Here is a 57,671-nt window from a genome sequence, read left to right as displayed (position 1 = left end):
TTTCTATAAACATATAATCTGGATTTTCTGTAATTTGCTATCTGACTTGTTTTTTAGCTTATTACTTACTTACCAGCCCACTAAGCTCACTCATCAATACCGATAACGTTGATAAACTCATATCATTTTCATCATTGCTATCAATTTTTTGCATCTCAGCGGTGATGGAATCAAGCTGACTTTCATGACGCGATTTCCAGTCATTAAAGGCTTGTTTGGCATCAGGCTGCTTTAATAAAGTATCCATCAGCATACGCAGACTGCGCGAAACTTCGTTGACAAGGGCGTGACGCGCACGGCGATCCCAGTGGTCTTGCTGCGGTAAGGTGGCGATATTGTCCATCATCCAATCTAGCTGTAAAACGTGATAGGCCTCAAAGTATAAAGTGGCAATCTCATCGACTGGGCGTTCATACTGCTCAGCCAGTAGCGCCGCATCTAGGGCATCGACATGGTACGGCAACATCGCGAACATCGCCGCATCATCCACAGACAGCTCGTTTTCCATTAAGCTTGTGATGTCTTCTTGCAAGTACTCTGAGAATTGCTGCTCGATAAAACCGCCTGCTTTGGTCAATTTCTCCACACTGTCTTCAAAGCGCTCGATCATATCGGCAACTTGTAAATCCTGACCAAAGGCATTGATAAACCACACTACGCCATTTTCAAGCGCATCACGCAAACGCAGCTCAAGCTCAAGTAGCAAGGTGGCATCGACTTGGTTGTCCAGCGACTCAAGTTTCTCCCACGCTTTTGATACATGGAAGACATCACGAGCAATTGCATAGCCGCGCGCAATCGTAGCAAGTGTTTGCCCCGTTTCCTCAAATAAACGGAATAAGGCTTCGATACCCAAACGGTTGACGATGCTATTGGTCAAATAAGTACTGATGATTTCACGGTGCAAACGATGTTCTTTCATCTCATCAAAGAAGTTTGCTGCCAGCTCATCAGGGAAGTATTGACGCAGCTCATTAACGAAATACGGTGCATCAGGTAAATCTGACGCCAACAAATTATCGTACACCCACATTTTGCCGTAAGCCATGACCACTGCCAGCTCAGGATTGGTGAGACCTGTGCCCGCTTTTTGGCGTTTGGCGATTTCCTCATCGGATGGCAGATATTCGATGGCACGGTCAAGACGACCTTCACTTTCTAACATTTGAATAAAGCGTTGATGGTCACTTAAATTTGCCGCGGCACGTAATTGGCTAAGCTCAAGCGCCTGTGGTTGTAGATAATTTTGGCGCAGTACCAATTCAGCGACCGTATCGGTCATAGACTCTAACAGCTCATTACGCTGCTTGAGCGTCATATCGCCTTGCTCGACCACTTTACCCAGTAAAATCTTAATATTGACTTCATGATCTGAGCAGTTGACGCCGCCAGAATTATCAATGGCATCGGTATAAATGCGCCCACCCGTTTGTGCGTATTCGATACGCCCTTGCTGGGTAAAGCCTAAGTTACCGCCTTCGCCAACGACCGCCGCCCGCAGCTCACCACCGTTGACGCGTACGGCATCATTGGCGCGATCACCGACATCGGCATGACTTTCATTGGCACTTTTCACGTAAGTACCGATACCGCCATTCCAAATCAAATCAACTGGCGATTTTAGCAGCGCACTGATTAACTCATTAGGCGCAAGGCTGTCTTCACTGATCTCAAATAATGCTTTCATCTCAGGGCTAATCACAATGGTTTTATCTTGACGTGAGAACACGCCACCACCTTGGCTGATGAGCGATTTTTCATAGTCGTCCCACGTTGAACGCGGCAGATTAAATAAACGCTCACGCTCGGTATAAGACGCGGCGGTATCTGGGTTTGGATCGATAAAGATATGTAGATGGTTAAAGGCTGCGACCAACTTGGTGTGCGTCGATCTGAGCATGCCGTTACCAAAAACGTCGCCACTCATATCGCCAATACCAACAACGGTGAAATCATCACGGTTTTGAATGTCCATACCGCGCATACGGAAGTGGCGTTTGACCGATTCCCAACCACCGCGAGCGGTGATACCCATCGCTTTATGGTCATAACCGACCGAGCCGCCTGAAGCAAAGGCATCATCGAGCCAAAAGTTATACTCGCTTGATAAGGCATTGGCGATATCTGAGAAGGTAGCGGTACCTTTATCAGCAGCAACGACTAAGTACGGGTCATCTTCGTCGTGACGCACCGTATTGGCTGGCGGGACAATTTTGCCATCGACAATATTGTCGGTCACATCCAGCATACCGCGCAGGAACGCTTGATAACAGGCGATTCCCTCTGCTTGGAAAGCTTCACGGCCATCAGCCATGGTTTTGGTCTTGACGATAAAACCGCCTTTGGAGCCAACCGGGACAATGACCGCGTTTTTGACCATTTGCGCTTTGACTAGACCAAGTACTTCGGTACGGAAATCTTCCATACGGTCCGACCACCGCAGCCCGCCGCGAGCGACTTTACCGCCGCGTAAATGCACCGCTTCAACGCGCGGTGAATAAACAAATATCTCAAACATAGGCTTAGGTTTGGGTAAGTTTGGAATATCTGTCGCCAAAAACTTAAACGATAAACGGTCTTTACGTTGACCATCTGCTTCTTTTTGATAGAAGTTGGTACGCACCATGGCATTAATCAAATCTAAATACCAACGCAGGATACGATCTTCATCTAAACTACTGACGCCAGCCAAGGTGCTGTTGATTTGCTCTCGAGTTTGACTGGTTTTGCTGGCGCGTTCCTCTTCACTGTATTTAGGATTCATGCGCGCATCGAATAGCTCGCTTAAGGCAATGCTAATGGCACTATTTTTTACCACAGTTTGCTGAATATAAGCACTAGAGAACGGCGCTTTTGCTTGTATCATATAACGCGATAAGGCACGCAGTACCACCACATCATACGTGTCGAGTTTGGTGGTTAATACCAGCTCATTAAAGGAATCACTCTCAACGCGCCCTGCCCATATTTGCTTAAGGCTATCTTCAAACTGCGCGCGTACTACTTGCATATCGATGGTGTCAACATGTTCCAATACCAGCTCATACTCTTGCATCCAAATCGGCTGCTCTGGCAAATCGAACTCATAAGTTTGGGCAGAAATGACCGATACGCCAAAGTTTTCTAGTACCGGCAAGACTTTTGAGAGAATCACAGGATTTTGGCGACCATATAGTTTTAGGTGCAGCTGATTGCTGGCGCCGCCCGTTGACTGATATAAATGCCAAATCATTGGCTGCTCGTCATTTAAGCCCGCCAGACGTTTGGTATCTTCGACCGCCGTCCGCGCATCAAAGCGTTCTTGATAGGCTGCAGGAATATAGCTTAAGAAGCGGCGCATTAAGGCATTTGCTTGTTGTTCACCGACATTATCGAGCAGCATTTTTTGATAATTATCGCGCCATGATTGCATAAGAGCCGACAGCTTATCTTGTAGCGCCGCCGTATCCACATCATTCACTTGACCGGGTATCGTACGTACATGGACGTGGACGCGGGCGTGTTCTGATTCATTAAATTCCGTGGTAAAGCCAGATGACGTACCGCCGTAAGCGTCTTTTAAGACGTTTTGTACTTTAATACGCAGCTCGGTATTGAATTTATCACGCGGGATATAGACCAAGCAGGATACAAAGCGCTGATAATGATCGACTCGGCTAAATAAGCGCAAACTTTTCTTATCTTGCAATTGGCTAATACCAGAGACGATAGGATATAACTCTTCAACGCTGGCTTGAAACAAATCATCGCGCGGTAAAGAGTTAATCACATGCATCATTTTATGATACGCATGACCATCACGTGGTAAATCCGCCATCGCCATGATTTTATTGGCTTTTTCACGTAGTAATGGAATCTGTTGTACGCTTAGCTGATAGGCTTGCGCAGTAAATAGACCAATAAAGCGATATTCGCCAATCAGCTTGCCATGGTCATCAAACTTATGAATGCCTAAAAAGTCCATGTATACCGGACGATGGACAGGTGACACACGGCTTGATTTAGACAACATCAATACGCGTGGCTCGGTTAATAATTTTTTTAGATTATGAGGCAACTCATCAAAGCTTTTTGAGAGCGTATCCTCACTACCGCCGCGCAACAGGCCAAGCCCACTATTACCAATGGCAAATAAGTCTAAATTGTCATCATTTTCTAAGCGGTACTCGCGATAGCCTAAAAAGATAAAATGCTCATCTAATACCCAATCCAAAAACGCTTGAATTTCTTGCGGCGAATAATACACTTCGGGTAGATTTTGACCAGCCAGCTCCGCTTTTATATCGGTCAGCTTGCCGCGTATCTGCTGCCAGTCATCAACGACGATATCAAGGGTATCGATTTTTGCCAGCAGCATCTGCTTTAATGCCGCCAACTCATCATTGTTTTGATAAGCGATTTCGCAATGAATCAAAGACATTTTTGACGTGTCACTTTCATGGGCGCTTTCGACATGAGTGATATCGCCGCTTTCATCGCGCTCAACCCCGATAATGATATTATAGGTACGATGGACATCGATACCTTCTGCTTCCAAGCTCATTAAAATGGTATCGACCAAAAATGGTCTATCGTAAGCGACTATTTGGATAACCGTATGCGAGCTATGAAAATGCTGCTCTTCGGCGATGGGGTTTAAAATAGCAAGCTGCGGCTGACTGCCGTCATAGGCTTTAAGCAAAGTAAAATGATGCAGCGCCATACCAGCCAAATCCATATTACTGATATCTTTCGCCACTTCTTGATGCAGCGTCTGATAATAGCTATGAATAAAATGGTCAAATAGCGATTTGTCTTTTTGTACATAGCTGGTGGCAATATCGCTTATCTGGCTGATCCGCTCTTTTGCGATATTTAAGTTGTGAGGCATATCCATTGTCCTTTGTTATAGGTTTGTCGTTCTCGTTTTTTCAATAACCAATCATTGGTATCTACTAGTGCCAACCTATCAAAGTGTAACGCACTGCGGCGTCTAGCAAAAGCGTACAACATCATTTCATGAATCACTAAGATGTCGATAACCTTTGATAATGAGACAGTTAAAGATAGAGTATTTAGTAATTAAGACAATAACTCCCTAACCTCATCTAAAACTTGCTAGCAGGTGGATACTCATGACAATCATGGCGTTTTTTTGTTAGAATACCGCAGTATATTGCAGCAGATTTTGCTGGCTCGCTATTAACTCCTAAAAAACTAACTCGCAAACAACTTACAATGAATTTTGATGCTAAGGGCAGACGTATGATGAATATTTTGGTGATTGGCTCAGGTGGTCGCGAACACGCACTCGCATGGCAGTGTGCAAAAGACGACAAGGTACAAAGCATCTATGTCGCCCCCGGTAATGCTGGCACCGCCCTTGAGCCCAAATGCCAAAACGTCACCTTAGAAGATATAGCCGATGCTGACGAACACAGTGCTGTCATCGAATTTTGCCAAAATAATGCCATTGATATGGTGATTGTCGGTCCAGAAGCGCCGCTGGTCACCGGTATCGTTGATGCTTGCCGCGCAGCCGGTATTAAAGCATGGGGGCCAACCGCTTATTGTGCGCAGCTCGAAGGCTCAAAAACCTTTGCAAAAGAATTTATGGCACAAAACAAAATACCAACCGCAGCTTATCAAGGGTTTACGGACGCTACTGCTGCCAAAGCCTATATCGATGAGCAAGGCGCACCGATTGTGATCAAAGCCGACGGTTTGGCTGCTGGCAAAGGCGTTATCGTCGCCGAAACCATCGAGCAGGCGCACGAAGCAATTGACGATATGCTTGCGGACAATAAATTTGGCGATGCTGGTAGCCGTGTGGTTATCGAGCAATTCTTGCAAGGGGAAGAAGCCAGCTTTATTTGCATGGTAGATGGTAACAACATCTTGCCGATGGCAACCAGCCAAGACCATAAACGTGCGTTTGAAGGCGATACGGGACCAAATACTGGTGGCATGGGCGCTTACTCCCCTGCCCCAGTCGTCACCCAAGACGTTCACGATAAGGTAATGGCGCAAGTTATCCAACCTGTTGTTGATGCCATGAAAGCCGCCGGACATCCTTATACTGGCTTTTTATACGCTGGGCTAATGATTGATGAGGCGGGCGACCCGTATGTAATTGAGTTTAACTGCCGTTTTGGCGACCCAGAAACGCAGCCAATTTTGATGCGTTTACAATCATCGATGGTTGACTTGGTCGCACAAGGGCTAGAGGGTAAATTACCAACCGCAGCCAATTGGGATGAGCGCCCTGCTCTCGGTATTGTCGTTGCTTCAAAAGGCTATCCTGAAACCTCATCTAAAGGTGATGTAATTACCGGCTTGCCAGAGTTAGATAATGACAATCAAAAGTCAGTCAAAGTTTTCCATGCTGGTACGGCTTTCTCTAATAACGATACGCATAGTGATGATAATGATGAGAAAGAAGTGGTGACCAATGGCGGGCGTGTATTGTGCGTGACGTCATTGGCTGATAGCATTTCTGGTGCACAGCAAGCCGCATTGACCGTGACAGGCGCGATTAGTTTTGATGGCGCTCATTATCGCCGTGATATCGGACACCATGCGATTGCGCGCGAAAACGTTTAATATGGTTAAGCCAATTTAAAACTTATATCGTTTTTCTTATATTGTTTTTATGGTAATCCGACCTAGTGTAATGCTAGGTCGGATTTTTCGTTTGCTCATTTTTTATGAGCGTATTTTAAAATTTATCTTTGGCGGCTTAATGTTAGAATAAAGGTCATCATCGTGGCGCATAATTTTGAGCGCTTTAATGCTCGGTCGTAGCCTGTAACATAGCAATTCATAGATGTACTTTTAATAAGCATACGTTAACTTACAAAGTAACGGCTCATGCTAGGCGCAGGCAGCTCAATCTACCACCCATTATATGATACAATTTTGTACCAGTACGTCGCATCTCCTTGTATTGTCGGTTTACGCCCGCACATCAATAGCAACCGGATGAATGATTATATTTATGGCAAATGATACCTCTAGACCCTCTAATAATAAACCGTCTAATAATAAGCAATCCATCGACAACCTGAAGACCTCAGGGTTTGAGCGTCGGATGTCTATTGCGAAAACTTCCTTAAATATCGGTCGTCGTTGGGCAGGTAATAGTGTGTCTGGTATGTTTTTGAATAAAGAAGCACGTACGGCGCGCAATCAAATTTTTATGGAAGAACAGGCGCATTATCTGGCAGAAGAGCTGGGTAAATTAAAGGGCTCGGTGGTAAAAATTGGCCAAATGCTGGCAATTTATGGCGAGCATATATTACCGCCTGAAATCACGCGCGCCCTGCAAACACTCAATGACGATACCGCCACCTTAGCATGGCCAAAAATCGAGGTCACATTACGCCAATTATTAGGCACGAAGTTAAATGAGTTAGAAGTTGATCCCGTTCCTATTGGTACCGCTTCCCTCGCCCAAGTTCATCGCGCAACGGTATTGGCAACGGGCGAGCAAGTGGTGTTAAAAATCCAATATCCCGGTGTGGCCGATGCCATCAATTCTGACTTGGCTTTATTTAAGCGTTTATTAAAAGTCAGTAATATCGTACCGCAAACACGCGCCCTCGATGCATGGTTTGAAGAGATACGTGACCTCCTCCATCATGAAGTTGACTACGAAGCGGAAGCAGCGACAACGGAGCGTTTTTATGAGCGCTTACTAGGCGACCCGCGTTATATCGTACCCAAAATCAATCGTACTTACTCAACCAAACGCTTGTTATGCATGTCTTATGAGCCAGGCATTACGGTGGTCTCGGAAGCGCTACAGTTATTGTCACATGAGCGCCGCAACGCTATCGGTCAAGCCGCTATCGAAATCATGATGCAAGAGATTTTTGTATGGGGCGAGATGCAAACGGATCCGAATTTTGGTAATTACCTCGTTCGTGTCGCTGCTGATGAAAACGAAATCGATAAGCTGGTCTTGCTAGATTTTGGTGCCATTCGCCAATTCGATGATAACTTACTAACCATTGCGCACGGGCTATTGCGAGCTGGGTATCGTCATGACCATCACGCAATGAAACGCGCTATGACCGGTTATGATTTCTTTGATAGCATGAGTGATAAAGTACGTTCAGATATCGCTTCATTGTTTTTATTAGCGACAGAACCCTTTAGCGACCCTACTTTAAACCCTGATATTCCCAAAAATTGCTTAGATGAACAGCAGCGTTATATCTGGGCCAATAGTAAATTACATACTCGCCTCTCAAATAACGCTACGCGAGCAATACAGTCTTTCGAGTTCAATCTGCCACCTAAAGAATTTATGTTTATCAGTAGAAAATTTATCGGTGCTTATACCTTTTTGACAGTGCTAGATGCGCATACGGATTCTAATAAACTGGTAAAGCCTTTTTTATAAGATGAGAAAGTGATATTTTTTGGACCGCCCTTTTGTGGCGGTCTTTTTTATGTTTTTTTACTTGCTTAGGCTATTTTATATAATTATCTTCTTGATAATACATTTTTGTTTCATGCTCTTTGTCCTTAATTTTTTATTCAGTAATTTTAAGTATAATTCATTATTTTACTTAGGCTATTTTTTATGCTTCATTACTTGCCCGCCAATTGTCGAATCGGGTTTGATAACCGTCAGGCTTACGCATGTTTAACTGCCAACAAGTTTCACCGCGCGCTAGATACTTGACTTCAAAGTGTGTACGCTGACTATCGCTAGCGACTTTATGACGCGTATTCGGTAAGCACCAGACCTCATTGGCTTGCTGCTCTGCATTATCCATATATGCCTCTATATTAGTCGCCAGCACTACTTCTCCGCCTACTTGCAAACGAGAAAGCAAGAATTCAAAAAAAGGCATATTTAACCACTGTTGGTTAGGGTTATGTTGCTCAGGATTGGGATATAAGATAAAGATACGCTCGATACTGTTTGGTGCAATGGCGTGGACAATCCAAGCGATGGCATCAGCATGAATCTCGCTGAGGTTGCATGACTTTTGCTGCGCTGCCATTTTAGCAAAAGCATCGAATTTATTACGCGTACGCTCGATGGCTATCAAGTGCTTATCAGGATGTTGCAGTGCGAAGCTAAGCGCATGCTTGCCCTTCCCTGCGCCAATCTCCAATACCAAAGGCAGCTCGGCGTCAACCAATATATCCGGCATTATAAAATCGCGTGGAGCTGAGAGTTTTTGTGGTTGAAAGGCGCGCTGCTGCTGATGCGAAAGCTCAAAATTGTCAGTCATCTACTATCCTTAAGGGATTTGTCATTTGTCATTATCCGGTCGCATGCTATTATATAGTCAATCCAGCCCAATAGTAATACAACCTCCACGCTTATCGAATGACAATTATTAATGACGCAGGGCGATTGCTTATAAATCTGGAAAACCCACATTTTTCATACTCGCTATTGATTAGAAGCGCTGTCCTAAATGACAGCATTTATTGATAGCCCATAGGATGTATCTACTTTTATTATGACTGAATCTACTTCTAGCAACAGCGACAACCATACCAACCCCTTACCCAAAACCTATCCTTGTCCAGAATGCGGCAACCAAACCGCGTGGCAGGACAATAAATATAAGCCATTTTGTAGTCATCACTGCAAGCTTATCGACTTAGGCGCTTGGGCAAACGAAGAATATACCTTACCTGCCGAATCGACGCCGTTTTCTGATGAGCTCTAATTAATCCCAATCTCTTTAGCCCTCTAACCTTTATATAATTCCAAGGATGTTTTACATGTCTGCTACTTACCTGATGCCCACTTACAATCGTCAACCAATTAGCTTCACCCGCGGTTCAGGCAGTTGGCTTTATACCAAAGATGAGACGCCCTACTTAGATGCCTTGACGGGTATCGCAGTATGCGGCTTGGGGCATTGTCATCCAGAAGTAACTGAGGCTATTCAGCAGCAAGCAGCAACCTTAGTGCATACCAGTAATTTATTTGGCATTGATTGGCAAGAGCGAGCTGGCGAAGCTCTATGTAATGCCGCGCAAATGGACAGCGTATTTTTTGCTAATAGTGGTGCTGAAGCCAATGAAGCGGCATTAAAACTGGCACGACTCTATGCGCATCAGCAAGGTTTTAAACGCCCAAAAGTTATCGTTATGGAACAGTCTTTTCATGGTCGTACCTTGCTATCGTTATCAGCAACTGCCAACCCTAAAGCCCGTGAAGGTTTTTATACCTTGGATAAAGACTTTATTCGTGTGCCCTTTGGTGATATCGCCGCGATTGAGCAAGCGGCTCAAGACAATAATGATATCTGTGCGGTATTTGTCGAGCCTATCCAAGGCGAAGGGGGTTTGAATACCGCAGCCAATGGTTTTACGTATCTTGAGCAACTACAAGCTATATGCGATAGTCATGATTGGTTATTTATGCTCGATGAAGTACAAACCGGTAACGGTCGTACGGGCAAGTACTTTGCGTATCAGCATAGCAATGCACGCCCTGATGTCTTAACCACGGCCAAAGGCTTAGGTAATGGCTTTCCAGTAGGCGCTTGCATGGTACGCGGGCGTGCCAATGGCTTGTTTGGCGCCGGTAGTCACGGCTCAACCTATGGTGGCACGCCGCTAGCCAGTCGCGTAGTACATAGCGTTTATCAAGTGCTTGCTGATGACAGTATCATGGACAATGCCGTCACCGAAGGACAGTTCATCCGTGAAGACGTGGTTAATGCGCTTGGACGATATGGCGTTAGCACTCGCGGCGCAGGGATGATGATTGGTATCGCGCTGCCAGAAGAGATGGATTGTAGCAAATTGGTTGACCGTGCCCGTGATGAGCAAAAATTAATCATTAATGTCACAGGCGGGCATGTGATTCGTCTATTGCCGCCGCTTAATATGAGCCGTGATGAAAGCTCACAAGTGGTTGAGCGTTTGGTTAATTTATTGAAGCCCTCATTTTAAACGTCTGGATTAACCAAAATTTAAAACTAGAAAAAGCCTATAGATACATTATCTATAGGCTTTTTGCCTTTTAACATTTTAAAAGCATTTTAATCAGATATTACTAAATACTTAACTTAATTGGCGTGAAAGTACTTTTTTAATACTTCTAAGCAACGGGTGATTTTTGCTGGTTGCTGATCACGGTTTAAGGTGACGGCATATAGCACGAAACTTGGCAGCTGATAACCAGTCAACACTTCGACCAAATTGCCATTTTCAAGCTCTCTTTTGACGTCCATCTCCATGATACGAATTATACCATGACCTTCCTTTGCTAAAGTCATCGCCATAAAGACGTTGTTGGTGTGAATACGCGAATTCATTTTGATGCGTGTTTTCTTGCCTGTTTCGGTCTGAGTAAGCTCGACATGACTTGCATCCTTCATGATATCGATACAAATCAGCTGATGGTCTGCTAAGTCTTTTGGCGTTTCAATCTTTTTATGCTGACGTAAATACTGCGGCGAGGCGACCAACAGTTGACGCACATCAGATAACGGATGATTGCTCAAGGTTGAGTCGTTGATATTAGGGCTCATACGTACCGCAATATCGATACGCTCATCAATCATATCGATATAATGATTGTCAGCAAAATAAGTAATGCTAAGGTCATCGTGCGCCGACATCCAAGTCGATAGAGCGGGCAAAATATGGTGAACGCCAAGCTCAGGCGTCGTTGCAATACGCAAACTACCAGCAAGCTCATCACGTAATTGATTGACTTTAATACGCCCTTGTTCAGCGGCACTGACCACATCTTTTGCCGCTTCATAAAAGCTGGTGCCCGCTTCTGTTAAGCTAAGCTTACGAGTTGAGCGATGTAGGAGTACTACGCCAAGCTCGTTTTCTAAAGCGCGTATCTGTTGGCTGACCGCACTGGTCGTAATACCCAATTCGCGAGCTGAACCACTAAAAGAGCCGTGTCCGACCACACTGGCAAACACAGCCATACCACGTAAATTATCTAACATATTTCCACCTAAGCTGCTTTTTAGTTTTTAATATAACTTAACCATTATAGCGGATTATAATAAATCTTACAGTTTTTTACTATAACTCTGTTAGTCATCCAAAGCTATTTAGTCATTAATAAAACGAAAAATATCAAGGCGATAAATTGATATCGCCTTGATATTTGGAGAATTATAATAAAATATATAAAGGTTTACTGATTAAAGATTGCCAATCATAAAATTGAACATTGTTTAATATAACTGAACGCTTTAATATAACTGAACCTTACCCATTTTTCCTTCACCGCGCTCCGTCAAATACTGCATAACGGGCGTATTAAGCAATCTAGACTCTGCCACTGTACGCGCTTCAATAAGGCGTTTTTGTTGACGGCGCTCAGGGGTTTTATCTTCGGCTTGCATAATATTACTATCTATGTGCAAGCTAATGTCTGCTTGCGTAAACTGTTCTTGCAGTTTCGCTGCCAACTGCTGAAAAGTAGCTTGCAGATGCTTACTATCTACCGCCGTGACAAAGACCGCTTTAGCGTTACAGTGACCGGTCATCATCCCTTGGCGCGCTAATGCCAATTCATCGGGTGCCAAACTACCAGCTTCGCGGGCGCATTGTAGCCAGTAGTCCCATTTTTCTGGCGTCCACTCGCCCGTTAATTCTTGCGGCGCACAGCGTAATAAAGTACGCGGATCATCCACTTGCGCAGTTAATTGAGAATCATTTGCGCTAGGCTCAACAACAGGCTCAGGCTCAACAACAGGCTCAGGCTCAACAACAGGCTCAGGCTCAACAACAGGCTCAGGCTCAACAACAGGCTCAGGCTCAACAACAGGCTCAGGCTCAACAACAGGCTCAGGCTCAACAACAGGCTCAGGCTCAACAACAGGCTCAGGCTCAACAACAGGCTCAGGCTCAACAACAGGCTCAGGCTCAATAACAGGCTCAGAGATAACATTGCTGCTTAATAAATCCAATCCTTCATCATTACCGTAGCTATTATATTGGTCAAATTCAGCATCATCATAACTTGTATTGTATGGCTCGACCTCATTTTGACTTGAGGTCTGATAATCAGCATCATAGCCTGGTAGGGGCAGTATTGAGTCCGCTGCTGGCTCTAAGTGTGGTTCTGGCTGCGATTCTGATAGCGCTTCTACTACTGCTAAGGTTTGCTCTAATGAAGGCGCTATATTTTCAGCTGTATTTAAAAGCGCAGTGGTGTTTGCTGCATCAGCAGTACTGGCACTTATTGATACTGTATTGAGTTCAGCCTTAGCATTATCGGCCGTATTAGTTTCTATCGAGCCTGTAGAAACAGATGATACAGAGCTAGATGCTCTAGGGACAGAAGATATAGTAGTATCCGGTACGTTTGCTAAAATCTCATCGACGGGTAAAGGTCGAAACGCTAATAGACGTAAAATACACATCTCAAGCGCCTGCATCGGTGTGCTAGCCAGCTTTACGCCTTCACGCGCTTGGACGACGATTTCGTAATATAGCTGTAAAACGTCAGGACTCATGTGCTGCGCAAGCTGATTAATCTGCTGCGCTTGTGCTTCGTTTACGTTAAGCGCAACCTCAGGCAGCAGTTGCGTCAATGCCAATTGATGTAACAGCTCAGCCAAGCCGTCAAACATGCTAGTGGCATCGACCATTTGCGCCCGCATTTGCTCGATATGTGTGGCGACTGCTGATTTATCATGATTATAAATATCTGTAATTAAACGCACCAAGTCAGCGGCATCAATTAACCCAAGCATGGCATTAACTGTTACATCATCGAGCGCGCCTTGTCCAAATGCAATCGCTTGATCGGTCAGCGATAACGCATCACGCACCGAGCCTTTAGCAGCACTGGCCAATTGCCAAAGCGCAGGCTGAGTATAATCCACCTGCTCTTGATTTAAGATATTGGCTAGATGCTCACTAAGCAGACTTTGCGATAAAGGACGCAACACAAACTGCAAACAGCGCGAGATAATCGTGATGGGCAGCTTTTGTGGGTCGGTGGTGGCTAGTAAGAATTTTACATGCTCAGGTGGCTCTTCCAAGGTTTTGAGCAGCGCATTAAAGCTGTGTGTCGACAGCATATGCACCTCATCAATCAGGTATACCTTGTAGCGACCTTGGCTTGGCGCATATGGCACATTATCAAGTAGCTCGCGAGTATCTTCAACTTTGGTACGCGAGGCCGCATCAATCTCGATTAAATCAATAAACCGTCCTTGATCAATCGCCACGCAGTTATTACAGACACCACATGGCGTGCTAGTAATACCCTTCTCACAGTTTAAACATTTAGACAAAATACGCGCAATAGTGGTCTTACCGACACCGCGCGTACCCGTAAATAAGTAAGCATGATGCAGACGATTATAATCAATCGCATTAATCAGTGCTTGGGAGACGTGCGATTGCCCAATCAACTCGTGAAAGTTTTTTGGACGATATTTGCGCGCTAAAACTTGATATTGCTGCGTCATAATAAATGCCAATGTGAGTAATGATATAAATAAAGCTTCAAATCAGCGATTTAGCTTAAAACTAACTATCAAAGTAGGTATTGAAACCAAACGTCGAAACTGGGTTCTAGCACAAGTTAGGATTGCGCCCGTAACTCAGCCAATTGCTCATACAAACGCTGGGTATTGGCATCGATAAGCGAGCCTTGCTGATGAAAGGCGTCAAGATGAACTTCGGTATTTACGCTGTCGTCACAGGGTCTGACATCGACACCGATTAAAAACAGATCTTGCATGACTGGCTGCTGCATTTGCGCGTTGAGCTCAAATAATAAGTCTTGATGACCGGCACGCACTTTGTCCGCACTTAACAAGCTGCTGTCATCTTGCGCATAAAAAACCAGCAGATAATGACGCCCAAAGACATTATAAGAGTGCTCATGGCGCACGTAGCCATTCCAGCGTGAATCTTGGTCAATCGTTCTATGCGCCAATATTTTCTCTACCAAACAAGCATAGGTGTACATGGACTCATCGACCAAAATATCAACCTGCTCTTTTGGCAATGGCGTACCCACGTCATAACACGCTCTGACTAAGCTATTAAACAGCTTGTACCACATGCGCGTGTTCTTTTGAATCTCTGCCATCAACGCTTGAGCAAACTCCGTCTGCTCAGGCTCTGCCGCTTTTAGCAATCTTGGTTCAATCTCTGCTATCAAATTATGGCTGACCAGTTGTTTTTGAACCTCAATCGCCCTTTGGTGAAAATCTGGCGACTGTAAAAACTGAGCAAGTAAGGTTGATTCGTCTTGAAACGCTTCAAATCCCGCAAACTTACGGCGATGAAAATCTAAAAATGCTGTCAAATCACTGGGCGTCACCAATTGCTTGAGTATCTCAGTGAAGTTTTGATAGCTAAAGACTTGCAAGACACTTTCTTCATCGTCCAAATCTAACACACAGTCTTCTGCAAAAAACTGACTGCCATATTCATAGCCAACCGCATATGAGGCAGTTTCTACAGGTTTGCTCTGTTGGCTATTACGATAACTATTCTGATAGCGGTTTTGATAAAGGTTTTGAGCATTATTCTTTTCAGCATTTATCTCAGCAATCTCTTGATGCTGAACCGAAAGTGCGGTCAAACCAATAAAATAAATCGCCTTGTCTACTGTTTGCCTTTGGCCAGATGCCAACTTATTTTTAGACTGGTTTTTAGAATCATTTTGATAGGCAAGCGCCTGATCATTCTTAAGATACAACTGAGCGTGTTGCTTAATCAGCTGATTGACAACGTCTTTTCTCCACGTACGCACCTGAGTGCTATCGATATCCTGTCTATCAGCCTGTATCGTCACATCATTGACGATAAGGTAGACCACAGCATTAGAAAACTCAAAGACAAAATCATACCCCTGAAGATATTCAGGGTCAGTGATTTTGTCTGGAGTTAAATCGTACAAAGATAAAAAGTTTTGCTGAATCATCTGCTGCCAAATCGACGCTGGTACTTGCTGAGTGTCCATAACATCCCTATCCATAAGGTCTCATAAAACACTTGAGACCATTCCGTTAAAAGTACAAAAAGCCTTCTTATGTTCAGTTTAGTCCCAGCGTCGATTTATGGCAAGTAAAGCAGTCTAGCTTTCGAACTTGCGGCGCATATGTGGGAATAAAATTACATCGCGAATACTGGCCGAGTCAGTAAATAGCATCACTAAACGATCGATACCGATACCCTCACCTGCTGTTGGCGGTAAACCATAAGACAAGGCTTCGATATATTCTTCATCAAAATGCATCGCTTCATCATCGCCAGCGTCTTTTTCAGCGACTTGGCCATGGAAACGCTCAGCTTGATCGGCAGGGTCATTGAGCTCACTAAAGCCATTTGCCAGTTCACGACCACCGATAAATAGCTCAAAGCGATCGGTAATGTCAGGATTGTCATCGCTACGGCGTGCCAGCGGTGAAGTTTCAGCTGGGTATTCGGTGATAAAAGTCGGCTGACGTAACTGATGCTCAGCGGTTTCTTCAAAGATAATGGTCTGCAATTTACCCACGCCAAAGACATCTTTGACTTGTTGTTTAAGCGTCGTTGAAGCATATTCTGCAAGATAATCACGGTCGTTGATACGCGATATATCGAAGTTTTCGGCATATTTAGCGATGGCATCAGACATCGACAAGCGGATAAATGGGGCTTTTAAGCTAATCGCCTCGCCTTGATAAGTCAGCTCCGTGGTGCCCAAAATATCCATCGCCAGCTCATTGAACAAGCGCTCGGTCAAATCCATCAAGTCATGATAATCGGCATATGCCTGATAAAACTCAATCATGGTGAATTCAGGATTATGACGGGTTGAGACGCCTTCATTACGGAAACTGCGGTTAATCTCAAATACTTTTTCAAAACCACCAACCACTAGGCGTTTTAGATACAGCTCAGGCGCGATACGCAGATATAACGGCATATCTAAGGCGTTATGATGGGTCACAAACGGACGCGCAACCGCGCCGCCTGGAATAGGATGCATCATCGGCGTTTCAACTTCCATAAAACGCTCGTTTAGCATAAATTTGCGAATACCGCTGATAACCTGACTGCGAATCACAAAGGTATCGCGCGTGGTCTCATTGGTCATCAAATCAAGATGACGATTGCGATAGCGTGCTTCGACATCGGCCAAGCCATGGAACTTATTTGGCATCGGACGTAGCGCTTTGGTCAATAGAGTCAGCGCTTCGATATGGACATATAAGTCGCCTTTGCCAGAACGACCAATATAACCAGATACCCCAACGATATCACCCAAATCTAGCGATTTGATCGTCGCTAGTGTCTCTGGGTCTAGCTGTTTGCGTGCTACATATAACTGAATACGACCGGTCATATCTTGAATCACGATAAACGCGCCGCGATTGAGCATCACGCGACCGGCTACATTTACCTGAGTTTTTTCACCATTGGCAATTTTATCTTCAATTTCTTGCTTTGAGATACCGTCAAAAGCCGTTTGTAAATCCTGAGCATAGTCCGTGCGCTTAAAGGTATTCGGATAAGGCTGCTTACCTGATGCTTTGATGTCATCCAGCTTGGTTTGCAGTTGAGCAATAAGCTCGTTGGCGTCTTCTGGAGCTTGCTCTTGATTCGGATTTTGATTGTTGTGCTTTGACATAATACTCTCAAAATTATTAGATAATTAAAGGAATAAACGAAGTAAAATTAAAATAAAACGTTCAAATAAAACTTATTTTTAATATGAAAAAATAGCAAAATCTTTCTGACTGTTGGCGTCCAGCTTAGCTAACTTAGACAGTTTGTGCTTTTAATCACCGCCGCCGATACTAGCCATCAAGTCTGCTTGGTGTTCACGCAGCAGCGCATCAAGGATTTCATCTAAGTCGCCTTCCATAATCGAATCAAGTTTGTATAACGTCAAATTGATTCGATGGTCGGTCATACGGCCTTGCGGGAAATTATAGGTACGGATACGCTCTGAGCGATCACCACTACCAACCAAGTCGCGACGTATTGAGTCAGCCACATCGACTTGTGCTTGTACTTTTGCTTGCTGAATTTTGGACACCAGCATTTTCATCGCATGAGCACGGTTTTTATGCTGACTGCGTTCTTGTTGACACTCTACCACGGTACCCGTTGGAATGTGGGTCAAACGTACCGCAGAGTCAGTGGTGTTAACGTGCTGACCACCGGCGCCGCTTGAGCGAAACGTATCCATTTTAATATCAGCAGGATTGATATCGACGCTATCATCAATCTCAACCTCTGGCATAACGGCAACCGTACACGCTGAAGTATGGACGCGACCTTGGCTCTCGGTTTCAGGCACACGCTGGACGCGGTGCGCACCCGACTCAAACTTTAAACGACCATAAACGCTATTGCCCGACACACGAGTAATGATTTCTTTATAACCGCCATGTTCGCCCTCATTGGCTGATAAAATCTCTACCGTCCAGCCTTGGTTTTGCGCGTATTTTTGATACATACGGAACAAATCACCCGAGAAAATCGCTGCTTCATCACCGCCTGTCCCCGCTCGAATTTCCAAAAACGCTGGCACTTTATCATTGGGGTCTTTTGGCAACATCATGACGTTAAGCGCTTCTTCCATCTCAGCAATGGTCTTACTCGCACTGTCAATCTCATCCTGCATCATCTCTTTCATTTCAGGGTCTGATGATTCCGCAAGCATCGCCTCTGCATCCGCTTGATCCGTCTCTGCCCGCACATAGTTCTGCCATAACGTCGTGATCTCCATCAAGTCGCTATGCTCAACGGACAATTCACGGAATTTATTATTATCGCTGATGACACTTGGGTCGGATAATAAGGCGGTGACCTCTTCATAACGGTCTACCATCTGGTCTAAACGCAGGCGTAAGGATTCTTTCATAAAAGGACTTTTTTAAAATGAGTAAAATAAGAGAGTGATTATAGCAAATTTTTGCGCTTAATTTAAAACCTCTCAGCAATCTTGCCATTATATTCGCAAACTGCTCAATTTATACGCGATTACACCCATATACCAACCTTCAATTCTGCTTGCTATAGCTATAAAAAGGCATCACGAAACAAAAAAACAAACGGCGAGCATAAAAAAAATAGCTAAGAATTCTCTTAGCTATTTTTATGGTTAAAACAGAGCTTCTATTAACTATTAAACCTTACGAACCAGTACCGAACCAATCGAGTAACCGGCGCCAAATGAGCAAATCACACCCAAATCACCAGAGTTTAGCTGATCCTTGTAGCGATGGAACACAATCATAGGACTTGCGGAGCTGGTATTGGCAAACTCATCAATGACACTTGGTACAATCGCTTTATCCGCTTCTTTACCGATAACGGTACGCAAGATTAAATCCAGCATATTGGCATTGGCCTGATGTAGCCACATCATTTTGACATCGCTGGCTTGCAGATTGTTTTCATGCAAATGCTCAGTAATAATCTCAGAAACCTTTGGACAGACTTCACGGAATACTTTACGACCGTTTTGTAAAAACAGTTTGTCAGTGACCGGCTCTTTGATATCGGGGTACATCTCAGTCTGTGCCGCCAAGAACTCAGAGCGATCCATAAAGCCGTATTCGTTTTTGATATTGGTCGAAAACTGAGTGAATAACTTGGCGTTTAGAATCTCGTAGCCTTTTGGCGTATCAAGCTCTTCTACGATGCAAGCTGTTGCAACGTCACCAAAAATAAAGTGGCTATCACGGTTGCGCCAGTTTAGATGCGCTGAAGTAATCTCAACGTTCACAACCGCAACGCGTTTGGCAAGACCCGAAACGATAGAACCATGTGCTTGCGATAAACCAAAAGTCGCCGCACTACAAGCAACGTTCATATCATAAGCAAAGCCACCAACCATACCAATCTCATTTTGAATCTCGATAGAGACCGCAGGATAAGTACGCTGGAAGTTTGAGCAAGCAAGAATAATACCGTCTAAATCATTGGCCTCAAGACCTGCATCAGCGAGCGCATCTTTCAATGCAGCAGCGCCCATTTCTGCCATGATAGACAGCTCTTCGCCCAAATTACGATAGGCAATGACAGGTGCCATAATTTCAGGATCTAAGATACCGTCTTTCTCCATCACATAACGTGATTTGATGCCCGATACTTTTTCGATAAAGGCCGCTGATGAGTGCTCTAGCGCCGTAACTGTGCCAGCTTCAATCGCGTCAGCATGTTTGGCATTGTAATTATCAACATACTGGTTAAATGACTCTACTAACTCTTCATTACTAATGCTATAAGGGGGGATATATAGGCCAGTGCCTGTGATACAAGTCGTCATGATACGCTTCCTTGTCTACTACGATGGTGCTTGCAATAAGCATAAAAGTGGAGAAAAACAACAGTCGTCTAATTCTCGGTGAATAACTGTAAACTTAAAATAAGTGCCTTTATTATGCCTGAATAATATAATTTTTCTAATACTTTGTTACAAATAATCCGCTTCTTAATGAGAATAAGTAAAGACTGGCTTCATTTGTAGACAGCTGCGCTATAATTGCTGTGAATTATCATCATTTGGTTGCAACTTGTTTGTTAACTCTCGCTTTACTTTTTAATTTTGGAATAGCAATGGCGGAACTCTTAAACTGGTTATTTGGGCAGTATGCTGACTACTCAACCCTATTTATTGCCTTAGAATTGATTGCGGTCATATTTGGGGTCAGCAGCGTCTTACTTGCCAGCAAAACCAATATTTTGGTTTTTCCTATTGGATTGGTCAGCACCGCTATTTTTGTCTATCTACTTTGGAAATGGCAACTGTTCGGCGATATGTTTATCAACGCCTACTACAGTATCATGAGTATTTATGGTTGGATAAATTGGACGCAAAATAAGCACAATACAGACATCAAAAAGCATCATGACCATATAAATCCAACCAGCCAGCAGCAAGATGAACACACCTATAATGCGGACGCTCACTCTGCCATTGACATTGAACATTTAAACAAAAAAGACCTCCCTATTCTCACTGTACTGGCGGCAGCGACCGTCGCCTTTGTCGCTTTGGTCTATTATTTTAGACCTGTTATCAATAATAACTTTAGCTTTGATGGCGCGGTATTGGGCTTGCACTTATTTACCTGGGTCGATTACACCGACATACTGACCACCGCGCTGTTTTTAATGGCAATGTGGCTGATGGCGCGGCGTAAAATCGAACACTGGCTACTTTGGATTATTGCTGATGCGACTTCCGTGCCGCTGTATTTTTATAAAGGTCTAACTTTTACCGCGCTACAGTACGTAGTCTTCACTCTCATCGCAATCTGGGCATACTATGAATGGCAACGACGCTACCGCGTACAATCTCACGCAGCATACGCCTAAATCGGTGATCAATGTCGCCATACTAGGGGCAGAAAGCACTGGAAAAACCACATTATGCCGCGATTTGGCTGCGCATTTTGGCAGTCCGTGGGTACCAGAATATATGCGCACTTACCTGCAAGTAAAATGGGATAACGAGCAGCTGACTTGCACGTGGGATGATTTACTACCTATCGCGCAAGGTCAAATCGACTTAGAAAATAAGCTTGCCAAACAAGCAGCGCAACTGCCTGATGACAACCGTTATTTATTTTGTGATACCAGTTTATTTGAGCTGATGGTGTATGCCAATTGGTATTACGGCGACTGCCCTAAAGCGCTTACTCAAGCGGCATTAACGCACCATTACGATTTGATACTCTTGACCGAAGTAGATATCCCGTGGGTCGCCGATGATTTGCGTGATAGCCCGCATCAGCGTGAAGATATCAGTGCTTATTTTGCCAGTCAGTTAACTTTGCATAATAAAGATATTCAACGCATCGGTGGCGATAGAGTGCAACGGGTGCAGCAAGTGGCTAAATGGCTAAAAAGAATAGAGAAATAACCCCAAATCTTAGGCAAAAACCTATCGTACCTGTAGGAATTATTTTTGAAAGCTGCCCTATTTACGATGATCGCTTTAATAGCCTTTGCCGCCAACTCTTTGCTTTGTAGAATGGCATTGGCAGACGGCGCAATTGATGCTTGGAATTTTACCGTTATCCGCTTGCTTAGCGCTGCCGCGTGCCTTGGTCTTATCATGCTGCTGCAAGCGTATTTTTTAAGAAGAAACCGTTTAAGAAGAAATGGTCCAAAACAGACTGGCAGTATTGATAAGCCTGTCTTAAAAGATAAAGGCGACTGGTTTAGTAGTCTTTGCTTAGTTATATATGCACTATGTTTTTCAGTGGCTTATCAAGCGCTTGATACCGGGACGGGCGCGCTTATTTTATTTGCCGCCGTGCAGCTTACAATGATTGGTTGGGGCATTTATCATAAAGAACCATTAACTCGCGTGCAGTGGACAGCGCTTTTGATCGCATTGATAGGTTTTGTATACTTGATGCTGCCATCAGCTAGCACGCCTTCCTTTTCTGTGGCGTTTATAATGGCAATAAGCGGTAGCGCTTGGGGTATCTATAGCATACGTGGTAAAAACTGCGTCTCACCGCTCAGAACGACTGGCTTTAATTTTATAAGAAGCCTAGTGGCTGTGCCAATATTGGCATTATTAGGTATGAGTTATTTAAACGATATCAGCATGACAGGTATCATATTGTCAGTCGCGTCAGGCGCTATCGCTTCTGGCATCGGTTACAGTGTCTGGTATATGGCGATGCCGCTCTTAAAAACCACCCAATCAGCAGTAGTTCAACTTTGTGTACCGGTACTTGCCGCCCTATTCGGTATGATATTTTTGTCAGAGAAATTGACTTTAGATTTTATTGTCGCAAGTGTAGTGATATTAGGCGCAGTGTTGGTCTTTATTTTAAATAAAGGGAGAGTAAAATCATACCATTAACATCAGACGCATAATGTGCAAGGAAATATGCCAAGCTTTGCTGACCATAGCGTGCAGTGATAAAAGTGCTAGCTGATGTTACTTGCCCAAATACGAACCACAACACGAAATTACATTTTTTATTGTATGATACGGCCTTAGCGTAACCAATAAAATTCACATTAATTTTTGAGGACTATTATGAAAAAATTATTCGCTGTTGTCCCTTTTGCCGTACTACTCGCTGCTTGTGCGACCAGCGCGCCGACCACCACAACGCCACCAGCCAATACTCAACCAGTAACTCAATCATTTACTTGTGAAGACGATGGTCAAATCACTGCTGCGTATACTGCAAACGGTGAAGCTGCCAACCTAAACGTTACTTTACCAAAAGTTGGCTTAGACAACGCTAAAGTTAGCATGAAACAAGCCGTTTCAGGTTCTGGCGCTCGCTATGTCAACGATGTGAACCCACAGACCACTTACGATTGGCACACTAAAGCAGATTACGGCATCATGACCATCAAAACAGACAAAGGTCAAGAATACCAAGTTAATTGCCAACTATAATAATCATAAATAATGACTGGTAGTTAATAAACAGTGACTTAAGTAACATCTGTATTTTTACTTAGACCTATTTAAAGAAAAGAGCCAGCAGTCAAACTACTGGCTCTTTTTTGTGCCTTATTTCTTTATTTAAACTTATCTTTAATAAACCAATTTAGGCATTTATAAGCAATTAAAAGAATGACTTATCAAAAGTTTCTTTTAAGCTTTTAGGTTCGCGGCGTTTGACATTGTTTAGCTTATGACGAGTTTCTGAAGCTATTTGATAGGCTTTTAGTCGCGACTGCTGCAAATTGCCAATCGGACGATTTTCCTCTAGGCAGCGAAACGGTGTAAAGGATAAGTTTTCCATAATCTCAAAATGACCGTCATCCGGCACATCTTGACAAGGAATTGTCAGTCTCGCTACCGTCACAAATGGCGCGTCCTTCTCTTTCCATTCGGTGGTGATCTCTTCAATCGGCTGCTTTTTAAGACTGCGACACAGCTGAATCTGCACGTCAAACTGATAATCATGCTCGCGTATTTCATCGATAATCAGCGGGCGAATTGCTTCCTCGCGTGCATTTACATCAAGCTCACGACGGGTGATTTTTTTAGCCGCAGCTTTAGTTGGCGTGACTCTTATCTTTGCCATATAATCGCCATGACGCACTACGCCTTGCGAATGAAAATCATAAAGCAAGGTGTTTTTTGGCTCAATGGTTATAAATCCGCCCAGTGCTTTAAAGGTTTTAAAAGACTCTTTGGTCGGTAATCTTGAGCCGTAATTGGTCAACCAATTAAAAGCCAATTGCGCTTTGCCTCTTGCGCCTTTTTCAGCGTATTCTGGCAGCTCTAAAAATAGCTTAGAGATATAGGCATAATCTTCGATTCGATTACAGAAAAACACCGGATGATTGATTAAATTAAAATCAAAGTTAAGACTATCTTCTTCGCCGGGAGCGAGTTTTTCACCCGCTACGTCAAAGATCTTAATCGCCAAACCTTGTGCTAGCCCAAGCTTACGATCAGGCGAAACGCGCGAGGCACCGTTAGAAAAACGAATGACGGCATCATGAATGCCTGCTTTGGCATACAGACCTTGCGCGTATTCAGCAGGCAAATTATCTACTATCTCAAACTTGGCTTTAAGGGCGCAGTAGCCTTTGGCATGAGCATCGCGCGTATGGTAATTGACGTTACTGGCTTTATCACTTCGACCGATATAGTTTTTGATATCATCGGTAATGGTGCGAATATTACGCTCGTCTTCTGCGCTCAGCGCAATATATTTTGCGTCATAAGGTACATATTTAGGTTTGAATAATTTCTTTAGCATTTTTTTAATCCTTTTTTATCAGTAGTTATTCTTGTAAATGAAACGGTATTTTTATGCTTTTAAGACAATTCACTGATCCATTTTAGCGCCGATAGGCTTGGGATAAATAAGTACTCACCGCCGTACAAGGTATTGAAAGTTTCGATACCGTGATAGCGCTGACGAATTGGGTCAGCAGGTACGGTAAAGGTATCAGCAGCGTCGTCTTTATCGCCATGATGGACACCAAGCATCGGATCTTTTTCTTCTCCTAAGCTCATAAAGTTACCATCATTAATCCATTGCGATTGTAAAAATTCAACAGTCTCCATAGCATGAGCATTGATACCAATAAAAAATAGCCCGCGCTCTTTGCCATCGTCCTCAGTCACATCGGGCGGCAACACCTCGCCAAAACCGACGCTGCGCCTAACGATACGGTGAATACGTACGTCTGATAAAATAAAGTCTTTGCTGTCTCTTGGATTCATACGCCGTACATGGGCACCAAATGGACATTTTTTGCCATAAGGATCGTCTTTATAGCCAAAGTTATTGTTGCGGTTGGGGTCATTGCCCAGTGCTTTATCATCATGTTCAGAAGATAAGACCAAAGGCGCACCTGAGCGCCAACGTCCCCACATTTTTGCGCCCAGTAACTCCGCTTCTTCGTCACTCTGCGTATTTTCTTTTAGAAATTTATTAAAAGCGGCGACATGACTGTTATAGGCACGCAATACCATAAATGAGCCGTTTTTGCCCAAGACTTCTGGCTGCGGCATTGGTGCTATCGTGCCCGCCTCGCCCTTATAACCTAATACGAACTCGCCTGCTGCTATCGCCTCACCGTCAAGACTTGGCGGCGTTTGTATACCACTGCCTTGAATCTCTGGATTACTGATACCATCGCGATAGCCAAAGACGTTTTTGACATTATTGTCTGAACCAAAAGCATGCTCCATAAGAATCTCAATATCGCCATTGGCGGGATTATCTTCATTGATATACGACTGAATATTGTCTTGCAGCTCCTTTAGCTTTATTTGCCATTTCTCTTTACTATCAGCAATAATGGCCGCACCGACATGGATATCGCCTTTATCACCAAAAGGGGCAGCCCAGTTTTCTGGGGCATTGATATCGAAATCCCGCAGCTTTTCTGCGCGCTTCGCCATACCTGCTTTAAAGGATTCTGGAAAGCTATCCAATGACGACTGCGGCACGCCGAGCGCCTCTAAACCATCATAAGTCATGACAATAGATAGCGTCGCTTGCATGTCTTTATGCCACGCCTTACTGCCAGTCACGTCAGGTAAAACGGTTTTCAAAAGTTGGCGCCCAGCTTCTGCATTATTGATTTTCAGCGCAACGATTGTTCCATAATAAGGCGTTGGTCGGTCGCGTAAAATAATGGATTGAATGTCTTCTAGCTGCATGGTGACGGTATTTGGATTAAAGATGCCGCGTGCTTTATTCGCTAAAGTCTCGATACCATCGCCGACTTCTTTTTTAATATCTGCTAACCACGATTCAACATTGCTATCTACGATACGATTGCCAAAGTTATCCTTTAATTCATGCAGTTTGCTGGTTAAAGGCTGATTATCTTTTGAAGTACTATCATTTTTATTATTATTTCCAGTGTTTTTACTCATTGTTAACCCTATTTTTATCATTATCTGAGTTTACTTTGCCCTTACCTTTTATATCACCCAGCCCATTTAAAAATGGTGATATAAAAGGATGGCATAAATTAGTAATATCTTATTGTTTTATCACAAACTTTAAGACTGTGCTTCATCCAGCGCTTTATTAATGCCTTTAACGATGCGGTCTTGGCGGCGAATATCTTGAATAGTCAGATGCGGAACTCCTACATACCAACCAGCGGCAGTGATTTGATGATCTAAAATGAACTGTTTGACACTCGGGTCTTTAATGCCAGGCCAACCTTCAACGCTACCGAATAAAATATCCATCAGCTCAGGAATTTTAGTGGCAAAGTCGTCGATATAAGGGTCCCAATCGCCATCATAAGCAGTACAAAACAACACTCTGGTATCATTGTCTAAAAACACAAAGCGTAAATCGTGCAGCGTACCAACTCGCGTTGCCCCTGCCAAATTACCGCCAGCAATCTCTAAGACTTTTTTTAGCCGTTCTGCCCCACCTTCTTTTAACGGTGCAATCACCGTTAGCTCTGAAACTTTTCCGGATTTAAGCCCTTTTTCACCGGCAGTGGTCGTCGAATGGTCATAACCATCATCGCCGCCCTCTTTTAAATTAGCTATCAAAAGCTCAGCGCGCAATTTAAAATCATCAATAGATTCGGTGATTTTGGCTTTTAAATCTTCAGAATTATCGATAATGCGCTTTTTGTTATTTTTAGCATCAGCGTTTTTAGCGTTATTGTTCTTAGTGTCATTATTCATAATATTCGCCCTTTTATTATGTTGTTATTATTTGAAAAGCACTTTGTAAAAAAGATACTCTATAAAAATAAGCTGTCATTTCGCTATCAACTTATTTGTTTTTACCATAACAGACATAAAGAGAAGCTCGAAGCCCAGCAAGTTATTCACACAAAATAGAACAGAGAGCAAACGTCACTATTATTTAATTTCGAACAAAGTTTTAGTATTGATATTGTTTTCATTTTTGCTCAAAGAGCGCTTTATTCGTTTATAGAGTTAAACAAATGACCTTTATCTTGTTTGGATAAAAAAATTGCTTGGATACGTTATATATCCAAGCAATTGAAAGTCACGGTATTCTTATACTTGTTTATAGTTATTAGTGTATCTACTAACTCAGCTATCAAAGCCATTGTTTAATAAAATGATATCTAAACCACAGTCACCTGCAAACGCGCATCCACATTACCGCGAGTAGCATTGGAGTACGGGCATACTTGGTGAGCCGCCTCAACAAGGGTTTGCGCTTGCACCTCATCGATACCAGACACCTCAACGTACAAATCGATATCTAAGTTATAGCTGCCATCGGCCTTCATACCAATACCAACTTGGGTCGAGGTCTTTGACGCAGTGATCGGCAGTTTCATGTGCTGCGCCGTCATATTTAAGGCGCTATCAAAACAAGCGGCGTAACCCATGGCAAAAAGCTGTTCTGGATTGACACCTTCTTTATCTTGCTCTTGAAATGACACCAAATCAAAACCTAACGAACCATCATCAAGACCGGTGTGACCAGAACGACCGCCCGTTGCTGTGGCGCGAGTTTTATAAAATATTTTCATTATCTATTCCTTATGTTTTACTTACACAAAATTTGATTCAATCAATCATGAGGCTGCATCAGTCTCAATAAGGCTAGTATAAGACTCAGCGCGACAATCTGTTAGAACATAGCTCCAAACCTCTTGCCCAATCCTACAAAACTCTATAGTATCGAGCAATTGTATAAAATATGAAAAGCTAATGAATCAATCAACTATTGAGCAACTCCTATCGTTATTACCTAGAAACAGAACCATTGAATCAGCCGTTTCAGGTTTGTTTTTTTACTATGCTGATAAACCCAGTAAAGCCGTCAGCTATATTCAAGAACCTAGTATCTGCATCGTTTTACAAGGTGCGCGCGAGATTTACTTAGGTGCCGACTGTCAAAGGTTTGACAAAAGTAATCTCATGTTTTGCCCCGTTAATATCCCTTTAAGCATGCATATAAGGCATGCGACGGTAGAGCGTCCGGTTATCGTGCTGTCTATGAAATTAAACCTTGTCATGATTGGTGAGGTTTTAGCAAAAATACCGCCGAAACCGCCTAATACTGAAAGAAATTTAGGAATAAAGTGGCAATTGGACAGTACCATCATGGCGGCGTTTGAGCGCCTAATACACTTGCTTGATTATCCAAATGATATTGGTTTTCTTGCTCCATTAATTCAGCAGGAGATTTACTATCGCCTGCTTATAGCAGAGCAAGGCAATAAATTGCGCCAACTGGTGGTCAATGGCAGCCATACGCACCGTATTAGCAAAGCCACCGATTGGATAAAGACGCATTTAAATGAGGCAATAGTTATCGAAGAATTGGCCAGTCGCTGCGGGATGAGTGTCTCAGGGTTTCATCATCATTTTAAGGAAATTACTCAGTTAAGCCCGCTTCAATACCAAAAAAGCCTGCGTTTGATGGAAGCAAGACGACTGATCCAAGCAAATGACACTCAAATTGCCCAAATCGCTATGCAAGTCGGTTATGAAAGCCCGAGCCAATTTAGCCGAGAATATAAACGCTTATTTGGCATCAGCCCGAGTGCTGAATTACATGTCTAGAATTAAGCAGTCAAAATCAAAGAATATAAGTATTATCAAAACTGACAATCACGTTCATAAATTAGCGCCTAAATTCATGCTCATCTGTTTTTTTAGCAATAAACTGTACCACCGCACTCAAACCTTGATGGCGCTTACCTTCAGAAATCATGCGCTGCTTTTCGATACCCGTTATTTCTTCTAACTGTGCCAGCTCAGCACGCAAAACTGCTAACGAACCAAAGCGCTCTTCTTGTGTTGCAGGAGGTCCGCCGACAGCGTCCATGCTTAGCTGCTGCTCGGTATAAGCCTCTAAGATAAACATGCCCTCTGGCTTGAGCGCTGGTGCAATCTGCCCATGAACGTGCTGGCGTATGGCTGGCGGCAGATGCGCCCAGATAGCAACGATACTGTCCCACTGTGCTTGACCAAACTCATAGTCAGCTAAATCAGCAACTTGAGTGATGATATCAACGCCTCTATCTTGCGCCAGCTTTAAAGCTTTATTTAATCCTACGTTAGACATATCCATGGCGGTCACTTGGTAACCTTGTTCTGCTAAAAAAACTGCATTCCTGCCTTCGCCTTCAGCCAGACACAAAACTTTGCCACCTAGCGGTATTTTTTGAAAATTTTCTTTTAAAAAATCATTGGGCTCGGTACCAAAAACATACTCTGCTCTATTGTAGCGCTCGTTCCACATGGTTTTTTCCTTTTTATTGCATTGGTTTTTAATTTTTGCTTAGGCTATTTATTTTCTATTGATAAAATCTTAGGGTGTAATCTCGCAGCTAGTGTGCTGTTAGTTAAATAAAGATGGTGATAAAAAACAGTTGACTTAACTTGTATATTCGTAATATAACATATAATAGTATATTCAATTATTAGAATATATTAGGTATTGATGTGTTATGCATGGATGGTCACATCACCGTCAGATTTAGGGAGGAAGTCAGATGATTCGTTTTAGCTACACTCTCAAATGCTGGGCATTAGGTATCAGCTACTATGTAGGCTTTTACTTTATCGTCCTCTCAAGCAATCCTGACTTCGCCAAATATCTCTATATTCTGGCTGTCAGCACCCTACTTTTCCCGATTGCCAAACGCGCAGTCGATGTCATCACCGATTTTATCGCGCCGCATACCATTATATTCAATGGTTTATTATCATCATTACTCATCAATATCGTAATTTGGGTTTTAACGCCGTTTATCGTCACCATGACCCTTATCGCCTTGCTGTTTTATGCGATGGGTGTGGTGACAGAAAATATAAGAGCAAAACCCTAAAGCAAATTTTGGCTTTTATTAAGTGCTTTAAACTAACTATAGTAGAATTACTCTAAAATCGTTACAGTGCGACTGGGATGAATTTTTCGTAGCCTCTGTGATAACAGCAAGCAAGGAAAATTTATACCAGTCGCAAAAATCTATAACGTGTCGCTTTTATTTTACACTGACTATATTAAAGTAGAGATAAAATCATATTATCTTTACTTTGAAGGTGGATTTAATGAGTTTACGGCCTTCTTCAGATAAAAACGTTTAGCGCTTACTATTTATAATATAAAGTTTTTTATTTTATTATGCGTGATGTAATAAATATTCATTGTTAATCCCTACCTAAAAGGCTTATGCTATAAGGTCAACCATATAGACTTACCAATGCAAGGCTACTACTGTCATGTTAACAAATGACGGTATCTTTGCGTCTTAATCAGGGCTTTTTATTGAAAGGATTTATTGCATGACAACTGCTACTCGCCAAGAACATGACCTACTCGGCTATCGTGACGTGCCCGCTGATGCTTACTATGGTATCCAAACCTTACGTGCTTTTGAAAACTTCACGGTCAGTGGAGTGCGCTTAAACCAGTTTTCGACCTTTATTCGTGCTTTTGCCACCGTTAAAAAAGCAGCAGCAATTGCCAATAATAAAGTAGGCGTGCTAAATGACACCGTTAAAGATGCTATCGCAGCGGCGTGCGATGATTTAATTGCTGATAAATATCATGATCAGTTTATCGTTGATATGTTCCAAGGCGGTGCAGGTACGTCGACCAATATGAACGCCAACGAAGTGATTGCTAACCGTGCTTTAGAAATCCTAGGCTACGAGAAAGGCGACTATCAGCACGTGCATCCAAATAACGATGTCAACTTGTCACAATCAACCAACGACGCCTACCCTACAGCGATGAATGTGGCGTTAGATGAATACTGTGTCCATCTATTAAGTAAAATGGATATCTTGTATAACAGCCTTAAGAAAAAAAGCGCGGAGCTTGCCGATCAATTAAAAATGGGTCGCACGCATTTGCAAGACGCTGTGCCTATGACCGCGGGTCAAGAGTTCAACGCCTTTGCAACCATGATCAAAAAAGAGATGGATCGTATCGAATCTACTCGTGCGCTGTTTCATGAAATCAATATGGGCGGCACAGCAATTGGTACGGGCTTGAATGCACCAGCGGGCTATTCTGAAGAAGTTGCCAAAACCTTGTCTGATTTGACTGGCAGACCTTATTATATTGCTGAAGATTTGATTGAAGCGACACAAGACACCAGTGCTTATGTGGCTTTGTCTGGCAATTTGCGTCTCTTTGCTGCGCGTTTATCTAAGATTGCCCATGACTTACGTTTGCAGTCTTCGGGTCCGCGTGCAGGTTTAGCGCAATATCGCTTGCCTGAAATGCAGCCTGGTAGCTCCATCATGCCGGGTAAAGTAAATCCTGTGATCCCAGAAGTGGTGAACCAAGCGTGTTTCCATGTCATGGGTATCGACCATACTATCGCTATGGCGTCAGAAAATGGTCAGCTACAGCTAAACGTCTTTGAGCCCGTCATTGCCTTTAACTTGTTTACGGGTATGAGCATGCTGGCTAATATCTGTGAGATGTTTGCCACGCGCTGTATCGATGGTCTGATGATGAACAACGAGGCATGTAGTGTCGAGGTATTCAATAATATCGGTCTGGTCACCGCGCTAAATCCGCACCTTGGTTATGACGCCTCTTCTTTTGTTGCGAGAAGAGCACAAGAGACTGGTGGCAGTGTTTACGACATCGTATTAGAAGAAAAACTGATGGACAAAGAAACGCTAGATGATATCTTGTCTCCTGCCAATATGGTGTATCCAAAGGTTAGAGCATTGCTATAGTTTAACCATAGATATGGAAATTATTGTAGGGTGCGCCAAGCGCACCGATAAGAAGTAAATTACATGGAAATGGTGCGCCGGGCCCACCCTACTCACTAGCTATCTAGGATAACTGGATTTTCGGTAAAATTCCTAGTTACTAACTCACTTTCTCCCACATTTTATTTAGACGCTTCGGTGATACCGCCATGCGGGTTTTCATCGGCTGCGCGAAGAGTTGAATGCGATACTCCTCAACCATCCAGCGATATTCGCTAATGGCTTTATCATTGGCACGATTTGCCAGCCGCTCCATATGCTCATCAAGAGCGTAGACACCATCAAGATCCGCTTCAAGATTGTGCTCAAGGCGCTCAAGACGAATCTCTAATGCTTCCAAATAACGCGGATACTGCTGCCAATGGCTATAATCCATGCGATAAACAAAATCAGCCAACTGCAAATCCTCTAGCTGGTCTTCGATATCTTCGATAGACTCGCCAAATATTTCTCTATCAAGCATGAGTAAGCTCTGACGAATACGCTGCCAACGCGTATAGACATTTTTGAGTGTTTTTATGACATCTTGACCCGTTAATAGGAAGTTACCAGCGACGACTTCTAAGGTTTTCTCAAACTCCTCTGGCGTAAAAGGCAATTCTTCCGCAAGGGCAACAGCAGTATCATCAGCGCTTTCAGGTAAATCGGCAGTATGATCAAATAGCACATAATGCTCTTCGAGCGCTGCATCTAATGCCGCATCGATAACGATGGTTTTTAGCTTCTCCATATCACCAAGGGGAGCAAAAGCCAATTTAAATATCTTATCAATCTGACTGGTCAGCTGTTTTTTCTTCGCGCCAAGCTTAGCTTTTATTAAAGTTAAAACCCCGATACGGTGCGCCTGCAGCGCCGCATTAACGTCGGTATATTGGTGAATCGATACCGCTTCACCCGACGCGTCTGCGACTAAGGCGGCAAACTGTTTCATCACCACGCCTGCGCTATGATGGTTCTTGCTAAAGGCAAAATGCTCAGGAAACTCCGTATGCGTGCCTTGTTGCTCATTCACCGCTTGGCGGGTCTCTTGAGCATGGCGAATTTGTAGCGTTTGTAGATCGCGACCTTTTTCGATAATGCGGTTTTTGTCATCGACCACGCAGATTTGGGGCTGCAAATAGCGATCGATGCTAGCAGGATTAAAACTCTCAGGCGTCACCGACATAATGCCGCGGCGATTTAAAGCTTGGCACAGCTGCTTAAGCAATCCTTGTCCACCAGCAGGCTGCAACTCATCAAACAAGCTATCGGCAGTATCAGGAATGGGGACGATTTGACGGCGAATGTCTTTCGGCAATGACTTGAGCAATTGCAATACCAACTCATAACGCCAGCCGGGTACGCCCCACAATAGCTCAATCGCATCAAGCTGCGGTAGCGCTGCCAGTGGCACACGAATGGTCACGCCATCATCATCGCTTGACGGATCAAAGACATAACGCAGCGGTAATTTTAAATCACCCAGTTTCCACACTTCTGGAAAATCGCCTGTCGTTGGCGCTTGGCTATTAAGTACGTCATCATCGGTGAAGAATAGATACTTAGTATCAGTTTTTTCCACCTCGGCACGCCAATCTTCAAACGTTTTGCGGCTGGCAATATGCTCGGGGATTTTTCTATCATAAAACTGATACAGCGCTTCTTCATCAACCAATAAATCACGGCGACGCAATTTGTCTTCGATACGTTCAATATCAGCAATTTTATCCATATTATGCTGTAAAAATGGCGCTTGCCGACCCAAATTACCGGTCACCAAACCATCACGGATAAAGATTTCTCGCGATTCGCTTAAATTGACTTGCTCATAGTTGGTCAGCTGTTTACTGATAATAATCAGACCAAATAAGCTAATCTGCGCGTAAGCTTTAACGCGTCCGGTCTTCTTCGACCAATGCGGCTCAAAGTAGTGATATTTTAACAAGTCGCCTGCCGCTGAGATAATCCATTCAGGCTCAATTTTGGCAACGGTGCGCATAAATACTTGCGAGGTTTCCACCACTTCAAAGGCCATTACCCAAGGCGGTACTTGTTTAAACACCGTACTGGCTGGGAAGATTTTGGCTTTTTGCTGTCGCGCGGCTAAGTACTCACCGCGATTTTCAGTTTTATGCGCGATCGTAGATAACAGACCCGTTAATAACGCACGATGTAAATTGGCATATTTAACGGCTTTGAGTTCTTCATCTTCAATCGCGGTAGGGTCGCTAGTCACATTCTCTAAAGAAGCTTTTTTATTGCTACCTTTATTAGTGGTTTTTGCCTCCTTAACATCGGTCAGTTTTAGCTCAGTGACCATTTGTACCAGCTGGCGATGGGTTTGATGCCACTCACGGACGCGCGGGAAGCTCAAATAATTTTTCTTGGAAAAATTCTTACGCTGATTACCAGACAGTTTGTTGCCGTCTTCGTCTTTTTCAAACAGCGCTTTCCACAGACTTAAATAGAATAAGAAATCTGAATCATCTTGACGAAACTCAGCATGCTTTTGATCCGCTTGCTGGCGCTTATTGGCAGGACGCTCGCGCGGGTCTTGAACAGCAAGCGCCGCAACCACGATGAGCATCTCACGGATACAATCAAAATCGCTACCGGCAACTAGCATACGTGCCAGCCTTGGATCAATTGGCATACGTGCCATTTTTTGCCCAGTCGGCGTCAAAACCAAATGGTCGAGACCTTTTTGTTTTTTAGCATTACTGGCCGTTTCTTTTTGAGAAGCTTTTTTGGAAGTAATCGCGCCCAATTCATCAAGCAATTTATGCCCATCAGTGACCAAACGGCTATCAGGTGGCTCAATAAAGGCAAAATCATCGACACTGCCTAAGCGCAGGTTGGCCATTTGCAAAATAACGGAGGCAAGATTGGTACGTAAAATTTCAGGTTCAGTGAACTCTGGACGACCAGTAAAGTCCTCCTCAGAATAAAGACGAATACAAACACCCGGTGCCACACGACCACAGCGACCTTTACGCTGATTGGCCGCAGCTTGTGAGATGGCTTCAATCGGTAAACGCTGTACGCGTGAGCGATACGAATAACGCGAAATCCGCGCAAATCCTAAGTCAATCACATAGCGAATGCCGGGTACGGTCAGCGCCGTCTCGGCAACGTTGGTGGCGATAACGATACGCCGACCGCGACCTGAAGGCTGAAAGATTCGCTGCTGCTCTTCATAAGTCTGCCGTGCAAATAGTGGCAGCACTTCGGTATGTTTTGGCCCATGACGCTCAAGCACCTCTTGGAGCTCACGAATTTCAGCTTCTGTCGCCGCAAATATTAAAATATCTGCTTGATCGGCATGACCTTTGTTTTGTGCATCGCTAAAACATTCTTCGACGGCAGCAACCACCGCGCGAGGCAGATTCTCTTCAAAGTCATCATAGCTATCATCATCCGAGCTGTTTACTGGCTCATCGGTCAGCGGACGATAACGAACTTCCACAGGATAGCTACGCCCTTCAACATTAAAAATCGGCGCAGGCACGTTACGCTTGAGCTTTTTATTATAATGGCTAAAATATTCGCTAAAGCGTCTAGTATCAAGGGTCGCTGAGGTAATAATGACTTTTAAATCAGGACGCTTGGGCAGCAGTTTTTTTAGATACCCCATAATAAAGTCAATATTTAAGCTACGCTCATGCGCTTCATCAATGATGATGGTGTCATATTTACTCAAGAAACGATCATGACCCAATTCAGCGAGCAAGATACCATCGGTCATGAGCTTTACGACAGATTGTGCCGATCCTTGCTCATTAAAACGAATCTTAAAGCTGACGGTATTACCTAGCTGCTCGCCCAATTCTTCAGCGATACGGTTTGCTACGCTGCGTGCTGCCAGACGTCTTGGCTGAGTATGCCCTATCTGCCCCGTGATACCGCGACCTGCTAGCATTGCAAGCTTTGGCAATTGCGTCGTCTTACCAGAACCCGTCTCACCTGCCACGATAATCACTTGGTTATCAATAATACCTTGAACCAAGTCATCAGCACGTTGACTCACGGGCAAATCAAGATTGAGTTTTTCTGCCAATTTCTCTGGAATACTATCAATACGCGCTTGCACCGCTTGCTGTGAGCGGGTTTTTATTTTGTCATACTGCGCACGTTTTTTGGTTAGCCCGTCCTCTGCTTTATTATCAGAACCCTTCTGATCTCTTTTATTATTAGCCACAGCGGCACGCGCCAGCTCACGCTCTAAACGGCTGAGATAATAGCTATCTTTGGCTAAAACTGGTAAGTCAGTGGCAACCTTCGCGTACGAAGATGCTTTATCACTGTTTACAGTAATATTTGAGTCATCATTATTTGGGTTAGCGGCTTTACTTGCTTCATTTTCGTTGGAGCTAAATTCATTAGAGCTTAGGTCGTTGGTTGTGTTTTCAGTAGCAGTTTCTGCAGTATTCTTAGAAGTATTGGGCATATTTACTTAGGCTATTTATTATTTGGAAGTGCTTAGATTATGGGGGTAATTTGGGCGTGATTCAAGATGGTTATAGAAACAGGCTAAAGCAAAAAATCCACTAATTACTGGTATAAATCACCTGCCCACTAATTGTAGCTCCCGTAAAGAAGCTATGTAGCTTTTGCAGAGGCAACATAGGAAAAGGCAGGTGCAACGAAAGTAACAGTCTTTCAAACGCCACCACCTCATCAGCTAATAATTTAGCGACATTAGGCTGAATCTGTGGCTTTTCATAAAGATTATCAATTAACCACGTCAGTTGTGGAAAATTGGCATTATTATGAATCTGATAAAGCGTGGTCAATAGCTCATCAGATATCTGGCTGCGCGTTTTGCGAATAACGCCGTTTTTATAGTACATATTTAAAGCCATATTATGCTAACCTCCTTAAATTCTTGATACTCAGATAACCAACGTACTCTTTATCATCAGTATTCGCAAATTCATTGTTATCGTTAGTAATCGGCTCAATCAACAACCGAACATTTGGAATAAGGTCATTGACGTTATAAATATCGTCGATATCTACCTCAAACTTATCATCAATATGCGAGGCGGCATTAAAAGGCGACTCTTTGTCTTTATAAGTAAATTGCTTATAAAATTCGCTCTGTTTTGCTTGCTTAATAGCGTCCGCTTGAGTAGCAGCAACGATAAGCAGCTTATAATGAAACTCCTCGAAACTGCCGCGCTGATAACCCCCTAGATTGATAAAGAATAACTTTAAATCGTTGGTATTCTCTACATCGTTGGCACTCTCTGTTTGGCTACTTGGTTCGACCAATTTAATTGCATAATTATTAACTTTAGTAATCTCTCGATACGAGTCAATGTGCCATTTATTTTTAACCTCAGACCAGTGCTGATTGATATCGTCTATCAGCTCGCTGACTTGGTTGGCCACGCCAAAAAATATATCGTGCTGCTCAATCAAACGACCTTTAGGGCGACCACCAAGTTGTACCATAAACAGTGTTAGCATTTTAATCAGTCCTTATCCAAGCCATTCTATAAAGCTCATCCTCAAAGCTTTAGTTATACAGTCATTGAAAATAAAAGGAAATAAAAAACCCGACATTTAAGTAAATATCGGGATTTATTGAAAGCAGTAAATGACGGCTTAAACTAGATTAAGAAAAAATACGCCCACAACCCGACGACTAGGGTAGCAAGAATATTGAGAATAACACCAACACGTATCATCTCGTTTTGCTTAATCAGCCCCGTACCAAAGACAATCGCATTTGGCGGCGTGGCAACCGGTAGCATAAAGGCACATGAGGCGCCAATACCGATAACCAATACGAGCACTTCCTGTGGCAGTCCCATTTGCTCAGCGATAGCAGCAAACACTGGCACTAACAAAGCAGCAGAAGCCGTATTAGAAGCAAACTCTGTCAAGAAGATAATAAATGCCGATACGGCAATCATCACTATAATAAGCGGTGATGAAGACAGCGCATTGGCAACCGTTTCGCCCAGTACCAAAGACGCACCTGATACTTTCAAAATCGTCGATAGCGCGATACCGCCACCGAACAGCATGAGTACGCCCCAATCGGTATTATCAGACACTTGCTTCCATGACACCAAACCCAAGCTCACTACAGCAGCAGCAGCGGATAAGGCAATTACGGCATCAGTATCCGTGATATCTAATGCAGCGCCGATTTTTTTGGAAAATATCCAACTAAGGGCGGTAATGATAAAGACGATAATCGTCACTATACGCGGTTTATTCCAAGCGATAGGCTCGTCTTCAAGCAATACAATCTTACGGTTTAGATTTGGTTTTAAATACACATACATGGCACCCAATAATAATGGCAAGAGCACCAACATCATCGGTATACCAAACTTCATCCAGTCTACAAACGCAATATCAAGTGCCTTTGCGGCAATAGCGTTTGGCGGCGAACCAACAATCGTACCCAAACCACCAAGACTCGCTGAATAAGCAATACCCAGTAATACAAAAACAAAGGTGCCACGGTCTTTTTCACGGTCAACTTGGGTCAAAATACCGAGTGCTAGTGGCAACATCATCGCCGCGGTCGCAGTATTCGATATCCACATCGACAAAAACGCTGTCACACCAAATATCAAAAATACTGCCGTGCTGAGCTTACCGCCTGACATCGATAAAATCTTTAACGCAATTTTTTTATCCAGTTGCTGTACATGTAGTGCCGCTGCCAAAGCAAAACCACCAAAGAATAAATAAATCGTCGGATTGGCAAAGCTTTGTAAACCAATCTCCGCATCAAACTCTGGAATGCCAATCAACGCACCAACGACGACGACCAAAAGCGCCGTAATCGTAACGTGCACCGCCTCTGTCAGCCACAGTACCCCGATGAAAAACAACATCGCCAGGCCCTTATTGGCATTGATATCAAACGGCAAAACGTTATAGATAATCATACTGATAACCGCCGCAATAGCGACCACTATCAACCCTTTACCTGTACCTTTTGGAAAAGTATCGGTAAATAAATACTCGTTGCCATCATCAGGAAGATGGCTATCTAGTTTTTGCTCTGACATAAAATGTCCTTATTTTCCCCAAAGACAGTGTAAAAAACCTAAAATAAAAGCGTATTTTGGCGATATACCCTTCATCAATCGGTAACCGCAAAAATACGCCGTCATCATAGCAGATATATAACAAAAAACTGATTTAAGAGTGCTGCTGATAATTTTGCAATAAATGTGGTTATAGAAAAATTAAGCAGTAACCCTTGTGATGTATGGTTACACATCGTCACTAAACAAGCGTACACCGTGTATGTACAAGCGTACAGTGCTATCTCATACTAAATAAGTTAATTAAAGCTAAAAGCCGATAAATTTACCCATTATATTTTTAAAATTTTTATTGGACTTTATTGGACACTGATAAAAACAAACAGGAGTATGTTATGCCAAATTCAAATAAAACCGATGCGACCACAAAAATGGCACCAAAAGATATCAATCAAGACGGCTTGGATAAAAAAGATCAGCAGCGTACCGACGACTCCGCATTAGATATGATGCAAGGGTTGCATGAACATGAAGATCACGAAGAAAACGATAAGTAGTTTGTATCATTAAGCTTATTTGAATTAGAAAATTAAAATAAAAAGCGCTCATCAAGCAGATGGGCGCTTTTTTTGTCTCGGCTGTCTTTTTTCTGGCAAACGGTCTGACATATAGTTATAGAAAAAAGCTGCACTCAAAACAATACTAATAGGGACAAATAACGCGCCATAGCCAACTTTGGCATATAAAAACGCCCCGACTGCGCCGCCACCGCAAAAGCAGTACCAAATAATCGCTTGAAAACCCAATGTAGGCTTACTAATACGGCGACCTGCCAGCCAGTTGCCGATGGCAGCGCCCATATCAGAGGTCAGACCGGTCAAATGGGTGGTACGAATAACCGCGCCGCTATAGGTAGCGACCATCGCATTCTGTAAGCCGCACGCCATCGCCGCTGCCAATTGTCCTAAGTAATCATGCTGCTGATATAACCAATAGCTAATCAATAATAGCGCCGCTTCTATATACAGCGCACTGCCGTAACGCCGACCCAGCTTTAATGATCGTTGCCCAATCACAAAACCGCTTAATATTGCCCCAGCCAAAAAAGACAGCAGCAAAGCACCGATATATAAAATACTGCGACCGTCTAAATGCGCAATCGCCGCTGAAAACAAGCTGACATTACCCGTCACATGCGAGACAGACAGATTGGTAAAACCCATTAATGCGGCGGTATTGACGCAGCCCGCACTAAATGCCAGTACAGCGCCGCCCCACAATATCCATTTTGGTAATCTGGTTATCATATTCGTTGCCTAATGGCTCAACACCAAAAAGCCCTTATTATAACCAAAAAAGACAGCCAATTGGCCGTCTTCTCTACTGCTTAACTCATATTAACTTTGCTTACAACCATTATTTTGTCTCATCAAGCATCATTAATTGCTCACTGATAGCAACGGTATTAAAACCTGCATCCACAAACATAATCTCACCGGTGATACCAGATGCCCACGGTGATAGTAAAAATAGCGCCGCATTACCGACTTCGGTCTGGGTAATATTACGCTGTAACGGGGCGATTTTTTCACTGATATCGAGCATTTTACGGAACGATTTGATACCGCTTGCCGCAAGGGTACGAATAGGTCCAGCAGAAATCGCGTTGACACGAATACCTTCACCGCCCATCGAGGTAGCAAGATAGCGCACACTGGCCTCTAAACTGGCCTTTGCCATGCCCATGACGTTGTAATTTGGCAACACTGAAATACTGCCTTCATAGGTCAAGGTCAACATAGAACCATGACGCATGGCTAGCAGCGCGCGTGCTTCTTTGGCCAAGGCCACAAAGCTATAGCTTGAGATATCATGAGCAATTTGGCTGCCTTCACGAGTGGTGGCATTGACAAAATCGCCATCTAACTGGTCCATCGGCGCAAAGCCAATCGCGTGGACAACGCCATCAATACCATCGCCCCAATGCGCAGTCACTTGCTCAAAACATGCAGCAATCGACTCATCCGATGCCACGTCACACTCAAGCACCAAGTCCGCTTCAAAGGCTTCGGCGGCCATATCGACGCGTTTTTTAATTTTGTCATTGGGATAAGTCAAAATTAACGACGCGCCTTCACGGTGCAGCGCTTCAGCGATTGCCCAAGCGATAGAAAGTTTGCTTGCGATGCCGGTAACGACAAAGCGTTGTCCTTGTAGTAACATAATAGTTCCCTGTAAATCAATTTAAATGATAGATTATTTTTAATAGCTCGCTCATAAATAGCGAGTGAAGACACAAATTAAAAGATGACTCATTATACACGAATTGATTTAAGTAAACACTCGTATACTGTATTTACTTACACGCTATAAACGCTTAATCTCCTTTCATAGTAATAGCTAATATGGATAAAACGATTATCTACTGAGCATAGCAGTATGAAGTTAAGCTGTTTTCAAGTATAATCACAGCCCTCCCAGCTTGCACAATTTTTATAAAAATCCTTTACAACCATTGTTTGTAAACAAGGATTAGCGTTAAGCTACACCCACATTTTGGATGGCTGCCAAACTTATGAGCAATACCCCAGCAATAGCAACAGATTTTCAAGAAAGTGTTGAATCCTATCGTCAGCTAATTACTTCAACTGGCGAAGACTTAGAGCGTCCTGGCTTGCAAGACACTCCAATACGCGCGGCAAAAGCGTTTGCGCATTTGACGCAAGGCTATCATCAAAGCTTGGAAGAAGTGGTCAATGGCGCGGTATTTCCATCGACCAACCGTGAATTGGTCTTGGTGCAAAACATTGAATTTTATTCATTATGTGAGCATCATATGTTGCCATTTCATGGCGTCGCGCACATCGGTTACTTGCCCAATGGTCAAGTATTAGGGCTGTCAAAGTTCGCCCGTATCGTCGATATGTTTGCCCGTCGCTTGCAAATTCAAGAGAATTTAAGCGAACAAGTGGCACAAACGATTATGGATGTGACAGGTTGCCGCGGTGTGGCAGTGGTTATGGATGCAGCGCACATGTGCATGATGATGCGCGGCGTTAACAAGCAGCATTCAACCACGCGCAGTACAGCGATGCTGGGCGAATATGTACACGACAATCAAGCACGTAACGAGTTCTTAGATGCGGTGCCAAAGCGTAAACCTGCGTTCTAATATCTATCAAATAAAACTAGCGTTAGATAAAAAAGTCAAAAAAAAGAGCACATTGCGATATCAGTAATGTGCTCTTTTTTATTTTTAGAGCTTGTTAATTGGAGACTATTAAATTAGAGCTATTAAGCCACCTTATCATTTTTTGAGTCACGACTGGCGTGCTCATCACTGGCTTGCTTAATCTTGGTTAAAATAGCCTTGATTTCAGCAGCGGATAGATAAGTCGGCACCGCATAAGTATCGCTGACTTCTTTTGCCGCGGCTTTGGCAATATCATTAAAATCACTGCTTTGCATATCTTTAATGGTCGGATCGATATTCAACGTAGCAATCAGCTCGCGTACTTGCGCGATGAGATGGTCGGCAATGTCGCTATCGCTCTTGTTCGCTTGACCCGATTTGACCATACCAGTCTTGCGAGCTAACTCTGCCAGTCTTTTCTTGCTGCCTTTACGATTGACGTCAAGCACATATGGTAAGACGATGGCATTGGCACGACCATGGGGGATACTATAGTGCGCCCCCAACTGGTGAGCAATAGCATGGACGTAACCTAGACCGGCTTTATTAAAGGCGATACCGCCGTAATGAGCGGCGATACCCATCTCTTCACGGGCTTTGAGGTTGCTGCCATCTTTATAAACTAGGGGTAGATTTTGCATCACAGTTTTAACCGCAGAGGCAGCATAATAATCGGTCTCGACGCTAGCATTGGCACTCATCCATGCTTCTAAAGCATGGGTTAAGACGTCGATACCCGTATCAGCTGTGATATGCGCCGGCATGCCTTTCATAATAATCGGATCGATAGCCGCTGCTAATGGCACCATTCTTGGGTCGATAGACAGGGCTTTTTGATGCGTTTTGTCATCTGACACCACCGCACCCAACGTCGCTTCTGAACCGGTGCCCGCTGTGGTCGGAATACAATAAAGCGGAACCGAAGGCTTTCTGGCTTTTAGGATACCGATAAGCTGTTTTGGCTTACAGTTATTGCCCTGTGACATCGCAATCATTTTAGCGGCATCAATAACCGAGCCGCCACCGATGGCAATAATCGAGTCGCACTTAGCATCGACAGACTTGCGCAATCCTTCTTCGACGACTTTAAAAGTAGGATCTGGGGTAATGCCGTCGTAGATTTTATAGCTAATATTTTTGCTATCTAGATAGTCCGTGACTTTCGCAGGGATGCCCAGTTTGTTTAATACTGCGTCCGTAACGATAAAAACATTGGTATTGCCTTCATTGATGAGCATGTCGCACAAATCTTCACATGAGGTCTCACCGACAAATAACATCGGTCTTCTGATAGGCACAACGTAAGCGAACGCTTTTAGCACTTTGGCACGCGTCTTAGCAACCGCCAAATAACCGGCGTGTTGTAAGCCTGTACTACTGACCAATTTAGAAATTGTATTTTGTTTTTTCATAGGTATAAAAATCCTTTTTAATGATGCTAATACTAGCAATAACGACAACTTAAAGCAGCGATTCATCACCGCAGTCAAAATAAAAAATGCTGTCAAAACAAAAGCACGGTGAATAAAAATACTGCATCAGCCTCTACATAAAGCAGACTACTGTTTAAACTTATTGTACCACCGCCATTTTTAGGATGTCATGATTATTATGAACTGCGATGTTCTGGTTATTTAGCGTCGCATCTTTGCTTATACAAAGAAAATCAGCCATCAACTTACTTCTTTACGAAAACTTAAAATAGTCTCAATAGCAACTTGTTGTAGGTTTGTTCAGGTTTTTTGCCCTCGCGCTTCTCTCCCCAACTAAGATCCCCATCGTATTCAATCAATTCGACAAATTCTCTAGGTAGATTTACAGAAACGCCACCAAGATCGCCAATAGCATATTTTTCTTCTGTATTAGCTACGGTTAAATTATCCGAACAACCACTAAGCGATAGAGCGCTAGATAAAAGCATCAAGCATAATTTTCTCATGATTTTTACTTATAATAATTGATAGCGTTTATCGTTATAAGGAACTCGCCTGCAACAACTGCTGTGCGTATGGGTGCTGTGGGTTATTAAACACATCTTCGCTAGGGCCCGACTCAATACACACGCCGTCTTTTATCACCATCATATGCTGGCATAAAGCGCGGACTACTTTTAAATCGTGGCTGATAAACACATAGCTGACTTGCAATTTTGCTTGAATTTCCCGTAATAAGTTAACCACCGTAACCTGCGTGGTGCTATCAAGCGCCGACGTTGGCTCATCTAATATCAATAAACTTGGCTGCATAATAAGGGCGCGCGCAAGGGCGACGCGCTGACGCTGACCACCTGATAGTTCATGCGGATAACGCTGCGCAAAATCAGCTGGTAGATGCACTGTCGCCAAACTATCCATCACTGCTTGCTGGCGTTCTGCTTTATTGACACCTTGAACTAACAGCCCTTCTTCGACGATTTGCATGACTGTCATGCGCGGATTGATACTGGCAAAGGGGTCTTGAAACACCATTTGACTTTGCGAGCGAAAGGTGCGCAAATCACGTTTGGACAATGCTGTCATGTCCTGTCCATTGACCATTATCTGACCACTGACACGCGCTTGATTACTGAGTAATTGACTTAGCGCAAGGGCAATCGTCGTTTTGCCAGAACCTGACTCACCAACGATACCTAATGCCTGCCCTTTCCGCAGGGTCATATCGACATCTTTTACCGCATCAAACCAGCGTTTGGTACCGCCAAACAAGCTTTTTTCAATCGGAAACTGCACTTTTAGGTTACTGACCTGCAATACGGTTGGTAACTGACTTTCATCATCCAATAAACTGAGCGCGTGCCCGAAATCTTGCTGAATAAGCGAGCGGGTATATTCTGCTTTCGGCTCATTAAATACCGCTGCCGTTTGCCCTTGCTCAATCGTTTGCCCTTGGCGCATAACGATGACATCATCACTATAACGCCTGACCAGATTGAGATCATGGCTGATTAATATCATCGCCATATTGTGCTGACGTTTGAGATTATCTAGTAGCTCAAGAATCTCATGTTGCAGGGTGACATCAAGCGCGGTCGTCGGTTCATCGGCGATTAAGATATCAGGCTGCTGCGCCAATGCCATAGCAATCATGACTCGTTGGCGTTGACCGCCTGATAACTCATGCGGAAAGCGATTCAGTTTATCAGCAGGATCGTTGATATTGACATCGTTTAATAAAGCGATACTTTTATCGCGCCACTGTTTTTTGGCTAAGCCACTGATACGCAAGGATTCTGCAATTTGTTTGCCGACGGTATGTAGTGGGTTTAGCGCCGTCATCGGCTCTTGAAACACCATACCGATACGCTGCCCTCGAATAGAGCGCAGCGCCGCATTACGTGCCTTATTATTAGCTACCAGTAATGTCATCATTCCTTTTACATCTGCTAATTTTACATTGCCAGTAACGGTCAAACTGTCCGGTAGCAAACCCAACAGCCCAAGACTGGCAATCGATTTTCCCGAGCCCGACTCACCTACTATAGCTAACGTCTGCCCTTGCCTAAGCTCATAAGATAGCTTATCTACCAGAGCAACACCTGCATGAGTTATGATGCTAAGTTTATCTACGCTCAGCATGAGCTTGTTTTGGCTGTTGCTATGACTATGATTTAAATAGGCATTTTGCTCAGTAGCACTTTGCTCAGTCGTCGTCATATTAGCGTTTATCATCTTATCAGTTGTCATAATATCAGGAGCGCCTCGGATCAAAGGCATCACGTAGCGCTTCGCCAACGAAGATGAGCAATGATAAGATAAAGGTTAAGCTAAAGAACCCTGATAGCGCAAGCCATGGGGCATCAAGGTTGTTTTTCCCTTGTACCATCAGCTCACCAAGCGACGGTGAACCAGGTGGCAAGCCATACCCTAAAAAGTCTAACGCTGTTAAAGCAATAATATTAGCCGTTAAAATAAACGGCAGTTGTGACAAGCTTGATGCCAATGCATTTGGCAAGATATGCCTGAGCATGATTTGACTGTCTGATACCCCAAGGTTACGCGCGGCACGAACATAATCAAAATTACGCGCGCGCAAAAACTCTGCTCGCACCAACCCTACCAAGCCCATCCAGCCGAATAACAACATCATCGCAAACAGCATAAAGATACTAGGGCTGAATAAGCTGACCAAAATAATAATCATAAACAGCTGAGGCATCCCGCCCCATACTTCCATAAAGCGCTGCCCGGCCAAATCCACCCAGCCACCATAATATCCTTGTATCGCACCAACGATAATACCAATGAGTGCACCCGCGAGCGTCAGTGCCAGTCCAAACAATAACGATACCCGCAACCCATAAAGTATCCGCGCCAGTACATCGCGTCCTAAGTCATCAGTGCCCAGCCAGTTCTGGCTATTGGGCGCGGCTGGATATGGAATCCCAAGCTCAACGTTGGGTGTCTGGTCAGCAAAAGGAATGGGCGGCATAATATAAAAGCCCTGCCCATCAATCAGAGCTTGCACCGCAGGGTCCTTATAGTTGGTTTCGGTCTCAAACACTCCGCCAAAAGTCGTTTCAGGATAGGCTTTTAATACGGGGAAATAATAATCACCTTGATACTGCACCAGTAGCGGCTTGTCATTGGCAATCACATTGGCTGCCATACAAATGACAAATATCAGGGCAAAAATAAATAGCGATGTTACTCCAAGGCGATTATGACGAAAACGCTTTAGACGCGCCTGCCAGATAGGGTTTAGGCGGCGTTTTTTTTCTATAGCAATAGACGCTGCGCTTGAGGGTGTTGAAGATAATGGATGACTTGACATTAGCGCCCCTCAAAATCAATACGCGGATCAATTAAGTGATAACTCAAATCACTGATTAACTGCAATAACAGCCCGAGCAAAGTAAAGATAAACAGCGTACCAAATATCACCGGATAATCACGCTGCTGAATCGCTTCGAAACCCAACAACCCCAAACCATCAAGTTTAAAGATAATCTCAATCAAAAAATTACCGGCAAAGAAAATCCCAACGATGGCCGCTGGGATACCGGCGATAATAATCAGCATGGCATTACGAAAGACATGACCGTATAACACTTGCCGTTCGCCCAAGCCTTTGGCGCGCGCGGTAAGCACATATTGCTTACCGAGCTCTTCTAAAAAACTAAACTTGGTCAAATAAGTCAAGCCAGCAAAGCCGCCAACGGTACTTGCTAGGAGCGGCAATGCCAGATGCCAAAAGTAATCTTTCACTTTACCAAGGGCGCTTAATTGATCGAAATTCTCAGAGGTTAATCCTTGCAATGGGAAAATATTCCAGTAGCTGCCACCAGCGAAAAACACCAATAGTATGACGGCAAATACAAAAACGGGAATCGCATGGCCGATAGCAAGCAGCATCGCCGTGGCTTTATCAATCCCCGAGCCATGATGCATGGCTTTATAAACACCCAGTGGAATCGCTATCATATAAATCAGCAACGTGCTCCAAAGCCCGAGTGAGATGGAGACGGGCAGCTTCTCTATAATGAGGTCAGTCACAGTCTGACCTTTAAAAAACGACTCACCAAAATCCAGCTGGGCATAATTTTTTAGCATTAGCCAAAAGCGCTCAGGCGCGGATTTATCAAAGCCGTATTGCGCATTGATGGCCGCTACCATCTCCTCCGATAGACCGCGTGTACCTTGGTAAGTACTAGTATTACCGGCACTGCCCGCACCAAGATTACCGCCGAGCGCATTGTCCTTTGCGCTTTGCTCAATAAGCGCCAGTTGCTGCTCAACAGGACCGCCCGGCGCCGCTTGTACAATGACAAAGTTTGCCAGCAATATCAAAAATAGCGTCGGTAATATCAGTAATAACCTTTTTAAGATATAACGACCCATAATGGCGGCTTCCTAAAATAAAGAGATATGACAACTTAGCATTTAGAAGTTATTTTTTAGCTGACGTAATGCTGCAAATATAGTTAAAGACTTATCATCATCAATAGTGACTTCAGACTTCACCCCTGCAATCACACTTGGCTCTTGCGTGCGCAAAAACACATTGATTGCGCGCTCATGCTCTAAAGTAACGGGCAGCGTCGGGACACCTTGGGCGGTTTTTTCTTCTGCTTGCGCAAGCGCTTGCTGCATCGCTTCATTAGCCGGTTCAATAGATAAGCCAAAGCGTAGATTACTGGCCGTATATTCGTGTGCTGGATACAGCAGCGTCTCAGCTGGCAAGCCATTTAAACGCTTAAAGCTCTCATGCAATTGCTCAATCGTACCGGTAAAGACGCGACCACAACCGGCACTAAATAAAGTATCACCGCAAAAACAATGCTTCTGCCCATCTATATCCAAAATATACGCCACGTGGCTTGCTGTATGACCTGAGACATCCCATACTTGCGCGGCGCAGCCCCAAGCACTGACCGTACTGCCGTCTTTAATGGTCTGGTCTTCATCGACGTTGTGTTCTGTATGCGCAACCAGATGGGTCATCGGATAAGACTCTTGTAGCTCGGCAACACCGCCGATATGATCATGGTGATGATGCGTGGTCCAGATAGACGTCAGCTCCAGCTCATGCTCCTCTAAATAAGCAATCACTGGCTCAGCTTGACCCGGATCAATGACAATCGCCTGCTTATTATTCTCATTAATTAATGTCCAGATATAATTGTCATTAAATGCTTTAATCGGGTGAATACGAATACTCATATGAAGTCCTTAGCAGTGATTATCTTTATTAAGAATGTCTTTTATTAAACTTTCAAACCAAATAAAACGTTATGCAGCGTCATTGCATTTATTAACTTAAATTATTGTTTTAAACTATCTTTTAGAGCCATTGTTTTAGACTATTGCTTCAAATATTGATTAACACGTGCTTCTGCTTCTTTATCTGTCCACCAATAATCGATAGCGACGGCGTTGGTCGGCAGTTTTTCGGTATGACGATATTGATTCCAGTAGGCAACATTGGTGGCAGACTTGCCGTATAAAGGCACTAAATAATGACCTGCCCGTAGCAAGCGATCGAGCACCTTGGTATATAAAACAATCTCATCACGGCTCTCAGCATTTGCAAGTGCGGTTGTGACCTCATCTATCACTATATTTCTAATACCAATGGTATTGGCGTTACCCGCTTCATCAGCGGCGGCACTGCCCCAAAACGCCGCTTGCTCAGCACCAGGTGATAAGCTCTGTGCAAAGACGTCGACCACCATATCATAGTCAAAACGACGCATACGCTCGTAATATTGCGGCCCATCGACTTGGCGTAAGGTCGCATCAAACCCCAAACGCTTTAAATTACGGATATAAGGTAGCAAGACACGCCCCATGGTCTCGCCTGTCATCAAAATTTCAATCTGAGCAAGCTTGCCATTTGGCTGATATAACTGCATATCTTTGTAATAAAAGCCAGCATCTAGCAACAGCTGGCGCGCCTCTAGTAAGGCTTTACGATTAAAGCCGCTACCATCACTGGTTGGCAATCGCCATTCCGTTAATACCGCTTGTCGCTGAATCGGTTCAAGCTTGGCTAGCAATGGGCTTAATACCTGCATCTCAGCCGCAGATGGCGTACCAGTAGCAGCAAGCTCTGAGCCATGAAAGAAGCTTTGTAAGCGCTCATACTGCCCATGAAATAAGGTTTTATTCATCCACTCAAAATCGTAAGCTGCCGTCAATGCTTGGCGGACGCGAATATCTTGAAAAATTGGCCTGCGCATATTCATCACCAGACCCTGCATCGGTACTGGGTTTTCGCTGCTGATGGTTTCTTTATTAATCAGACCAGCTTTGACGGCTGGGAAATTGTAACCTGTTGCCCAATTAGAGGCTTTGTTTTCCGGGCGGAAGCGATATTGCCCAGATTTAAAACCCTCAAAAGCAATCTCATCACTTTGATAATAGACAAACTTAATCATATCAAAGTTATAACGACCGCGATTGACCATCAAATCACGGCCCCAATAATTGGGATCACGCACATAGCTGACCGCGCGCCCCGCATCGACGCGGCCGAGTTTATAAGGACCACTGCCCATGAGCGGCGTCAAGGTTATTTTCTCAAAATCTGTATCAATCGATGACTTAGCAAAAATAGGGAATTGCCCAACCGTTAATAAAATCTCTTTATTTTCATCAGACTTAAAAACAAACTTGACGCGCTGCTTATCGATAATCTCAATGTCTTTAATATCGCCCAAATAGCTGCGGATATACATTGGGCCTTTAGTCAGTATCGCATCATAGGTGGCTTTAACATCGTGACTGGTCACCGCTGTCCCATCCCAAAAGCGCGCGGCAGGATTAACATGGTAAATAATCCAACTGGTGTCATCGGGATCATACGTGACTTTATTTGCCAGCTGCGGATACATGGTAAAGGCTTCATTGAGTGAGCCCGTCATCAAGGTATCATACAGATAGTCCGTACCAACCATCGCCACACCTGTGGTCATCCATTTATTGGCCGCATTAAAGGTGCCGCGTGCCTCAAGCGATAATGTGCCACCCTTGGGCGCATTGGGATTGGCATAAGGCATGAACGGCACGTCAATATATTCAGTGGTACTATTATGCCCAAGCGCAGTCGTAGTGATTGGCGCCGCGATACTAGCAGGTATCCAGCTGATAGTAATGGCGAGCAAGACGGCTTTTAGCATGGTATTTTTTAACATCATAAAGTTATAACAAACCCCTTTGCCAGACCGAATGAATATATTGAACATTTAACCAGTGACTGAAAGCTACTGACCGCTTATGAAATAAAAGCTGAGAAAAATGTGATGTATCTGACGTATCGTAAGTGCTGCAAAATTTTATCATAACAAACTTAGGTTTTTTAACCTAATATTTTGCAGCGTTAAGGTTGCTACATGACGGATTATGCAGCTTAAAAAACACTAATACGCATAAAAAAAGACGCAGCTCATAAAGTTGCGTCTTTTGTTTTAAAACCCGTGCTAACTTAAGCGTGCTTTTTTTCAAAGGCGATCATAAAGTCAACCAATTGCTGTACCCAATCTAGCGACACTGCATTATAAATACTGGCACGCATACCGCCGACATCGCGGTGACCTTTTAGATTCATCAAACCTGCTGCCGCTGACTCTTCTAAAAACACTTTATCAAGGCTACTGTCGGCTAACGTAAACGGCACATTCATGATAGAGCGATATTTGGGGTCAACTGGATTGCTATAAAAGCTGCTGTCATCAATCGTTTTATACAGTAAATCCGCTTTTTGCTGGTTGATTTTGCCGATAGCAGCGACACCGCCCTGCTCTTCCAACCACTCAAATACCAGTCCTGCTAAATACCAAGAATACGTCGCTGGCGTGTTTGACATCGACTCTTTTTCCGCCTGATGCTCATAATTCATCAGCAGCGGGCACCACTCACTCGCTTTGCCTAATAAATCTTCACGGATAATGACAATAATTAATCCTGCTGGCCCGATATTTTTTTGCGCACCCGCGTAAATCATGCCGAATTTAGACACGTCAATTGGCTGTGACAAAATGCAAGAAGACATATCGGCGATAATTGGCGCATCGACTTGTGGCGGCTCAAATATTTGTACACCATGAATGGTTTCATTGGCGCAGTAGTGAAAGTACGCCGCATCTTTACTCAGGTTCCAGTCGCTTTGGGCTGGCACGTCGGTAAAATTACTGTCTTTACCCGTTGCCACCACATTAACCTCGCCCAAACCCAGTTTGCCATAGCGCTGTGCTTCTTTGACCGCTTTACCAGACCAAGTACCTGTCGTTAGATAGTCGGCGCGGTCACCATTTAACAGATTTAATGGAATCGCTGAAAACTGTAAGCTGGCACCGCCTTGTAAAAATAGCACTTTATAGTTATCTGGAATGTCCATGAGCGAGCGCAACTTGGCTTCCGCTTTTTCAGTAATCGCGATGTATTCTTTACTACGGTGACTCACTTCCATGACCGACATACCGCGTCCCTGCCAATCAAGCAACTCTTCTTGAGCGCGTGATAAGACGGCGGTCGGTATGGTGGCAGGTCCCGCTGAAAAATTGGGTACACGGTTAGGAGCGGCTTTGGTGGTCATAATTATTATCCTAAATATGATGAAATCATCGTGGTTATTAAAGGTTAACTGTTAAAGGTGAATGTTATCGTTATCTTTTACTCTCTGTCGTAGTAGTCGTAATAATAGTAAGTGGCAAGCCTTTAATTCTACTTTGATAACTGCTCCCAGAGCTGACGTTTAAGTTTGCTATCTTTAAGCATCTCATCGAGTGTGGGCACAGTAGTCAAGTTCGGATGCTCAAGGCCGTCAGGTAATACGGTCAATGCCGCCACTTTTATCTCTTCGCGACGACCAATCTTAAACACATATCCTGCAAGGCTGGCATTGGCAAGCTCAGCCGTATCCATACCTTCACAAATAGGAAATGAGGTCGTCTCACAACTGATAGATAGCGCTTGGGTGATATTTTGCCACAGTTTTTGGCTGTCATTATTGAGCGCTTGGATATCAACCAAAATTACCCAATCGCCATAGCGACCACCTTGTAAATCAAATGGTGCTACCTTTTTAAAGCTTTCCTCTTTAAAGCCCTCTTTTTTAAAACCACTGTCTTTAAAGCTGCCATCTTCAAAGCTTGCAACATTATTTATGTCACCAAGAGCAGTTTGCTGAACGACCGTATTTACAAGTGAGGTAACGGCGGGCTTGGAGATATCAGGGGCAGTCGAGTCAAAATGATAGGTGACGGGGCTTTGTGGGTCAGAATGACTTAAACCTGTCTCATTCGCATCATCATAAGAATGATTAGACTCATCATCTACCATATCGGCTATGGCATGAATATTTGGGGATGCAATATGAGAAGATTTATTATTCGAAAATTCAACGCTTGGCTGTTCAGTACTCGTTGTAGAAGCAGTAGAATGAGATGTAATCCTAGCGTTAGCTGTAACCGCATCAGGTAAGGTAGGCGCAGAAATATCAGCGATACTCAATGTTCCAGAGCTCGGCTGCACCCACTGATTGATACCCATTATCGCTAAAATCTGGCGCTGCTGCATACGATGCTGCAATACAATTAGCGGGTCTTGGATATCACTCATGCTTATTTACTATCCTACTTATCTAAAATGGATTTACAGGCTTTTATTGTCAATTAATCTGCTCAAAAAAGCTGCCGAACGCCTAACCAATGGTGGGCAAGCAAGGTCAAACAATCATACTCATCTTGACTGACTATCGTATCGTGTAACATCACTGTATGCAACGTGCTCAGCCATTGCCGGTAATCATTGTAATCATAAGGCTTATTATTAATAACATTATAATCTATTTGAGCGTCGCCCTGTTGCCTCTGTAGATAATTATCAGCACCTTTGGCTTTAAGACTAGATGATTGACTTGTAGACGCTATAAAAATAGGCACTGCTGCTATTAATGCTAATAATTGGACACTATTTAAACTTTGCGCAGTCAATAACAACCATTGCAAATTTGCCTCACTAGCGGCTGCTAAATCAATATCAATCAAACGTGCATGACGGCGTAAATCTACAAGATAATGAGCAATGCTAGCACTATTATAGCTGAGCACTGAGCTACGTAATTCGCTATCTAGTGCGGATATTATCTGCCCTTTGGCATCCTTTGATAAGCGATAAGCCAATACAGTAAGCACGGTTTTTGCGGCAACATCAAGACCATCAAACACCTGCCCTGATGGGTCAAGCTGAGCATAAATATCATCCGTGCCGGCATGCAATACTTGCTGCCATTGATAGTATGGATATTGAGAGTGAAGATGCGACTGAACCTGTTTATCGTTTAATACAGTAGATAATACGGGTAGTAACTGCTGCAGCTGTAGCGCCTGCCATAACGCTAAAATCGAAGGCGAGCGACAATGGGTATCTTCTAAAGGATTTAATAATGATTGAGGCTTATTAATAGAATCATCGTTATCTATATTATCAGCAAATTTTTGACTTAAATCAGCCGTTAGGGAATTTTCAAATAGCTCAATGATACCTCGCTGATAACGCAATAGCATTGACCGACACTTTTTTTGCTGCACGTAATGTTGATGATCTTGATTACGATGACTGGCTTCATATTTTAAGCGCAACTCATCGATAGCGTTTTCTGATAAATTATGCTGGCGTAGTTGCTTTAGCGCCAATGCAATCAAAGCACTGTCTACGCGCCGATCAAGATTTGCCACTACCGCTAATAATTTATGATCGAGTGTATGCGGTAAAACTCGCGTGTTATCTATATCGACTTTAGTTTCAGCAGAAAATCTCTTATCCTCATCAAGCCCAAGCCAGATTTCAGTTAAATTATACGTTGCTGTTGTTGACAGCACATAACCCTGATGACAAAGCAGCACAGCTTCAATCAGAGCTTGCGCTCCGAGCGGATGATAACTGTGATTGAGCACATACTGCGGTAGCGATACCTTTTGTATATCTTCGATACCAATCAAGGTATCTGATGGCAAATCACTATCAGGTTTAGCTTGCCACGGCTTAAGCAGCTGATGAGTACCGATATCTTCTGCTTGCACCTGCAAACGCCCATTAATAACAACATCTTGCTCTACAACAAATTCAAGCCCACTATCGCTCTGCAATTCATTATTTATCTCACTAGTAGAATAGGTTGCAATTTCTTTTTCGATAGCAGCTTTATGAATAGTATCTTTTTGAATAGTATTTTTTTGAATGGCATCTTCGTCAATAACATCATTGAATGTATTATTAATATTTTTATCAGTGAATTTATTTTCACTTAGGCTATTTGTTACTATCACGCCCCAATCACCCAAGCGGCGCTGCTCATAAATTTCTTTTATCTTTTGCTGATTGAGACGTTTTTCTTTAGCCACTTGCACGGCGAAATCGTGATAAGCGTTGGCATTGATGGCACTCATACGCTCGCTTAAACTTGGATGCGTGGCAAACCATGATACGTCACCCAAATCGGCACCACTACTGGCAAAAAAGAAATGACTTAATCCATTGATATCGGCGATGCCAGTTAAGCGCGAACCAAGCGCATCTTGATGAATGGCCTTTAAGGTTTCCATAATAGCCGGCGAACGTGTCAGCTGCACACTGGTCGCATCAGCAAGCAACTCGCGCTCACGGTTAAAGCTGTGTTTAATCAGCTGCGCACTGGCCATACTAGAAAAGCTCAAACCATGAATTAATAATGTCCAAATATTGCGCGGTGCTTGATTATCAAACTTATTATTATGTTGTACCCATCTTGACTGACTCTTAGCTGAAGATTGCTGGCTTTGCGACTGGTTTTGCCAGTAGGCTACCCATTCGCTATGAGTGGTAAAGTTGGCTGTCTGCGCTTCAGTGCGACGCGCATGGCTATCGATTGCTTTTTGCGGTAAAGGGTTGCTTTGATTGACCGCACTATTAATAAAAGAGCCATCAAAATAGTTTTGCTGCGTGGTTTGATGACTGACTTTATAACCAGAACCAAAATCATTAATAGAATCACTCCAGTCATAGAGTAATTGCAAACCTGCTAGTACCACCATTAGCTGTAAATTAAACGTCGCATCGCCATGCAAGATATGACCATACTCATGCCCTATCAGCCCGTATAGCGCCTCATCAGATAGTTTATCGAGGGCGCCTTGGGTGACGACGAGCACCATATCTTGGCTATGGCGACCCGCCACAAAACCATTAATGCCTTGTTCTTCAGGTAGCACATATAAAATTGGCATTCGCAAACCTGAAGCAATGGCTAGCTGCTGGGCAATCTCATAATAACGCCGATAAACAGGCGGGAAATCCCGCTCATCACGCACGGCAATCTGGCGGGCACTAAAGCGAACTTTTGATACAGGCTGATGCTGATGGGCAACTCCTTGGCTATGCTCCCAAGCGTCTTGGCTTTGGTCGATAAATAAGCGCACTGCACCCACACGTTGAGCAATCGCCCGACCACCTGCTTTTAAGCGCCTATACTCTAAAAAACTACCAACGACAAAGCTACCGATTGTCCATACGACCACCAGTATTAATACCCAATGATAAATGCCACCGGTAAATAGCGTGAGCAGCAACGCCATGACACCAAGTGCTACAGCAATATGGGCAAAGACAATCAGAAAAAATAGTCCATAAAGCAACAAGCTGCGCTGAGTACGGCTACGCTGTGCACCAAAAAAATCCATCTATTTATTTACCTAACGCTAGCTAAACACATTTAACATTATTTGAGCATCAGCCCATATCGACGACAGGTGCTTGAGCAATTACCTTTCTATCTTCAAATACCAATGGGCTAAGTGGACGAAAGCCAAAGGTTGTGCTGACAAGATTATTAGGAAACACTTCGCGGTCATTGTTATAAAACATCACGCTGTCATTATAATGCTGACGGGCAAAGCCAATCCTATTTTCGGTATTGGTGAGCTCATCCATCAGCTCTTTAATCATACTATCCGCTTTTAACTCAGGATAGGCTTCTACAACCGCTGAGAATTGCCCCAAGGCTTTTGACAACATACCCTCTGCTTTGGCAAACAACGCCATATGTTCAAGGGAGTCTGGCTGATGCTTAGTAGAATCTTGCAAGCTTTGGGCATGATTACGCGCATTAATCACACGGGTCAGCGTCTCTTCTTCATGGGTCAGATAACGTTTAGCGGTTTCGACCAAATTTGGAATCAAATCGTGACGGCGCTTTAGCTGCACATCGATTTGTGCAAAGCCATTTTTTGCTTGGTTGCGGGCACGTACCAGCTTATTAAATACTGACACCCCAAACACCACGATCAATATCACCACTGCAATGAATAGCCAAACGAACATTTTCATTATCAGACTCCAAAAGGTTTTTTGTTCACAAAATTGTTATTAAAGGTTACTACATTGTATTTTAACCCATATATATTGCTCAAAGTTCAAAATCGGGCGAATTGGAGGCGAAAAAAAAGCCCTTTACGATGAAGGACTTATTATTAATATTTAATGACCAAGACTATAAAGAATAGCTATCATCAAATTTTAGGCAAAAAAAAGCGACTCCATCAGCACATCCTCGGCACACATTATAACTATTACCGTTGCTACCTTCCGGTCCTGGCGGGATTCATAGAACAATGTTGCGAGGCTACCAATGGAGCCACCAGTTGCAGATTATACAAGATTTTTTTATTATTACAACCCCCATTGTCAAACTGTTTGCTTTAGGCAATAGACAACCTTATCAGTAATACGTGCAAGTGACGATGTAGCCAAATTTAAACAGCAACTTAACTGACAAAATACTCATAGCAAATTGTTGATTTTTTGCTATTTTAGTCAAGGTATGTTGCATAAAAACCAATATAGAAAACACTCATATAAAAATGAGTTTTCTGACCATATCCCTCATACAACTATCA

Annotated in this window: 43 protein-coding genes and 1 other RNA gene; 13 read left to right on the top strand and 31 right to left on the bottom strand. The window is 43.6% G+C overall.

Going from position 1 to position 57,671, the window contains the following annotated elements; all coding sequences use genetic code 11:
- Positions 1 to 61: 61 nt before the first annotated feature.
- Positions 62 to 4,870: an NAD-glutamate dehydrogenase gene (locus ACPEGP_RS02790; RefSeq protein WP_423813856.1), complete on the bottom strand. Its 4,809-nt coding sequence runs from the start codon at positions 4,868 to 4,870 to the stop codon at positions 62 to 64.
- Positions 4,871 to 5,247: 377 nt separating this feature from the next.
- Here ACPEGP_RS02790 and purD point away from each other — a divergent pair, with 377 nt between their 5' ends.
- Together purD and ACPEGP_RS02780 are read left to right on the top strand one after the other, a co-directional pair.
- On the top strand, positions 5,248 to 6,582 hold the full coding sequence (gene purD, locus ACPEGP_RS02785) for a phosphoribosylamine--glycine ligase (RefSeq protein ID WP_423814235.1): 1,335 nt from the start codon (positions 5,248 to 5,250) through the stop codon (positions 6,580 to 6,582).
- A gap of 394 nt (positions 6,583 to 6,976) precedes the next feature.
- A complete protein-coding gene (locus ACPEGP_RS02780) occupies positions 6,977 to 8,386 on the top strand; it encodes an ABC1 kinase family protein (RefSeq protein ID WP_144296193.1) in 1,410 nt (469 codons plus the stop codon).
- A gap of 181 nt (positions 8,387 to 8,567) precedes the next feature.
- Here ACPEGP_RS02780 and ACPEGP_RS02775 read toward each other — a convergent pair whose 3' ends face one another.
- Positions 8,568 to 9,230: a DUF938 domain-containing protein gene (locus tag ACPEGP_RS02775; RefSeq protein WP_102077072.1), complete on the bottom strand. Its 663-nt coding sequence runs from the start codon at positions 9,228 to 9,230 to the stop codon at positions 8,568 to 8,570.
- A 234-nt stretch (positions 9,231 to 9,464) separates the two neighbouring features.
- Between ACPEGP_RS02775 and ACPEGP_RS02770 the strand changes: the two genes are divergently transcribed.
- Positions 9,465 to 9,677, top strand: a complete 213-nt coding sequence (locus tag ACPEGP_RS02770; protein ID WP_102077071.1) for a DNA gyrase inhibitor YacG — start codon at positions 9,465 to 9,467, stop codon at positions 9,675 to 9,677.
- 55 nt (positions 9,678 to 9,732) lie between these two features.
- Positions 9,733 to 10,914 (top strand): aspartate aminotransferase family protein, encoded by a 1,182-nt coding sequence (locus tag ACPEGP_RS02765; RefSeq protein ID WP_423813855.1) that lies wholly within the window; start codon positions 9,733 to 9,735, stop codon positions 10,912 to 10,914.
- A gap of 116 nt (positions 10,915 to 11,030) precedes the next feature.
- Here ACPEGP_RS02765 and ACPEGP_RS02760 read toward each other — a convergent pair whose 3' ends face one another.
- The 6 genes from ACPEGP_RS02760 to ACPEGP_RS02735 form a co-directional block, all read right to left on the bottom strand.
- Positions 11,031 to 11,930, bottom strand: a complete 900-nt coding sequence (locus ACPEGP_RS02760; RefSeq protein ID WP_423813854.1) for a LysR family transcriptional regulator — start codon at positions 11,928 to 11,930, stop codon at positions 11,031 to 11,033.
- A 252-nt stretch (positions 11,931 to 12,182) separates the two neighbouring features.
- Positions 12,183 to 14,414 carry a DNA polymerase III subunit gamma/tau gene (dnaX, locus tag ACPEGP_RS02755; protein WP_423813853.1) on the bottom strand — a complete coding sequence of 744 codons (2,232 nt, stop codon included), beginning with the start codon at positions 14,412 to 14,414 and terminating at the stop codon, positions 12,183 to 12,185.
- A gap of 116 nt (positions 14,415 to 14,530) precedes the next feature.
- Positions 14,531 to 15,922, bottom strand: coding sequence for a hypothetical protein (locus ACPEGP_RS02750; RefSeq protein WP_423813852.1), 1,392 nt, complete (start codon positions 15,920 to 15,922; stop codon positions 14,531 to 14,533).
- A gap of 114 nt (positions 15,923 to 16,036) precedes the next feature.
- Positions 16,037 to 17,575: a lysine--tRNA ligase gene (gene lysS / locus ACPEGP_RS02745; RefSeq protein ID WP_144296199.1), complete on the bottom strand. Its 1,539-nt coding sequence runs from the start codon at positions 17,573 to 17,575 to the stop codon at positions 16,037 to 16,039.
- 150 nt (positions 17,576 to 17,725) lie between these two features.
- Positions 17,726 to 18,817, bottom strand: coding sequence for a peptide chain release factor 1 (gene prfA, locus ACPEGP_RS02740; RefSeq protein WP_102077065.1), 1,092 nt, complete (start codon positions 18,815 to 18,817; stop codon positions 17,726 to 17,728).
- A gap of 264 nt (positions 18,818 to 19,081) precedes the next feature.
- The gene (locus ACPEGP_RS02735; protein WP_102077064.1) at positions 19,082 to 20,227 is read right to left on the bottom strand and encodes a beta-ketoacyl-ACP synthase III; all 1,146 of its coding nucleotides are present in this window, start codon (positions 20,225 to 20,227) and stop codon (positions 19,082 to 19,084) included.
- Positions 20,228 to 20,517: 290 nt separating this feature from the next.
- On the opposite strand from ACPEGP_RS02735, the gene pnuC reads away from it, so the two are divergent.
- The 4 genes from pnuC (at position 20,518) to ACPEGP_RS02715 (ending at position 23,335) form a co-directional block, all read left to right on the top strand.
- Positions 20,518 to 21,279 (top strand): nicotinamide riboside transporter PnuC, encoded by a 762-nt coding sequence (gene pnuC, locus ACPEGP_RS02730; RefSeq protein ID WP_423813851.1) that lies wholly within the window; start codon positions 20,518 to 20,520, stop codon positions 21,277 to 21,279.
- Positions 21,230 to 21,826: an AAA family ATPase gene (locus ACPEGP_RS02725; RefSeq protein ID WP_423813850.1), complete on the top strand. Its 597-nt coding sequence runs from the start codon at positions 21,230 to 21,232 to the stop codon at positions 21,824 to 21,826. The genes pnuC and ACPEGP_RS02725 overlap by 50 nt, the downstream gene beginning before the upstream one ends.
- A gap of 45 nt (positions 21,827 to 21,871) precedes the next feature.
- Positions 21,872 to 22,783, top strand: a complete 912-nt coding sequence (locus tag ACPEGP_RS02720; protein ID WP_423813849.1) for a DMT family transporter — start codon at positions 21,872 to 21,874, stop codon at positions 22,781 to 22,783.
- Between the two features lie 180 nt (positions 22,784 to 22,963).
- Positions 22,964 to 23,335, top strand: a complete 372-nt coding sequence (locus tag ACPEGP_RS02715) for an MliC family protein (protein WP_423813848.1) — start codon at positions 22,964 to 22,966, stop codon at positions 23,333 to 23,335.
- A gap of 172 nt (positions 23,336 to 23,507) precedes the next feature.
- Here ACPEGP_RS02715 and ACPEGP_RS02710 read toward each other — a convergent pair whose 3' ends face one another.
- The 4 genes from ACPEGP_RS02710 to ACPEGP_RS02695 all read right to left on the bottom strand — a co-directional run bounded on the left by ACPEGP_RS02710 (position 23,508) and on the right by ACPEGP_RS02695 (position 27,894).
- Positions 23,508 to 24,656, bottom strand: a complete 1,149-nt coding sequence (locus ACPEGP_RS02710; protein WP_423813847.1) for a catalase family protein — start codon at positions 24,654 to 24,656, stop codon at positions 23,508 to 23,510.
- A gap of 59 nt (positions 24,657 to 24,715) precedes the next feature.
- Complete coding sequence (locus ACPEGP_RS02705) at positions 24,716 to 26,290, bottom strand: Dyp-type peroxidase (RefSeq protein WP_423813846.1); 1,575 nt, start codon at positions 26,288 to 26,290, stop codon at positions 24,716 to 24,718.
- A gap of 129 nt (positions 26,291 to 26,419) precedes the next feature.
- Positions 26,420 to 27,067, bottom strand: a complete 648-nt coding sequence (locus ACPEGP_RS02700; RefSeq protein ID WP_225211551.1) for a hypothetical protein — start codon at positions 27,065 to 27,067, stop codon at positions 26,420 to 26,422.
- A gap of 413 nt (positions 27,068 to 27,480) precedes the next feature.
- Entirely contained in the window at positions 27,481 to 27,894 is a 414-nt protein-coding gene (locus ACPEGP_RS02695; protein ID WP_423813845.1) for an organic hydroperoxide resistance protein, read from the bottom strand.
- Between the two features lie 181 nt (positions 27,895 to 28,075).
- Here ACPEGP_RS02695 and ACPEGP_RS02690 point away from each other — a divergent pair, with 181 nt between their 5' ends.
- The gene (locus ACPEGP_RS02690) at positions 28,076 to 28,933 is read left to right on the top strand and encodes an AraC family transcriptional regulator N-terminal domain-containing protein (RefSeq protein ID WP_423813844.1); all 858 of its coding nucleotides are present in this window, start codon (positions 28,076 to 28,078) and stop codon (positions 28,931 to 28,933) included.
- A gap of 61 nt (positions 28,934 to 28,994) precedes the next feature.
- Here ACPEGP_RS02690 and ACPEGP_RS02685 read toward each other — a convergent pair whose 3' ends face one another.
- The gene (locus ACPEGP_RS02685; protein WP_369958239.1) at positions 28,995 to 29,615 is read right to left on the bottom strand and encodes a class I SAM-dependent methyltransferase; all 621 of its coding nucleotides are present in this window, start codon (positions 29,613 to 29,615) and stop codon (positions 28,995 to 28,997) included.
- Positions 29,616 to 29,868: 253 nt separating this feature from the next.
- On the opposite strand from ACPEGP_RS02685, the gene ACPEGP_RS02680 reads away from it, so the two are divergent.
- Both ACPEGP_RS02680 and ACPEGP_RS02675 read left to right on the top strand, forming a co-directional pair.
- Entirely contained in the window at positions 29,869 to 30,204 is a 336-nt protein-coding gene (locus tag ACPEGP_RS02680; protein ID WP_144296210.1) for a hypothetical protein, read from the top strand.
- Positions 30,205 to 30,661: 457 nt separating this feature from the next.
- On the top strand, positions 30,662 to 32,074 hold the full coding sequence (locus tag ACPEGP_RS02675) for an aspartate ammonia-lyase (protein WP_191689912.1): 1,413 nt from the start codon (positions 30,662 to 30,664) through the stop codon (positions 32,072 to 32,074).
- 139 nt (positions 32,075 to 32,213) lie between these two features.
- On the opposite strand, the gene hrpA is transcribed toward ACPEGP_RS02675, so the two are convergent.
- The 4 genes from hrpA to ACPEGP_RS02655 form a co-directional block, all read right to left on the bottom strand.
- Entirely contained in the window at positions 32,214 to 36,539 is a 4,326-nt protein-coding gene (gene hrpA, locus ACPEGP_RS02670) for an ATP-dependent RNA helicase HrpA (RefSeq protein WP_423813843.1), read from the bottom strand.
- Between the two features lie 100 nt (positions 36,540 to 36,639).
- Entirely contained in the window at positions 36,640 to 36,954 is a 315-nt protein-coding gene (locus ACPEGP_RS02665; protein WP_423813842.1) for a hypothetical protein, read from the bottom strand.
- A gap of 1 nt (position 36,955) precedes the next feature.
- Entirely contained in the window at positions 36,956 to 37,564 is a 609-nt protein-coding gene (locus tag ACPEGP_RS02660; protein ID WP_423813841.1) for a DUF1543 domain-containing protein, read from the bottom strand.
- 143 nt (positions 37,565 to 37,707) lie between these two features.
- Positions 37,708 to 39,129: an SLC13 family permease gene (locus tag ACPEGP_RS02655; protein ID WP_296190043.1), complete on the bottom strand. Its 1,422-nt coding sequence runs from the start codon at positions 39,127 to 39,129 to the stop codon at positions 37,708 to 37,710.
- A 374-nt stretch (positions 39,130 to 39,503) separates the two neighbouring features.
- On the opposite strand from ACPEGP_RS02655, the gene ACPEGP_RS02650 reads away from it, so the two are divergent.
- Positions 39,504 to 39,665, top strand: a complete 162-nt coding sequence (locus ACPEGP_RS02650) for a hypothetical protein (protein ID WP_200662184.1) — start codon at positions 39,504 to 39,506, stop codon at positions 39,663 to 39,665.
- A gap of 51 nt (positions 39,666 to 39,716) precedes the next feature.
- Here ACPEGP_RS02650 and ACPEGP_RS02645 read toward each other — a convergent pair whose 3' ends face one another.
- The gene (locus ACPEGP_RS02645; RefSeq protein WP_102077056.1) at positions 39,717 to 40,415 is read right to left on the bottom strand and encodes a YoaK family protein; all 699 of its coding nucleotides are present in this window, start codon (positions 40,413 to 40,415) and stop codon (positions 39,717 to 39,719) included.
- A gap of 109 nt (positions 40,416 to 40,524) precedes the next feature.
- Positions 40,525 to 41,331 (bottom strand): enoyl-ACP reductase FabI, encoded by an 807-nt coding sequence (locus ACPEGP_RS02640; protein ID WP_068405263.1) that lies wholly within the window; start codon positions 41,329 to 41,331, stop codon positions 40,525 to 40,527.
- 352 nt (positions 41,332 to 41,683) lie between these two features.
- On the opposite strand from ACPEGP_RS02640, the gene folE reads away from it, so the two are divergent.
- Positions 41,684 to 42,280 (top strand): GTP cyclohydrolase I FolE, encoded by a 597-nt coding sequence (gene folE, locus ACPEGP_RS02635; RefSeq protein ID WP_423813840.1) that lies wholly within the window; start codon positions 41,684 to 41,686, stop codon positions 42,278 to 42,280.
- A 122-nt stretch (positions 42,281 to 42,402) separates the two neighbouring features.
- Here the strand turns inward: folE and ACPEGP_RS02630 are convergent, their stop codons facing one another.
- The 12 genes from ACPEGP_RS02630 to ffs form a co-directional block, all read right to left on the bottom strand.
- Complete coding sequence (locus tag ACPEGP_RS02630; protein ID WP_423813839.1) at positions 42,403 to 43,713, bottom strand: iron-containing alcohol dehydrogenase; 1,311 nt, start codon at positions 43,711 to 43,713, stop codon at positions 42,403 to 42,405.
- A gap of 284 nt (positions 43,714 to 43,997) precedes the next feature.
- Positions 43,998 to 44,240, bottom strand: a complete 243-nt coding sequence (locus tag ACPEGP_RS02625; protein ID WP_423813838.1) for a hypothetical protein — start codon at positions 44,238 to 44,240, stop codon at positions 43,998 to 44,000.
- 34 nt (positions 44,241 to 44,274) lie between these two features.
- Positions 44,275 to 45,984, bottom strand: a complete 1,710-nt coding sequence (locus ACPEGP_RS02620) for an ABC transporter ATP-binding protein (protein ID WP_423813837.1) — start codon at positions 45,982 to 45,984, stop codon at positions 44,275 to 44,277.
- A gap of 4 nt (positions 45,985 to 45,988) precedes the next feature.
- The gene (locus tag ACPEGP_RS02615; protein WP_288727619.1) at positions 45,989 to 47,071 is read right to left on the bottom strand and encodes an ABC transporter permease; all 1,083 of its coding nucleotides are present in this window, start codon (positions 47,069 to 47,071) and stop codon (positions 45,989 to 45,991) included.
- Positions 47,071 to 48,138: a microcin C ABC transporter permease YejB gene (yejB, locus tag ACPEGP_RS02610; RefSeq protein ID WP_423813836.1), complete on the bottom strand. Its 1,068-nt coding sequence runs from the start codon at positions 48,136 to 48,138 to the stop codon at positions 47,071 to 47,073. The genes ACPEGP_RS02615 and yejB overlap by 1 nt, the downstream gene beginning before the upstream one ends.
- A 42-nt stretch (positions 48,139 to 48,180) precedes the next feature.
- Positions 48,181 to 48,960 (bottom strand): hydroxyacylglutathione hydrolase, encoded by a 780-nt coding sequence (gene gloB, locus ACPEGP_RS02605; protein WP_423813835.1) that lies wholly within the window; start codon positions 48,958 to 48,960, stop codon positions 48,181 to 48,183.
- Between the two features lie 140 nt (positions 48,961 to 49,100).
- Entirely contained in the window at positions 49,101 to 50,933 is a 1,833-nt protein-coding gene (locus tag ACPEGP_RS02600; RefSeq protein WP_423814234.1) for an extracellular solute-binding protein, read from the bottom strand.
- 290 nt (positions 50,934 to 51,223) lie between these two features.
- Complete coding sequence (gene serC, locus ACPEGP_RS02595; protein ID WP_423813834.1) at positions 51,224 to 52,333, bottom strand: 3-phosphoserine/phosphohydroxythreonine transaminase; 1,110 nt, start codon at positions 52,331 to 52,333, stop codon at positions 51,224 to 51,226.
- A 128-nt stretch (positions 52,334 to 52,461) separates the two neighbouring features.
- Positions 52,462 to 53,358 (bottom strand): hypothetical protein, encoded by an 897-nt coding sequence (locus tag ACPEGP_RS02590; RefSeq protein WP_423813833.1) that lies wholly within the window; start codon positions 53,356 to 53,358, stop codon positions 52,462 to 52,464.
- Between the two features lie 62 nt (positions 53,359 to 53,420).
- Positions 53,421 to 56,456: a M48 family metalloprotease gene (locus ACPEGP_RS02585; protein ID WP_423813832.1), complete on the bottom strand. Its 3,036-nt coding sequence runs from the start codon at positions 56,454 to 56,456 to the stop codon at positions 53,421 to 53,423.
- A 49-nt stretch (positions 56,457 to 56,505) separates the two neighbouring features.
- Complete coding sequence (locus ACPEGP_RS02580) at positions 56,506 to 57,102, bottom strand: LemA family protein (protein ID WP_191689939.1); 597 nt, start codon at positions 57,100 to 57,102, stop codon at positions 56,506 to 56,508.
- Between the two features lie 207 nt (positions 57,103 to 57,309).
- An RNA gene (gene ffs, locus ACPEGP_RS02575) (signal recognition particle sRNA small type) lies at positions 57,310 to 57,406 on the bottom strand.
- Between the last annotated feature and the right edge of the window lie 265 nt (positions 57,407 to 57,671).

It is taken from the genome of Psychrobacter sp. 219-2-C, assembly GCF_049560815.1.
Lineage (GTDB): Bacteria > Pseudomonadota > Gammaproteobacteria > Pseudomonadales > Moraxellaceae > Psychrobacter > Psychrobacter faecalis.
The sequence above is the reverse complement of the archived record's forward strand: the minus strand, read 5'-3'. Positions and strand labels throughout refer to the sequence as shown.

Coding starts and splice junctions, on each gene's coding strand:
- ACPEGP_RS02790 (WP_423813856.1), bottom strand. CDS start 4,870: ATGCCTCACAACTTAAATATCGCAAAAGAGCGGATCAGCCAGATAAGC.
- purD (WP_423814235.1), top strand. CDS start 5,248: ATGAATATTTTGGTGATTGGCTCAGGTGGTCGCGAACACGCACTCGCA.
- ACPEGP_RS02780 (WP_144296193.1), top strand. CDS start 6,977: ATGGCAAATGATACCTCTAGACCCTCTAATAATAAACCGTCTAATAAT.
- ACPEGP_RS02775 (WP_102077072.1), bottom strand. CDS start 9,230: ATGACTGACAATTTTGAGCTTTCGCATCAGCAGCAGCGCGCCTTTCAA.
- ACPEGP_RS02770 (WP_102077071.1), top strand. CDS start 9,465: ATGACTGAATCTACTTCTAGCAACAGCGACAACCATACCAACCCCTTA.
- ACPEGP_RS02765 (WP_423813855.1), top strand. CDS start 9,733: ATGTCTGCTACTTACCTGATGCCCACTTACAATCGTCAACCAATTAGC.
- ACPEGP_RS02760 (WP_423813854.1), bottom strand. CDS start 11,930: ATGTTAGATAATTTACGTGGTATGGCTGTGTTTGCCAGTGTGGTCGGA.
- dnaX (WP_423813853.1), bottom strand. CDS start 14,414: ATGACGCAGCAATATCAAGTTTTAGCGCGCAAATATCGTCCAAAAAAC.
- ACPEGP_RS02750 (WP_423813852.1), bottom strand. CDS start 15,922: ATGGACACTCAGCAAGTACCAGCGTCGATTTGGCAGCAGATGATTCAG.
- lysS (WP_144296199.1), bottom strand. CDS start 17,575: ATGTCAAAGCACAACAATCAAAATCCGAATCAAGAGCAAGCTCCAGAA.
- prfA (WP_102077065.1), bottom strand. CDS start 18,817: ATGAAAGAATCCTTACGCCTGCGTTTAGACCAGATGGTAGACCGTTAT.
- ACPEGP_RS02735 (WP_102077064.1), bottom strand. CDS start 20,227: ATGACGACTTGTATCACAGGCACTGGCCTATATATCCCCCCTTATAGC.
- pnuC (WP_423813851.1), top strand. CDS start 20,518: ATGGCGGAACTCTTAAACTGGTTATTTGGGCAGTATGCTGACTACTCA.
- ACPEGP_RS02725 (WP_423813850.1), top strand. CDS start 21,230: ATGAATGGCAACGACGCTACCGCGTACAATCTCACGCAGCATACGCCT.
- ACPEGP_RS02715 (WP_423813848.1), top strand. CDS start 22,964: ATGAAAAAATTATTCGCTGTTGTCCCTTTTGCCGTACTACTCGCTGCT.
- ACPEGP_RS02710 (WP_423813847.1), bottom strand. CDS start 24,656: ATGCTAAAGAAATTATTCAAACCTAAATATGTACCTTATGACGCAAAA.
- ACPEGP_RS02705 (WP_423813846.1), bottom strand. CDS start 26,290: ATGAGTAAAAACACTGGAAATAATAATAAAAATGATAGTACTTCAAAA.
- ACPEGP_RS02700 (WP_225211551.1), bottom strand. CDS start 27,067: ATGAATAATGACACTAAGAACAATAACGCTAAAAACGCTGATGCTAAA.
- ACPEGP_RS02695 (WP_423813845.1), bottom strand. CDS start 27,894: ATGAAAATATTTTATAAAACTCGCGCCACAGCAACGGGCGGTCGTTCT.
- ACPEGP_RS02690 (WP_423813844.1), top strand. CDS start 28,076: ATGAATCAATCAACTATTGAGCAACTCCTATCGTTATTACCTAGAAAC.
- ACPEGP_RS02685 (WP_369958239.1), bottom strand. CDS start 29,615: ATGTGGAACGAGCGCTACAATAGAGCAGAGTATGTTTTTGGTACCGAG.
- ACPEGP_RS02680 (WP_144296210.1), top strand. CDS start 29,869: ATGATTCGTTTTAGCTACACTCTCAAATGCTGGGCATTAGGTATCAGC.
- ACPEGP_RS02675 (WP_191689912.1), top strand. CDS start 30,662: ATGACAACTGCTACTCGCCAAGAACATGACCTACTCGGCTATCGTGAC.
- hrpA (WP_423813843.1), bottom strand. CDS start 36,539: ATGCCCAATACTTCTAAGAATACTGCAGAAACTGCTACTGAAAACACA.
- ACPEGP_RS02665 (WP_423813842.1), bottom strand. CDS start 36,954: ATGGCTTTAAATATGTACTATAAAAACGGCGTTATTCGCAAAACGCGC.
- ACPEGP_RS02660 (WP_423813841.1), bottom strand. CDS start 37,564: ATGCTAACACTGTTTATGGTACAACTTGGTGGTCGCCCTAAAGGTCGT.
- ACPEGP_RS02655 (WP_296190043.1), bottom strand. CDS start 39,129: ATGTCAGAGCAAAAACTAGATAGCCATCTTCCTGATGATGGCAACGAG.
- ACPEGP_RS02650 (WP_200662184.1), top strand. CDS start 39,504: ATGCCAAATTCAAATAAAACCGATGCGACCACAAAAATGGCACCAAAA.
- ACPEGP_RS02645 (WP_102077056.1), bottom strand. CDS start 40,415: ATGATAACCAGATTACCAAAATGGATATTGTGGGGCGGCGCTGTACTG.
- ACPEGP_RS02640 (WP_068405263.1), bottom strand. CDS start 41,331: ATGTTACTACAAGGACAACGCTTTGTCGTTACCGGCATCGCAAGCAAA.
- folE (WP_423813840.1), top strand. CDS start 41,684: ATGAGCAATACCCCAGCAATAGCAACAGATTTTCAAGAAAGTGTTGAA.
- ACPEGP_RS02630 (WP_423813839.1), bottom strand. CDS start 43,713: ATGAAAAAACAAAATACAATTTCTAAATTGGTCAGTAGTACAGGCTTA.
- ACPEGP_RS02625 (WP_423813838.1), bottom strand. CDS start 44,240: ATGAGAAAATTATGCTTGATGCTTTTATCTAGCGCTCTATCGCTTAGT.
- ACPEGP_RS02620 (WP_423813837.1), bottom strand. CDS start 45,984: ATGACAACTGATAAGATGATAAACGCTAATATGACGACGACTGAGCAA.
- ACPEGP_RS02615 (WP_288727619.1), bottom strand. CDS start 47,071: ATGTCAAGTCATCCATTATCTTCAACACCCTCAAGCGCAGCGTCTATT.
- yejB (WP_423813836.1), bottom strand. CDS start 48,138: ATGGGTCGTTATATCTTAAAAAGGTTATTACTGATATTACCGACGCTA.
- gloB (WP_423813835.1), bottom strand. CDS start 48,960: ATGAGTATTCGTATTCACCCGATTAAAGCATTTAATGACAATTATATC.
- ACPEGP_RS02600 (WP_423814234.1), bottom strand. CDS start 50,933: ATGTTAAAAAATACCATGCTAAAAGCCGTCTTGCTCGCCATTACTATC.
- serC (WP_423813834.1), bottom strand. CDS start 52,333: ATGACCACCAAAGCCGCTCCTAACCGTGTACCCAATTTTTCAGCGGGA.
- ACPEGP_RS02590 (WP_423813833.1), bottom strand. CDS start 53,358: ATGAGTGATATCCAAGACCCGCTAATTGTATTGCAGCATCGTATGCAG.
- ACPEGP_RS02585 (WP_423813832.1), bottom strand. CDS start 56,456: ATGGATTTTTTTGGTGCACAGCGTAGCCGTACTCAGCGCAGCTTGTTG.
- ACPEGP_RS02580 (WP_191689939.1), bottom strand. CDS start 57,102: ATGAAAATGTTCGTTTGGCTATTCATTGCAGTGGTGATATTGATCGTG.